This window comes from Streptomyces sp. NPDC004721 (assembly GCF_053601495.1).
Genome location: NZ_JBSGBZ010000010.1, coordinates 1 through 56,274, shown reverse-complemented (window position 1 = coordinate 56,274; position 56,274 = coordinate 1). Strand labels below are relative to the sequence as shown.

54 protein-coding genes and 1 pseudogene (1 of these 55 only partly in view) are annotated in these 56,274 nt (G+C 72.2%); 19 read left to right on the top strand and 36 right to left on the bottom strand.

Annotation, left to right across the window (positions count from 1 at the left end):
- Together ACWEK3_RS11515 and ACWEK3_RS11510 are read right to left on the bottom strand one after the other, a co-directional pair.
- Window positions 1-479, bottom strand: partial view of a DUF4032 domain-containing protein gene (locus ACWEK3_RS11515; RefSeq protein ID WP_384427533.1) — the 5' end (the start) only. 781 nt of this gene lie to the left of the window's left edge; only the first 479 of its 1,260 coding nucleotides appear in the window; the start codon lies at window positions 477-479; its stop codon lies off the left edge, out of view.
- A 10-nt stretch (window positions 480-489) separates the two neighbouring features.
- Window positions 490-1,236 carry an MBL fold metallo-hydrolase gene (locus ACWEK3_RS11510; RefSeq protein ID WP_450542722.1) on the bottom strand — a complete coding sequence of 249 codons (747 nt, stop codon included), beginning with the start codon at window positions 1,234-1,236 and terminating at the stop codon, window positions 490-492.
- Window positions 1,237-1,373: 137 nt separating this feature from the next.
- Here ACWEK3_RS11510 and ACWEK3_RS11505 point away from each other — a divergent pair, with 137 nt between their 5' ends.
- The 3 genes from ACWEK3_RS11505 (at window position 1,374) to ACWEK3_RS11495 (ending at window position 3,727) form a co-directional block, all read left to right on the top strand.
- Complete coding sequence (locus ACWEK3_RS11505) at window positions 1,374-1,820, top strand: LytR C-terminal domain-containing protein (protein WP_453249572.1); 447 nt, start codon at window positions 1,374-1,376, stop codon at window positions 1,818-1,820.
- Window positions 1,821-1,979: 159 nt separating this feature from the next.
- Window positions 1,980-3,347, top strand: a complete 1,368-nt coding sequence (locus tag ACWEK3_RS11500; protein WP_453249571.1) for a hypothetical protein — start codon at window positions 1,980-1,982, stop codon at window positions 3,345-3,347.
- A 113-nt stretch (window positions 3,348-3,460) separates the two neighbouring features.
- Window positions 3,461-3,727 (top strand): hypothetical protein, encoded by a 267-nt coding sequence (locus ACWEK3_RS11495; protein ID WP_453249570.1) that lies wholly within the window; start codon window positions 3,461-3,463, stop codon window positions 3,725-3,727.
- Between the two features lie 66 nt (window positions 3,728-3,793).
- On the opposite strand, the gene ACWEK3_RS11490 is transcribed toward ACWEK3_RS11495, so the two are convergent.
- On the bottom strand, window positions 3,794-4,276 hold the full coding sequence (locus ACWEK3_RS11490) for a hypothetical protein (protein WP_453249569.1): 483 nt from the start codon (window positions 4,274-4,276) through the stop codon (window positions 3,794-3,796).
- A gap of 281 nt (window positions 4,277-4,557) precedes the next feature.
- On the opposite strand from ACWEK3_RS11490, the gene ACWEK3_RS11485 reads away from it, so the two are divergent.
- The 4 genes from ACWEK3_RS11485 (at window position 4,558) to ACWEK3_RS11470 (ending at window position 7,532) form a co-directional block, all read left to right on the top strand.
- Window positions 4,558-5,208, top strand: a complete 651-nt coding sequence (locus tag ACWEK3_RS11485; protein ID WP_453249568.1) for a class I SAM-dependent methyltransferase — start codon at window positions 4,558-4,560, stop codon at window positions 5,206-5,208.
- Between the two features lie 80 nt (window positions 5,209-5,288).
- Complete coding sequence (locus ACWEK3_RS11480) at window positions 5,289-5,843, top strand: YciI family protein (protein ID WP_450542733.1); 555 nt, start codon at window positions 5,289-5,291, stop codon at window positions 5,841-5,843.
- 130 nt (window positions 5,844-5,973) lie between these two features.
- Entirely contained in the window at window positions 5,974-6,930 is a 957-nt protein-coding gene (locus ACWEK3_RS11475; RefSeq protein WP_453249567.1) for an LLM class F420-dependent oxidoreductase, read from the top strand.
- 26 nt (window positions 6,931-6,956) lie between these two features.
- Window positions 6,957-7,532 (top strand): cysteine hydrolase family protein, encoded by a 576-nt coding sequence (locus ACWEK3_RS11470; RefSeq protein ID WP_390875713.1) that lies wholly within the window; start codon window positions 6,957-6,959, stop codon window positions 7,530-7,532.
- A gap of 22 nt (window positions 7,533-7,554) precedes the next feature.
- Here the strand turns inward: ACWEK3_RS11470 and ACWEK3_RS11465 are convergent, their stop codons facing one another.
- A complete protein-coding gene (locus ACWEK3_RS11465; RefSeq protein WP_453249566.1) occupies window positions 7,555-9,372 on the bottom strand; it encodes a complex I subunit 5 family protein in 1,818 nt (605 codons plus the stop codon).
- Window positions 9,373-9,523: 151 nt separating this feature from the next.
- Between ACWEK3_RS11465 and ACWEK3_RS11460 the strand changes: the two genes are divergently transcribed.
- Window positions 9,524-10,732, top strand: a complete 1,209-nt coding sequence (locus ACWEK3_RS11460; RefSeq protein ID WP_453249565.1) for an RNA-guided endonuclease InsQ/TnpB family protein — start codon at window positions 9,524-9,526, stop codon at window positions 10,730-10,732.
- A 19-nt stretch (window positions 10,733-10,751) separates the two neighbouring features.
- Here ACWEK3_RS11460 and ACWEK3_RS11455 read toward each other — a convergent pair whose 3' ends face one another.
- The 9 genes from ACWEK3_RS11455 to ACWEK3_RS11415 form a co-directional block, all read right to left on the bottom strand.
- Window positions 10,752-11,099, bottom strand: coding sequence for a sodium:proton antiporter (locus tag ACWEK3_RS11455; RefSeq protein WP_225079270.1), 348 nt, complete (start codon window positions 11,097-11,099; stop codon window positions 10,752-10,754).
- The gene (locus ACWEK3_RS11450) at window positions 11,099-11,881 is read right to left on the bottom strand and encodes an MnhB domain-containing protein (RefSeq protein ID WP_450542741.1); all 783 of its coding nucleotides are present in this window, start codon (window positions 11,879-11,881) and stop codon (window positions 11,099-11,101) included. The genes ACWEK3_RS11455 and ACWEK3_RS11450 overlap by 1 nt, the downstream gene beginning before the upstream one ends.
- Entirely contained in the window at window positions 11,878-12,165 is a 288-nt protein-coding gene (locus ACWEK3_RS11445; RefSeq protein ID WP_453249564.1) for a Na(+)/H(+) antiporter subunit B, read from the bottom strand. Before ACWEK3_RS11445 ends, ACWEK3_RS11450 begins: the two co-directional genes overlap by 4 nt.
- Window positions 12,162-12,458, bottom strand: coding sequence for a cation:proton antiporter (locus ACWEK3_RS11440; protein WP_450542744.1), 297 nt, complete (start codon window positions 12,456-12,458; stop codon window positions 12,162-12,164). Before ACWEK3_RS11440 ends, ACWEK3_RS11445 begins: the two co-directional genes overlap by 4 nt.
- Before the next feature lie 55 nt (window positions 12,459-12,513).
- Entirely contained in the window at window positions 12,514-12,807 is a 294-nt protein-coding gene (locus ACWEK3_RS11435) for a monovalent cation/H+ antiporter complex subunit F (protein ID WP_450542746.1), read from the bottom strand.
- Window positions 12,804-13,259: a hypothetical protein gene (locus ACWEK3_RS11430; protein WP_450542748.1), complete on the bottom strand. Its 456-nt coding sequence runs from the start codon at window positions 13,257-13,259 to the stop codon at window positions 12,804-12,806. Before ACWEK3_RS11430 ends, ACWEK3_RS11435 begins: the two co-directional genes overlap by 4 nt.
- 294 nt (window positions 13,260-13,553) lie before the next feature.
- Window positions 13,554-13,877, bottom strand: a complete 324-nt coding sequence (locus ACWEK3_RS11425) for a plasmid stabilization protein (RefSeq protein ID WP_453249563.1) — start codon at window positions 13,875-13,877, stop codon at window positions 13,554-13,556.
- 2 nt (window positions 13,878-13,879) lie between these two features.
- Window positions 13,880-14,944 carry an SDR family oxidoreductase gene (locus ACWEK3_RS11420; protein ID WP_450542750.1) on the bottom strand — a complete coding sequence of 355 codons (1,065 nt, stop codon included), beginning with the start codon at window positions 14,942-14,944 and terminating at the stop codon, window positions 13,880-13,882.
- A 75-nt stretch (window positions 14,945-15,019) separates the two neighbouring features.
- A complete protein-coding gene (locus ACWEK3_RS11415; RefSeq protein ID WP_453249562.1) occupies window positions 15,020-16,780 on the bottom strand; it encodes a glycoside hydrolase family 15 protein in 1,761 nt (586 codons plus the stop codon).
- Between the two features lie 199 nt (window positions 16,781-16,979).
- Here ACWEK3_RS11415 and ACWEK3_RS11410 point away from each other — a divergent pair, with 199 nt between their 5' ends.
- The 3 genes from ACWEK3_RS11410 to ACWEK3_RS11400 all read left to right on the top strand — a co-directional run bounded on the left by ACWEK3_RS11410 (window position 16,980) and on the right by ACWEK3_RS11400 (window position 19,793).
- Window positions 16,980-17,615, top strand: a complete 636-nt coding sequence (locus ACWEK3_RS11410; protein ID WP_453249561.1) for a TetR/AcrR family transcriptional regulator — start codon at window positions 16,980-16,982, stop codon at window positions 17,613-17,615.
- Between the two features lie 48 nt (window positions 17,616-17,663).
- A complete protein-coding gene (locus ACWEK3_RS11405) occupies window positions 17,664-19,337 on the top strand; it encodes an FAD-binding dehydrogenase (RefSeq protein ID WP_453249560.1) in 1,674 nt (557 codons plus the stop codon).
- 225 nt (window positions 19,338-19,562) lie between these two features.
- Window positions 19,563-19,793 (top strand): hypothetical protein, encoded by a 231-nt coding sequence (locus ACWEK3_RS11400; RefSeq protein WP_453249643.1) that lies wholly within the window; start codon window positions 19,563-19,565, stop codon window positions 19,791-19,793.
- 142 nt (window positions 19,794-19,935) lie between these two features.
- Here the strand turns inward: ACWEK3_RS11400 and ACWEK3_RS11395 are convergent, their stop codons facing one another.
- A complete protein-coding gene (locus ACWEK3_RS11395; protein ID WP_450547654.1) occupies window positions 19,936-20,697 on the bottom strand; it encodes a DUF3592 domain-containing protein in 762 nt (253 codons plus the stop codon).
- Window positions 20,698-21,188: 491 nt separating this feature from the next.
- Entirely contained in the window at window positions 21,189-22,406 is a 1,218-nt protein-coding gene (locus tag ACWEK3_RS11390) for a saccharopine dehydrogenase family protein (RefSeq protein ID WP_453249559.1), read from the bottom strand.
- A gap of 103 nt (window positions 22,407-22,509) precedes the next feature.
- Here ACWEK3_RS11390 and ACWEK3_RS11385 point away from each other — a divergent pair, with 103 nt between their 5' ends.
- Window positions 22,510-23,265 carry a TetR/AcrR family transcriptional regulator gene (locus tag ACWEK3_RS11385; RefSeq protein WP_450547656.1) on the top strand — a complete coding sequence of 252 codons (756 nt, stop codon included), beginning with the start codon at window positions 22,510-22,512 and terminating at the stop codon, window positions 23,263-23,265.
- Window positions 23,266-23,304: 39 nt separating this feature from the next.
- Window positions 23,305-24,612 (top strand): MFS transporter, encoded by a 1,308-nt coding sequence (locus ACWEK3_RS11380; protein WP_450547657.1) that lies wholly within the window; start codon window positions 23,305-23,307, stop codon window positions 24,610-24,612.
- A gap of 18 nt (window positions 24,613-24,630) precedes the next feature.
- Here the strand turns inward: ACWEK3_RS11380 and ACWEK3_RS11375 are convergent, their stop codons facing one another.
- The 5 genes from ACWEK3_RS11375 to tnpA form a co-directional block, all read right to left on the bottom strand.
- Window positions 24,631-25,083 carry a cyclic nucleotide-binding domain-containing protein gene (locus ACWEK3_RS11375; RefSeq protein ID WP_141364455.1) on the bottom strand — a complete coding sequence of 151 codons (453 nt, stop codon included), beginning with the start codon at window positions 25,081-25,083 and terminating at the stop codon, window positions 24,631-24,633.
- A 151-nt stretch (window positions 25,084-25,234) separates the two neighbouring features.
- A complete protein-coding gene (locus ACWEK3_RS11370; protein WP_453249638.1) occupies window positions 25,235-26,245 on the bottom strand; it encodes a cytochrome d ubiquinol oxidase subunit II in 1,011 nt (336 codons plus the stop codon).
- Window positions 26,246-26,285: 40 nt separating this feature from the next.
- Complete coding sequence (locus ACWEK3_RS11365) at window positions 26,286-27,692, bottom strand: cytochrome ubiquinol oxidase subunit I (RefSeq protein ID WP_390875698.1); 1,407 nt, start codon at window positions 27,690-27,692, stop codon at window positions 26,286-26,288.
- Window positions 27,693-27,928: 236 nt separating this feature from the next.
- On the bottom strand, window positions 27,929-28,150 hold the full coding sequence (locus ACWEK3_RS11360; protein ID WP_361410590.1) for a nucleoside-diphosphate kinase: 222 nt from the start codon (window positions 28,148-28,150) through the stop codon (window positions 27,929-27,931).
- Between the two features lie 127 nt (window positions 28,151-28,277).
- Window positions 28,278-28,694 (bottom strand): IS200/IS605 family transposase, encoded by a 417-nt coding sequence (gene tnpA, locus ACWEK3_RS11355; protein ID WP_453249558.1) that lies wholly within the window; start codon window positions 28,692-28,694, stop codon window positions 28,278-28,280.
- 28 nt (window positions 28,695-28,722) lie between these two features.
- Here tnpA and ACWEK3_RS11350 point away from each other — a divergent pair, with 28 nt between their 5' ends.
- From ACWEK3_RS11350 to ACWEK3_RS11340, 3 genes are all read left to right on the top strand, one after another.
- The gene (locus ACWEK3_RS11350) at window positions 28,723-29,970 is read left to right on the top strand and encodes an RNA-guided endonuclease InsQ/TnpB family protein (protein WP_453249557.1); all 1,248 of its coding nucleotides are present in this window, start codon (window positions 28,723-28,725) and stop codon (window positions 29,968-29,970) included.
- 201 nt (window positions 29,971-30,171) lie between these two features.
- Window positions 30,172-31,044, top strand: coding sequence for a SigB/SigF/SigG family RNA polymerase sigma factor (locus ACWEK3_RS11345; protein ID WP_390875697.1), 873 nt, complete (start codon window positions 30,172-30,174; stop codon window positions 31,042-31,044).
- Between the two features lie 90 nt (window positions 31,045-31,134).
- Window positions 31,135-31,566 (top strand): hypothetical protein, encoded by a 432-nt coding sequence (locus tag ACWEK3_RS11340; protein ID WP_141364461.1) that lies wholly within the window; start codon window positions 31,135-31,137, stop codon window positions 31,564-31,566.
- Between the two features lie 36 nt (window positions 31,567-31,602).
- On the opposite strand, the gene ACWEK3_RS11335 is transcribed toward ACWEK3_RS11340, so the two are convergent.
- From ACWEK3_RS11335 to ACWEK3_RS11300, 8 genes are all read right to left on the bottom strand, one after another.
- Window positions 31,603-33,855, bottom strand: a complete 2,253-nt coding sequence (locus tag ACWEK3_RS11335; RefSeq protein WP_450545959.1) for an FUSC family protein — start codon at window positions 33,853-33,855, stop codon at window positions 31,603-31,605.
- A 111-nt stretch (window positions 33,856-33,966) separates the two neighbouring features.
- Complete coding sequence (locus ACWEK3_RS11330; protein ID WP_384441564.1) at window positions 33,967-35,331, bottom strand: NAD(P)/FAD-dependent oxidoreductase; 1,365 nt, start codon at window positions 35,329-35,331, stop codon at window positions 33,967-33,969.
- Between the two features lie 308 nt (window positions 35,332-35,639).
- Window positions 35,640-37,409, bottom strand: a complete 1,770-nt coding sequence (locus ACWEK3_RS11325; RefSeq protein ID WP_453249556.1) for a PP2C family protein-serine/threonine phosphatase — start codon at window positions 37,407-37,409, stop codon at window positions 35,640-35,642.
- Window positions 37,406-38,452 carry a SpoIIE family protein phosphatase gene (locus ACWEK3_RS11320; RefSeq protein WP_453249555.1) on the bottom strand — a complete coding sequence of 349 codons (1,047 nt, stop codon included), beginning with the start codon at window positions 38,450-38,452 and terminating at the stop codon, window positions 37,406-37,408. The genes ACWEK3_RS11325 and ACWEK3_RS11320 overlap by 4 nt, the downstream gene beginning before the upstream one ends.
- Window positions 38,452-38,892 (bottom strand): anti-sigma regulatory factor, encoded by a 441-nt coding sequence (locus ACWEK3_RS11315; protein WP_450545965.1) that lies wholly within the window; start codon window positions 38,890-38,892, stop codon window positions 38,452-38,454. The genes ACWEK3_RS11320 and ACWEK3_RS11315 overlap by 1 nt, the downstream gene beginning before the upstream one ends.
- Window positions 38,892-39,320, bottom strand: a complete 429-nt coding sequence (locus tag ACWEK3_RS11310) for an STAS domain-containing protein (protein WP_453249554.1) — start codon at window positions 39,318-39,320, stop codon at window positions 38,892-38,894. The genes ACWEK3_RS11315 and ACWEK3_RS11310 overlap by 1 nt, the downstream gene beginning before the upstream one ends.
- Window positions 39,317-40,216 carry an STAS domain-containing protein gene (locus ACWEK3_RS11305; protein ID WP_384441549.1) on the bottom strand — a complete coding sequence of 300 codons (900 nt, stop codon included), beginning with the start codon at window positions 40,214-40,216 and terminating at the stop codon, window positions 39,317-39,319. The genes ACWEK3_RS11310 and ACWEK3_RS11305 overlap by 4 nt, the downstream gene beginning before the upstream one ends.
- A 184-nt stretch (window positions 40,217-40,400) precedes the next feature.
- On the bottom strand, window positions 40,401-40,550 hold the full coding sequence (locus tag ACWEK3_RS11300) for a hypothetical protein (protein WP_450545969.1): 150 nt from the start codon (window positions 40,548-40,550) through the stop codon (window positions 40,401-40,403).
- Here ACWEK3_RS11300 and ACWEK3_RS11295 point away from each other — a divergent pair.
- Window positions 40,480-40,788: pseudogene (locus tag ACWEK3_RS11295) on the top strand (MarR family transcriptional regulator); the annotation flags it as partial. The gene ACWEK3_RS11300 and the pseudogene ACWEK3_RS11295 overlap by 71 nt on opposite strands.
- 6 nt (window positions 40,789-40,794) lie before the next feature.
- Here ACWEK3_RS11295 and ACWEK3_RS11290 read toward each other — a convergent pair.
- From ACWEK3_RS11290 to ACWEK3_RS11280, 3 genes are all read right to left on the bottom strand, one after another.
- Entirely contained in the window at window positions 40,795-41,181 is a 387-nt protein-coding gene (locus ACWEK3_RS11290) for an STAS domain-containing protein (RefSeq protein WP_361410561.1), read from the bottom strand.
- A 192-nt stretch (window positions 41,182-41,373) separates the two neighbouring features.
- The gene (locus ACWEK3_RS11285) at window positions 41,374-43,815 is read right to left on the bottom strand and encodes a SpoIIE family protein phosphatase (protein WP_450545971.1); all 2,442 of its coding nucleotides are present in this window, start codon (window positions 43,813-43,815) and stop codon (window positions 41,374-41,376) included.
- A 97-nt stretch (window positions 43,816-43,912) separates the two neighbouring features.
- A complete protein-coding gene (locus ACWEK3_RS11280; protein ID WP_453249553.1) occupies window positions 43,913-48,187 on the bottom strand; it encodes a HAMP domain-containing protein in 4,275 nt (1,424 codons plus the stop codon).
- Between the two features lie 314 nt (window positions 48,188-48,501).
- On the opposite strand from ACWEK3_RS11280, the gene ACWEK3_RS11275 reads away from it, so the two are divergent.
- Together ACWEK3_RS11275 and ACWEK3_RS11270 are read left to right on the top strand one after the other, a co-directional pair.
- Window positions 48,502-48,921: an STAS domain-containing protein gene (locus ACWEK3_RS11275; protein ID WP_453249552.1), complete on the top strand. Its 420-nt coding sequence runs from the start codon at window positions 48,502-48,504 to the stop codon at window positions 48,919-48,921.
- 155 nt (window positions 48,922-49,076) lie between these two features.
- The gene (locus tag ACWEK3_RS11270; protein WP_390875690.1) at window positions 49,077-49,448 is read left to right on the top strand and encodes a PRC-barrel domain-containing protein; all 372 of its coding nucleotides are present in this window, start codon (window positions 49,077-49,079) and stop codon (window positions 49,446-49,448) included.
- Window positions 49,449-49,531: 83 nt separating this feature from the next.
- On the opposite strand, the gene ACWEK3_RS11265 is transcribed toward ACWEK3_RS11270, so the two are convergent.
- The 5 genes from ACWEK3_RS11265 to ACWEK3_RS11245 form a co-directional block, all read right to left on the bottom strand.
- Window positions 49,532-49,966 (bottom strand): ATP-binding protein, encoded by a 435-nt coding sequence (locus ACWEK3_RS11265; RefSeq protein WP_361410543.1) that lies wholly within the window; start codon window positions 49,964-49,966, stop codon window positions 49,532-49,534.
- A 229-nt stretch (window positions 49,967-50,195) separates the two neighbouring features.
- On the bottom strand, window positions 50,196-52,103 hold the full coding sequence (locus tag ACWEK3_RS11260) for an AMP-dependent synthetase/ligase (RefSeq protein ID WP_450545977.1): 1,908 nt from the start codon (window positions 52,101-52,103) through the stop codon (window positions 50,196-50,198).
- A gap of 133 nt (window positions 52,104-52,236) precedes the next feature.
- Window positions 52,237-54,471, bottom strand: coding sequence for a 1,4-alpha-glucan branching enzyme (gene glgB, locus ACWEK3_RS11255; protein ID WP_453249551.1), 2,235 nt, complete (start codon window positions 54,469-54,471; stop codon window positions 52,237-52,239).
- A gap of 4 nt (window positions 54,472-54,475) precedes the next feature.
- Complete coding sequence (locus ACWEK3_RS11250) at window positions 54,476-55,864, bottom strand: maltokinase N-terminal cap-like domain-containing protein (RefSeq protein ID WP_453249550.1); 1,389 nt, start codon at window positions 55,862-55,864, stop codon at window positions 54,476-54,478.
- Between the two features lie 29 nt (window positions 55,865-55,893).
- Window positions 55,894-56,274 (bottom strand): alpha-glucosidase C-terminal domain-containing protein (locus ACWEK3_RS11245; RefSeq protein ID WP_390727817.1); only part of this gene is annotated, 381 nt, incomplete at its 5' end.

Here is a 56,274-nt window from a genome sequence, read left to right as displayed (position 1 = left end):
CGGAACAGCGTGTTGGACAGTGAGCAGTCGCCCCAGGCGAACCCGGCCAGGTGCAGCCGCACCAGCAGGACGGCCAGGGCGTCCATCAGGCGGTGCATGGTGGCCGGGCGCAGGGTGGTCTCGAACATCGAGCGGTACGGCATCGACCCGCCCAGGTGCCGGGTGATCAGCACCGGCTCCAGCGGCTCGCCCGCGCGGTCGGTGCGGCCGGTGACCACGGCCAGCGCGTCCACCGCGGGGATGCCGAGCCGGTCCAGGTCGCGCAGCAGCTCGTACTCGCGCAGCGCGGGCCGTTCGGCGAGTTCCTTGACGGCGACCACCTCGTCGCCGGCGCGGGCGTAGCGCACCACGTGCCGCGAGATGCCGCGCGGCAGCGGCACGAGGTACTCCTCGGGCCACTCCTCCAGTGGTGTCCGCCACGGCAGTTCGAGCAGGAGCGCGGGGTGCTCCGGGTTGGTGGCGCTGATCTGCAGACCCATGGCACGAACCCTAAAGGGCGCGTTCCCGCGCCTGCAGCGCCGCCTGCCGCACCGGACCGCGGAGCACGGGGCCGTGGCCGGGCAGCAGCAGGTCTCCATCGAGGCGTTCGAGCCTGCCCAACGAGGCCAGCGCCTGGGCGCGTTGGTGGTGGAACATGTCGGGCAGCAGTTGCGGGCCGGTCAGGCGTGAGGTGGGGTGGCCGCTCACCAGGGCGTCGCCGGAGACCAGCACGCCGGTGTCGGGGAGGTGGAACACGGTGTGGCCCCGGGTGTGGCCGGGCGTGTGCACGGGCACGGGCCGCCCCGGCAGGTCCAGCGGGCCGGCGGCCGGGAACGGCTCGGGCGCGGCGACCGGGACGTGCGCGGTGCCGCCGAGGCGCAGCGCGTGCACCGCCCAGGGCAGCACACCGGGCCGCCAGCCGTTGCGCAGCACCTGCCTGACGGTCACCTGGTGCAGGAACTCCCGCCGTGCGTGCGGCAGTTCGGTCTCGTGCAGATGCACCGGGGTGCCGTAGGCGCGGCGCAGGTACTCGGCGTTGCCCAGGTGGTCGTTGTGCGCGTGGGTGATCAGTACGGCCGCCACCGCCTGGGGCGAACTCCCCACCGCCGCCAGCGAGTCGAGCAGTTGCTGGCGGTCGCCGGGGTAGCCGGTGTCGATCAGTGTGACGGCGTCGCCCTCGGTCAGGATCACCCAGTTCGTGTTGCCGCCGTGCACCAGATAGGTGCCGTCGGCGACCTGCTGCACGTCCGCGCGCATCGCTCTCCTCGCATCCCGGGCGGCTGTCCGACGGGGCAGCCCACCAGATGCGTCCCAGGGTAGATCGAAGAGCGGACGCGCACAGTTTGTCGGTGCCGTGTACTTGGCATTCGCTCACGTGTGCGACTGTGCGACTCTTGGTCGCGCTTCTTCGTCTCGCGCATGGAAGAGGGGCCCCGTCGTCGGCTGCCACCGCGGCGGGTACGGCACCGGCCGCGCCCGCCATCGTCGACGTACGCAACGGAAGCGGCGCCCCGGGCGAGGCCTCCGCCGCGCTGTCCTACCTGGTCGAGCTCGGCTACACGGCCGGTGCGACCGGCAACGCGGCCGCACAGCCCGCCACCACCGTCGTCTACGGCCCCGGTGCTCAGCAGGCGGCGCAGTGGATCGCCGGTCGGTTCAACGCCGCTGCCCCGGCTGCCAGTTCGGCCGTGCCCGCCGGCCATGTCGTGGTCACCCTGGGCGAGAACTACGCGCTGCCCAGCCAACAGGCGTCGTCACCTGCCGCCGCGGAGTCGAACTCGTCGTCGCCCGCCGACTCGGGCCCCGCTGTGAAGGCGGGCGGGGTGCCGTGCGTCAACTGAGTCGCTGACGCTCCCGTCGAACTCGGCCTGGGCGCAGCACCGTCTGGCATACTTTCCTTATTGCGCAAGTGAAAGAGCGTGGGGGTCTGTTCGTTCCCTCCGTGCACCGACGTTGTTCCGGAGGCGGGGCGGTCACTCCCTCGCAAGGAGGTCTCAGCCATGCCTGTTTCGCCACGGTCTCGCTTCGCCCGGGCCCTCGCCGTCGTGGGGGTGACAGCTCTTGTGGGACTCGCCCCGCCGGCTTTCGGCGCGCCGGCGGCCACGAACGCCGGCACGGGGGCCGTGGCGGAAGCCTTCAAGAAGGGGCCGGTGTACATCGATCCGCGAGCCGCGGGGCAGTTGCCGAAGTCCGCGGCCGACAAGCTCGCGGCGAAGATCGAGGCCGCGGACAAGCCGGTCTTCGTGGCGGTACTGCCCCGGTCCTCCGACTACCCGCAGGCGTCCCTGATGCCGGACCTGCGCTCACTCACCGGCATCAGCGGGGTGTACGCCGTGCGCCTGGGCGAGTTGTTCAACGCCAAGGCGGACCATCAGGTGATGTCGCAGAGCGCCGTCGACAACCTGCGGGGAGCGGTGCAGCGCTCCTACGCCTCGGACGCGGAGGCGCAGTTGAACGCGTTCGTCGACCAGGCCGTCAAGCAGACGAAGGGGCACGCCCCTGCGTCCTGGCAGGACAGTGGTGAGGGCGGCTCCGGCAGCGGCGGGCTGATGGTCGGCGGCCTGCTCGCGGCCGGGGCGGCCGGGGGCGGATATGCGCTGTACCGGCGGGCGAAGAAGCGGCGGGAGGCCGAGCAAAGGGAGTTGGAGGCGCTGCGGGTGGTGGTGGACGAGGACATCACCGCCTTCGGCGAGGAAGTGGACCGACTGGCCTTCTCCCCGTCCGAGCCAGGGGCCACCGACGAGATGCGCAACGACTACTCCCACGCCCTCGACGCCTATGAGCTGGCCAAACAGCAGATGGCCGCTGCGGCCAAGCCTCAGGACGTGCAGCCGGTGACCGCTACGCTGGCCGACGGCCGCTTCGCCCTGGCCACCCTGGCCGCCCGCCGCAATGGAACGCCGCTGCCCGAGCGCCGTGTGCCCTGCTTCTTCGACCCCCGTCACGGCCCCTCGGCCGACGATGTGAACTGGAGCCCGCCCGGCGGCGTGCCGCGGATGGTCCCCGCCTGCGCGGAAGACGCCGCACGGGTCATTCAGGGTGGGCAGCCGATGACGCGGATGGTCGACACCGGCCAGGGCGCCCAGCCGTACTGGAACGCCGGTCCGGCGTACGCGCCGTGGGCGGGCGGCTACTTCGGCGGCGCGGGCGCGGTGGTCGGCGGCCTGCTCGCCGGCACGCTGCTGGGCAGCCTGCTCAGCGCGCCGTCCGCCTTCGCAGGCTCCGGCGATGGCGTCTCGTCCGGCCCCGATCTGCCGGACGGCGGCGAGTTCTCCGGTGCGGACTTCCGAGCCTCCGACTTCGCGGGGGGATTCGACGGTGGTTTCGGGTCGGACGGCGGGGGTGGCTTCGGCGGCGACTGGGGGTGATCTCGCCGGGCGGTGGCCGGACCACTCGCTCCGTGCGCCCAGGTGCCCTCGGGGGCAGGCAATCAATTGCCCGACAGGGCAACAAGGATGAGAGAGCTGGGAGGGGCAGAGCCGTGCCGGACACGACCACGGCCGAGGGTCTGCTGGAAGAACTGGCCAGGGGAGGTCCACTGCCGCCGGAAGAGCAGGTCCGGGTCACCTACCGGCCGGTCGAGGTGTGTGATGGGTCCGGCTGGACCTGGCCGGGCGCCGTCACCGGATGGTGGATCAGCCCTGAGGGGGACACCCTGTGCCGGCTGAGGCTGTCGGGGTGCGCCTCTTCACGCTGGGTGGTCTTCGACTCCGACCGGATCGCCCTGCTGGTCCAGGGCGGCACGTGACACCTTCGTCACTGACATGCAGCGGGTTCCGGCATCGATTTTGCCGGTTGAAACCGGTGTCCGTGGTCAGTCCCGCAGGCGGATGGCAGCAGTTTCGGTCAGCAACCGGGCCAGATCCGCGGGCAGGTCGAGGTGGCGTACGAGCCAGGCGGTGTCATGGCCACGGGAGGCGAAGGCCCACGCGGTGTAAAGGTGGTTGAGGGAGGGCGCACTCGGGCCCAGCAGACGGGGCCGGACCGCTTCCATGGGGAAGCCCTCCAAGGTGCGGGAGGTGAACGACGACACGTCCCTCACCTCCAGAAGGCGGCGCCGCGCTCGCCGGGTGGCCTTGCGATCCGCGCGCAGCGCCGCTGCGAGGGCGAAGGCCGTGACGGCCGCTCCCAGCAGTGCGCCGCCGATGACCGGACGGTATGCCGCCGGGGCGGTGGCCAGGACGGTCATCTCCAGCGCGGTGAGTGTGAGCACGCAGAGGACGGCGGTGCCGGCGCCGTTGCGCGGATGCGGCAGGGCCTTCATCACCAACTGCCCTTCCCTCTTTCCGTGTTCCATCGTCGCACCGAGGGCTGCTCGTTGTTCCGGTCCCTGATCCGTGGGCGGGCGGTACTTGAGAGCGGGCCGACGGCAGGGCCGGTCCCGCTTGAAATCCCCGTGGGCCGCTGCCGGTGCAGAGCGCGCACCGATGAGCGGAAGATGATGGAAGTGCGCTCCAGTGCGCTCTTCGGCGCGCTGGAGCGCAGAGGACGGGACGACGAGGCGCCTCCTGCTGCCGTCCAGCAGCATAGCCCCCTACTTGCGTGCTCGCGCAAGTAGGGGCTCTAGGGTTCTCGCTTGTGACTCAATCCTCCTCGCACCTCGGCACGACGGCCGAGGCCTATGACGCCATCGCCGTCCGCTATGCCGACCTCGTCCGCGACGAGCTCGACGCCCTTCCGCTGGACCGCGCGGTGATCGCCGCGTTCGCCGAACTCGCCCGGACCACCGGACCCGGGCCCGTCGCCGAGCTGGGATGCGGCCCTGGACGGGTGACCGCGCACCTGCGGAACCTGGGGCTGGAGGTCTTCGGCGTCGACCTGTCCCCGGTGATGATCGACCTCGCCCGCGATGCCTACCCAGACCTGCGGTTCGAGGTCGGTTCCATGGACGCCCTCGACCTGGCCGACGGCACGCTGCGAGGCATCGTGGCCTGGTATTCGGTCATCCACACCCCTCCGCGGGACATCCCCTCGTACTTCGCCGAGTTCCGGCGGGTGCTCGCGCCCGGCGGCCACCTCCTGCTCGGCTTCTTCGAGTCGGAGGGCGGGCCGGTCACGCCGTTCGACCACAAGGTGACGACGGCCTACCGGTGGCCGATCGACGACCTCGCGGACCTGGCCGGCGACGCCGGCTTCGCCGAGGTCGGCCGGATGCTGCGCGAGCCCCGCGAAGGGGAGCGGTTCCGCCGGGGCCACCTGCTGATGAGCACGGCTGAGCACCTCGGATGACCGGCGGCCGGCTTCGGCGGGCCCGGCGGCCTGCCAAAGCCGGTTGAGATGCCGCCCCGCCTTGCGGAAGGGTCTGCGGCATGGAGTTCTTCTGCTACCACCGTGACCGGCCCGGCTCCCTGGCGTTGCGCCACGAGAAGCTGGAGGAGCACTGGTCCTACATGGACCGGTACGCGAAGGAGATGATCGCCCGCGGCCCGACGTTCGCCGACGACGGTGAGACACTCACCGGCAGCGTGCACATCCTCGGCCTGCCGGATCCCGCCGCCGCCCGCGCGTTCGCCTTCGACGAGCCCAACCACCAGGCCGGCGTCTACCGGGACGTACTGCTGCTCCGGTGGCGCAACGCGCTCGGCCGCACGATGTGGGACTTCCCCGGCGGCCGGGACGGCGGCGACCGCTACCTCGTGCTCGGCCTCGGCACGGATCAGGCCGCCGATGCCCCGACCGCACCGACCGACCGGGACGAGCTGATCGCGTACGGACCGTTGCTGTCCGACGACGGAGCCGCCTGGCTGGGCACGGCGGCCCTGGTCCGGGCGCCGGACCCGGACACGGCACGGGCCGTCCTGGCCCCGGCCCGGTACGCGGACGTCGAGGTCCACACCTGGCGGTTCGGCGGCCGGCCGTCCTGACCAGGAGAGGAACCGAGCCGACGGCTCGACTGCGCTGATTGTCCCTGCGGCCACGACGTGCGCCCCGCCCCGTTACGGGTACTCGGGAAAGCCATCGCGGAGCCGCAGGCACGATCCGTCAGGAGCAGTGATGGCTGACTTCGGGTACTTTCTGTCGTCCGAGGAGCACAACCCCGCGGAGCTCGTCGAGCAGGCCAGGATGGCCGAGCAGGCCGGTTTCACTTCCTTGTGGATTTCGGACCACTACCACCCGTGGAACGACCGCCAGGGACAGAGCCCGTTCGTGTGGTCGGTGGTGGGCGCCCTCTCGCAGGCCGTCTCCCTGCCGGTGGAGACGGCGGTGACCTGCCCGCTGGTGCGCAACCATCCCGTCGTGATCGCGCAGGCGGCCGCCACCAGCGCCGTACAGCTCGGTGGCCGGTTCCGGCTGGGAGTCGGCACCGGCGAGGCGCTCAACGAACACATCCTGGGCGGCCCGTGGCCAGAGGCGTCGGTACGTCTGGAAATGCTGGAGGAGGCGCTCCAGATCATCCGGAAACTGTTCACCGGCGAGCAGACCAGCCATCGCGGCAGGCACTACACCGTGGAGAATGCCCGCCTGTACACCTTGCCCGAGCAGCCGGTGCCCATCGACGTCTCCGCCTTCGGCCCGCAGGCGGCCGAGGCCGCCGCGCGGATCGGGGACGGGCTGATCACGATGATGCCCGACATCGCCCTCGTCGAGCGCTTCCGGCGCGGTGGCGGCGGCACCCACCCGGTGTACGGCGGGCTCAAGGTGTGCTGGGGCACGGACCAGCGGGAGGCGGTCCGCACCGCGCACCGTCTCTGGGCCACCGAACAGCTCCCCGGGGAACTCACGCAGATCCTGTCCACCCCACGCCACTTCGAGCAGGCGTCCCAACTGGTCACCGAGGACCAGGTGGCGGCCGCCGTACCGTGCGGCGACGATCCGGACGTCCACATCGAGGCGCTGAACGCGTACGTCGATGCCGGATTCGACGCGGTGCACGTCAGCCAGATCGGCAAGGACCAGCAGGGCTTCTTCGACTTCTACCGCACCAAGGTCCTTCCGCGGCTGCGCGACTGACCGGCGGACAAGAGGTGGCGGACGCGGTGCCCGGGCCCGGAGACCGGGGGAGGCGGCAGGGCGGTTGCGCGCTCATCGTGATCGACATGATCAACACGTACGACCACGAGGACGCCGAGCTGCTCGTCCCTTCCGCCCGCCGGGTGGTTCCCGTCGTGGCGCACCTGATCGGGCGGGCCCGCGCCGCGGACGTGCCGGTGATCTACGCCAACGACAACTTCGGGCTGTGGCGCTCCCACCACGGAGAGCTGGTGGAGACCGCGTTGGCCCGGTCGCACGCCGAACTGGTCGAGCCGATACGGCCCGACGACGACTCGCTGTTCGTGGTCAAGGCCCGCCACTCCGTCTTCCACGAGACGCCCATGTCCTATCTGCTGTGGCAACTGGAGGTCGGGAACGTGGTGTTGTGCGGTCAGGTCACCGAGCAGTGCGTCCTCTACTCAGCCCTGGACGCGCACATCCGCCATCTGTCGGTCACGGTGCCGAGGGACGCCGTCGCGTCCATCCATCCCCATCTCGAGGCGGCCGCCCTGGAGATGATGGAGCGCAACATGGGCGCCAGGATCGTCACGGCAGGCGAAGTGGACTTCACGGCACCATGACGCCGCCGCGTCCGACGCGCGTTCAGGACTGGGCGGCGAGCGCGGCACACAGCACCGCGATGCCGAGGGCGAGCCAGGCCAGATAGTCGCCCAGGCGTCCCGAATGCAGGCGGCGCAGCGCCCGGACGGCCCGGGCGGCGGGGTGCCGCTCGGACAGCCGCGGCGCGCGCTGGTGGACGGCGGCGACGGCGAGCGCGACGGCGATGCCCGTGGACAGCAGCCCGAGTGCCACGCCGGTGGCGGTCCAGGCGGCGGCCGGTGCGCGGCCGGCGGGCGCCGCGCCCTGGTGGGTGAGGACGGCGGCGGCATAGCGGGCGCGGTCGGTGAAGACGGCGGCTCCGGGCGCGAGGGCGGAGCCGATCACGGGTACGCAGCCCAGCGTCGCGGCGAGCGCGAGGAGGGCGGCGGGGACGAGGGTCATGGCCGGCGGCAGGGTGCGCCGCGGGGCCCGGATCTCGGGTTCCTCGCCCTCGCCGGTGGTCTCCTGTTCGCCGGGCCGGCTGAGCGGTACCGGGCCGGTGCCCCAGAAGACCCGCAGGCCCGCGCGGAGCACGGCGGCGCCGGTGACCGCGGAGGCGGCGACGAACACGGCGGGCAGCCACGGCTGCCAGTGTCCCGCGGCGTCCTCGGTGAGCGCTTTGCCCAGGCCGGTGCCGAACGGCGGCAGCCCGGCCACGGCGAGGGCCCCGGCCGCGAACAGCACACCCACCGGACGCAGGGCACGGGCCCTGCCGTGCAGACCGTGTTCGTCGACCGAGCCGTAGCGGTCCAGCAGTACCCCGGTCAGCCCGAACAGCGCCGCCTTGACGCAGCCGTGGGCGGCGACGTACAGCGCGGTTCCGGCCACCCCGTCCGGGGTGAGCAGGGCGACGCCGATGGTGAACAGGCCGACATGGCTGACGGTGGAGAACGCCAGGAGGCGCTTGAGGTGCCGCTGCTGCCAGCACATCACGGCGCCGACCAGCGCGGTGAGCACGCCCAGGGCCACGAAGACCGACCGGAACGCCTGGTGGGGCAGGCCGCCGGGGCCGGCGAAGACGGTCCAGTACACGCGGGCGATGCCATAGACACCGAGTTCGACCATGACGCCGGACATCAGCATGCACACCGGGGTGGGGGCGACCGCGTGGGCGTCCGGCAGCCAGAAGTGGAACGGCACCGCCGCGGCCTTCACCAGCAGGGCGGTGGCGACGAGGACGAAGGCGACGACGGTCAGCATGTCGGTGGGGTGGCCGGCCAGCCGCTCGCCGAGGCGGGCGAGGTTCAGCTCGCCGGTGCGGGCGTAGAGGAGGCCGATGCCGAGCAGGGAGCAGTAGGCGGCGAAGGACGTGACGACGCCGAAGGTGAGGGCGCCTTGGAGGGGGCGGGGATCCTCGATGTGGTAGCCGGTCAGCGCGTACGCGGCCGCTCCCATGAGCTCGAAGAAGACGAAGGCGTTGAACAGGTCGCCGGTGAGCGCGAAGCCGGCCATGCCGGCCTCGAACAGCAGGATCAGGGCGGGGAAGATCCCCGCGTGATGGCCCTTGGGCTCGTCGAAGTACCGCCACGAGTAGACGAGGACGGCCAGTACGAGCACGGCGACCAGCAGAGCCAGCCCGACGCCGATCCGGTCGGCGGCGAGGACGATGCCGAGCCGGGCCGGCCAGCCGCCCAGGTCCGAGGTGGCGAGCCCGCCGCCGCGCCCCCACAGCAGGGCGAGGCAGACCACCTCGGCGGCGGCGGCCGCGGTCGCCAGGACGTCGCAGCCGAGGCGGGGCAGGGCGCGGCCGGCGACGGCGAGGAGGGTGGAGCCGAGCAGGGGGATCGCCACGGCCAGGGGCAGGAGGTCGGCTGCGGTCATCAGATCTCCTTCGTGGATACCCCGGCCTTCAGGCCGGGGAGGAAACGAACCCCTGCGGAGCAGGGCAGGGAAAGCCGGTTCGCCGTCAGGTGGACCGGCATCTCACCCTCAACTGCCCTGCTCACGAACTGATTGTGTAAAAATGTGAGCTGTGACCACTCACGTGAAGCGGGCATACAAGTACCGCTTCTATCCGACGGATGCGCAGGCGGCGGAGCTGTCGCGCACCTTCGGCTGCGTGCGGAAGGTCTACAACCTGGCACTTCAGGCCCGGACCGAGGCATGGGTACTGCGTCAGGAACGAATCAACTACAACGCCACCTCGGCCATGCTGACGGCGTGGAGGAAGACCGAGGAACTGGCGTACCTGGGCGACGTTTCGTCTGTTCCCCTTCAGCAGGCCCTGCGGCACTTGCAGACAGCCTTCACTCACTTCTTCGGAAAGCGAGCGAAGTACCCGCGCTTCAAGTCGAAGAAGAAGTCGCGGAAGTCCGCCGAGTACACCACCAGTGCGTTCCGCTTCCGTGACGGGAAGCTGACCCTGGCGATGATGGCGGAGCCTCTGGACGTCGTGTGGTCGCGCCCTCTGCCGGAGGGTGCGCAGCCGTCGACCGTGACCGTGTCGCGGGATGCGGCCGGACGCTGGTTCGTCTCGATGCTGGTCGAAGACCAGACCGTCAAGCCGCTCTCTGCTGCTGGTGCGGCGGTCGGCGTGGACGCCGGCCTGGATCACCTGCTGACTCTCTCGACCGGGGAGAAGGTTGCCAACCCTCGGCACGAGCGTCGGGACCGGGCCCGCCTGGCCCGCGCCCAGCGGGAGCTGTCCCGGAAGGTCAAGGGCTCGGCCAACCGTGCCAAGGCCCGTCTGAAGGTCGCCCGTATCCACACGCGGATCGCCGACCGGCGCCGGGACGGGCTCCACAAGCTCACCACCCGACTCGTTCGTGAGAACCAAACGATCGTGATCGAGGACCTGACCGTCCGCAATCTGCTGAAGAACGGCAGGCTCGCCCGCGCCATCAGCGATGCATCGTGGACGGAACTCCGATCGATGCTGGAGTACAAGGCCCAGTGGTACGGCCGCGAAGTGATCGCGGTCGACCGCTGGTTCCCGTCCTCCAAGCTGTGCTCGAACTGCGGCATCCTGCAGAGCACGATGCCCCTGCATGTCCGCACCTGGACGTGCGACTGCGGCACAACCCACGACCGGGACGTGAACGCAGCGAAGAACCTCTTGGCCGCCGGGCTGGCGGTGTCGGCCTGTGGAGCCGGTGTAAGACCTCAACGGAGCACTCCGGACGGGCAACTGGCTGTGAAGCAGGAAACCCAGCGGGCGACCGCTGGAACCTCTCGCCCTTAGGCGGGAGAGGAAGCCAAGGTCACCCTTTGAGGCCGGTGAGGGCCTGCGGGTCGACGGTGTGGTGGCGCTTGCGCAACTGGATGGTCAGCGCGAGCAGCAGCGCGGTGACGGTCGCGCCGACGACGACGTCCGTCAGCGCGAGTGCCTGGACGACCGGATCGACGACGGGGCGGGAGCCGGGGGTGACGTCGGAGTAGACGGGGGCGGTCGCGCCGCGGCGGTAGCCGACGGCCAGGAGCAGCAGATAGGTGGAGGACTGGGCGACGGCGAGGCAGCCGATGGCGTGGATGAGGTCGCGGCTGGTGACCAGCCCGTAGAGGGCGATGAGCAGGACCCATCCGGCGGCGAGGTAGGGCCAGATCCCCACTAGCGGTCTCCCTTGTCGTCGGTGTTCCCGGCGTGGGCGGTGCCGGTGTCCTGGTCGGGGTCGGTGAGTTCGACGGCCTGATCGAGGAAGTGGGCGAGCAGGGCGATCAGCCCGGAGGCGACCTCGACGCCGACCGCGGCGTTGAGCACCGGGACGGTGCCGCCGGAGGTGATCCGGTTGAACGTGCCCAGCGGCAGCACGTTCTTCAGGAACGCGCCGCCCGCGACCAGGCCGGCCAGGCCGACGAGGCTGAAGGACGCGGCGGCCAGCGAGTCCGTCACGTCCAGGACGGCCAGCGGCCGCAGCCGCTTCAGAGCGCGGTAGTCGGCGGCGACGTAGGCCAGGTGCAGGGCGGTGGCCAGCACGACGCCGCCCTGGAAGCCGCCGCCGGGGCTGAGTTGGCCGTGCGCGACGATGTAGACGCCCACAACCAGGGTGACCGGCAGCAGCAGGGTGCCGAACAGGCGGGTGCTGGGCATGACGTACTGGGAGCCGGCGCGCCGGTGGCGTTCGTCGCGGGCCCGGCGCAGCAGCAGCGTGGCCCCGAGGACGGTGCCGAAGAGGATGGACTCCTCGCCGAGGGTGTCGAAGGCGCGGATGTCGAAGTTCACGGACGAGACGACGTTGGCCGTGCGGTGGGCGAGCGCCGCCGCCACCGCCCGGTCACCGTAGGGGTGGTGGGCCGAACCGAACGGCGGGAGCCGGGCACAGGCGGCGGCGAAGAAGGCGGCGATCGCCGCGGCGGCGACCAGGAACACGACCATCCGGGCGCGCGCCGTCATTCCCGCTCCTCGCCGTCGCCCTCGGTGGTGCGGTCGTCGGGGCCGCTGGGCCGGCGGGTGACCTTGCGGACGGTGAGGAGGATCAGCAGCGGGGTCAGCGCGGTGCCGACGGCCAGCTGGGACAGGGCCACGTCGGGTGCCTGAAGCACCGCGAACAGCACCGCCAGGCCCAGGCCCAGCGCGGACAGGACGACGGCCTGGCGGGCCGGGTCCCGGGTGAGGACCGCCGCGGTCGCGGCGAGGACGACGAACGCGAGGGCGGCGCCGATCAGCCACTCGTTCACGCGCCCTCCCCCTCCTCGGCCTGCTGTGAGGCGCGGCCGACGGCGATGGTGGTGACCGTCCCCCCGACGGCGAAGACCAGACCGATGAACAGCGTCTTGACCGCGGCCCGGCCCGCGCCCTGGTCGACGGCCACGGCCAGGGCGATCAGCGGGATCCCCGCGCAGGAGGGCGGGGCCAGGGCGTGCAGGCGCATCAGCGTTTCGCGCAGCCGCAGCACCGCGACGGCGGAGAGCAGCATGCACCCCACCCCGGCCCACAACAGCACGAGCACGGTCACATGGCGCGGCGTCATTCGGAACTCCCTGGCGCCCTCCCGGCCGCGTGCCGGCCGGCCGAGCGCGGTGTCGTCACGTCTCGGTGCTGGAATCGTGTGTCGGGTGTGTCTCGTGGCGGCGGCCCGCCACGAAGCGGGTGAAGACGAGGGTGCCGGCGGGGGCCAGGACGGCCAGCATCAGCGCGAGGTCCTGGTAGGCGGGCCGGCCGTATACCTGGGGCAGGAGGAGGAACACCGCGCCCACCGTGGTCGACAGCAGCGAGACCCCGGCGAGTCGGCGTACCGTGGTGCCGCGGGCCACGACCCACAGGTACGGCGGCACCGTGGCGGCCAGCAGGACCAGCGCGGCCGCCGCCCAGGCGTTCACCGTCTCCCGCCCGTCCGGGCCACCGCCGCCTCGACCGGTCCCGCGTCCGGACGCAGGGCGTGCATCAGCACCATGTCGTCGCGCGGGATGCCGATCACGCAGGTGTCCGGTGACGCGGCGATCAGCGTGCCGGCCCACGCGGCATGGGCCTCCGGCCGCAGCGTCACGCGCCGCACGGTCGCGTCCCTCGGACGCGTGGCCACGGAGGACATCAGGACGGCCAGGCCGCGTGCGACCGCGTACGGCAGTGAGACGGCGGCGCGGGCCGCGTGGCGGGCCCCCGTGACGTGCACACCGGCGGCACGTCGCATCCGCCGCGCCGCGAACGCCCCGCCCAGTGAGGCCAGGCCGGCCACCGTCAGTTCGACGGGCGACACGGAACTGACCGACACCACCGTCACGCCGGTCAGCACCCCGCACCACACCGTGATCTCAACCGTCGCAGCCCACATCGGACCTCCTCGCGCCCAGGCCATTGTTCGACCGAGGGCGGCCCGGAGACGCCGCAGCGAACGGTGGCGTGTCCCGGGCATCACCCGTACGGCTCAGGGCCCCCGAGCGGCCCGCAGTCAGTCGGGCGGCTCGGGCGGGCGCGGCCGGCCGGGCTCGGGCGGTGCGGGCTCCGGACCGGGCTCGGCGGGACGCGGCGGGGCGGGCGGCTCGGGCGGCGGGACCGGCGTGCCGGGCGGAGCCGGCGGGTCATGCGGAACGGGCGGGTCGGCCACGGAGACCATGATCGCGGGCTCCTAGCGTCCGAGGGCGTCTTCGAGCTGCGCCTTGTTCATCTTCGAGCGGCCCTGGATGCCGCGCTGCCTGGCCTCGTTGTACAGCTGGTCGTAGGTGGGGCCCTGGGCGCCGCTGTGGGAGCGCTGCCCGCCGCGGCGGGAGGAGGACATGTCCTCGACCGAGGTGCGGCTGGCGGTCTTCGATTCCCCCTGCCGGGCGCGTTCCTTGTTCACGGTCCGCGCGGCGATCTCCTCGGCGCGCTCCTCCTTCTCACCGCGTTCCAGCGCGCTTTCCTTGATGTGTTCGTACTGCCGTTCCCGCTTCGGGCTCGATCCGCGGGGCATGGTCACACACTCCTGTCCTGTGCTTGGGGGGCTCGGGTGCCCCGCATCCGGGCCGCGAACCCGGCGCCGACGCGGGGCACGGCCGATGTCGCGCGTCGCGTACCGTCCGCGAGAGCCCCGACGGCGTGCGCGGCCCGCTGCTGGACGCTGCGGCCCCGGGCTTGATCGTCGAACCGGCCGTGCGCTCCGAAGTCCCGTAGCGCGTCCGCGGGTTCGAACAGGTTGTCCGGCTCCCCGGCCTGCCTCGGGTGACCGTCCTGCTGGGAGGCGAAGCCGGTGCGGGCCAGGTAGCGGTCCAGCAGCCCCGGTACGACCGCGTTCGCCACCAACGTGGCGACGGTGCTGCCGCCGACCCAGTACTCGCGCCTGCCCGGGTGGTCGGCGGCGTACAGCACGGCGCGGGCGGCGATCTCGGGCTGGTAGATCGGCGGCACCGGCTGCGCCCGTTCGGGCAGGCGCGAGCGGACCCAGTCGAACTGCGGGGTGTTCACCGCCGGCATCTGCACCATGGTCGCGCGCACCCGGGTGCCGGAGGCGAGCAGTTCGCAGCGCAGTGCCTCGTGCCAGCCCTGGAGGGCGTGCTTGGCGCCGCTGTAGGCGCTTTGCAGCGGGATGCCGCGGTAGGCGATCGCCGAGCCGACCTGCACGATGACTCCCCGGTCCCGGGGCAGCATCCGGCGCAGCGCGGCCCCGGTGGCGTAGACGTAGCCGAGGTAGGTGACCTCGGTGACGCGCCGGAACTCCTCGGGCGCGATTTCGGCGAAGGGTGCGAAGACCGAGGTGAACGCGTCGTTGACCCACACGTCGATCGGACCGAGCTCCTCCTCGGCCCGTTGGGCCGCGGCCTCCACCGCCTCCGGATCGGCCATGTCCGCCTCGATGGCGACCACCTTCGCGGCGCCCGCCTGCTCGGCGTCGCGGACCGCGCCCTCGAGGCCGGCCCGGCCACGGGCGATCAGCGCGAGGCGGTCCCCGCGAGCGGCGAAGGCGACCGCGGCCGCGCGGCCGATCCCGCCGCTGGCTCCGGTGACCACCACGGTGCGGCACTCGGGTTCGTCAGGTGTCATACGGTCCGGTTCTCCCCGATGCGCGGGGGCAAACGAGGGTGCGGGGAGGCGGCCGCGGGTGCGGTGGCGGACGGATCAGCCCGCGCCGGCCAGCGTGGTGGCGGCCTCCAGGAGCAGGGCGTGGACGAACGCCTGCGGCAGGTTGCCGCGCAGCTGGCGCTGGGCGACGTCGAACTCCTCCGCGTACAGGCCGGCGGGGCCGCAGGCGGCACGGTTGCGTTCGAACCAGCGCACGGCCTCCACCGTGTCGCCCTGCTGGTGCTCGGCGAGGGCCATGACGAACCCGCAGAGCAGGAAGGCCCCTTCGGCGTCCTGGAGCGGTCGCTGGTCGTGACGGAAACGGTAGGCGTAGTGGTCCTGGACGAGGTCGGCGCGGACCGCGCGCAGGGTGGCGGTGGTGCGGGGGTCGCCGGCGGGCAGGGCGCCGCGGATGGCGGGCAGCAGGAGCGCCGTGTCGACGCGGGGGTCCGTCGGCGCGCGTTGCCAGCGGCCGGAGGGGTGCAGGCTGTCGGCGGCGGTGTCGGCGACGATCCGGTCCGCGAGTGCCGCCCACCGCGATGCCGCCCCGGCGCTGCCGGCGGGTGCCGCCGCCGCGGCGGCACGCAGCCCGGCCGCGCAGATCAGCCGGCTGTGCGCCCAGCGGTCCCTGTGCAGTTCCCAGATCCCGGCATCCCCGTCCCGGTGGCGGGCCTCGATGGCCTCGGCGGCGAGGAGGGCGGCGTGCCAGGCCTCGGCGCCGATACGGTCCTGGCGCGCTCCGGCCGCGATCAGCAGCAGGCTCTCGCCGAGCGCGTCCAGCTGGAACTGGCGGTTGACGTGATTGCCGACGACGTCGTAGCCGCCCGGATAGCCGGGCAGGTCGAGGGTGCGCTGGTCGGGCACCGGCCCACCGGTCGCGGTGTAGGCGGGCGCGAGGCAGGGGCCGTGTTCGATCAGGCGCTCGGTGACGAACCGCACCGAGTCGTCCAGCAGTGCGTACGGGCCGGTCGCCGCGAGGGCCTGGCCGATGTAGGCCTGGTCGCGGATCCACACGTACCGGTAGTCGTAGTTGCGGCCCTGCTCGGCCCGCTCGGGCAGGCTGGTCGTCGCGGCGGCCACGGTACCGCCGTGCGAGCCCGTCATACCGCGCAGCACCGCGTACGCGTGCCGGGCGTCACGCGGGCCCAGCGCGCCACGAAGTCCGGGCACGCGTGCGGCCCATCCGGCCTCGGTGGCCCGCCACAGCCAGTCCGTCGGCTCCGGTCCGGGAAGCGGCCGGTCCGAGACCTCCAGGACCAGATCGTGGTGGGTGCCGGCGGCCAGGCGCAGCACCGCGTCCAGCCCCGGGTGGTCCGTGCCCGCCGGTTCGGCGCCGGGCGCGCCGCCGAACCGGACGTACAGCTCGCCGGCCCGGCCCGTCCACCGGCCCTCGCCGTCCCGGTGCACCTCGCGCAGCGGACGCCGGCCGAAGCCCGCCGCCGGGTACAGCCGTACGTCGACCCGGGCGTCGCCGTCGACGGCCATGACCCGGCGCAGCACCGTGACCCGGTGCGGATCGCCGGGGAGGGCGAGGGCCTCGCGGCACTCGACGATGCCGCCGGTGGTGATCCAGCGACTGCGCCAGATCAGGCCGCCCTGCTCGTAGTAGCCGCCGTGCACGAACGGCCCGGTGGGGGTGACGTCGTACCAGCCGGGACCGCCGATCAGGGCGGAGAAGACGGCCTCGCTGTCCCAGGCGGGCGCGCACATCCACACGATCTCGCCGCGAGGTCCCACCAGGGCGCCGCGCTCGCCGTCCGCGAGCAGGGCGTAGTCGCGCAGTGTGTGCGGGGCGGGGGCCTCGCCGGACGAGTTCACGGTCCACTCCTTCCCCGTCCCGGCGCGCCCGCGGTACCCGGTCGGCCGCCGTGACGTGAACACGGCTCATGCCCGACTGACCGCAGGCGCTGAGGTGAAACCACGCACCCTCCTGGCGCAGGTGGCGGCCGGTGCCTCCGCGGCCCTTTCGATACATCGGTGTATCGGATACATTCACGTATCAAACGGAGGTCCGGCATTGGCGGTCGAGGGCACGGAGAGGCGCGTCACCAGGCGCCGGCAGCGGACGCGGGCCAACCTGCTCGACGCCGCCTTCACGGTGTTCGCGGCCAAGGGCTTCGGCCGGGTGTCGATCGAGGAGGTCTGCGAGGCCGCCGGCTACAGCAGGGGCGCCTTCTACTCCAACTTCGACTCCCTCGACGAGCTGTTCTTCGCCCTGTACCGGGAACGGGCCGAGCTGATCGCCGACCAGGTGGCCGGTGCGCTCGCCCTCGACGGCCCGGACCTCGACGTGCCCGCCGCCGTCGACCGGGTCACCGACGTGCTGCTGCTGGACCTGGACTGGCTCCTGGTCAAGACGGACTTCCTGGTGCACGCCGCCCGCGACGCGGCCGTGGCGCGGACGTTGCTGGAGCACCGCGCGCGGCTGCGCCGGGCCGTCGCCGACCGGCTCGCCCGCGCCCGCACCCCGCTGCCCGCCGTCCTCGGAGACGCCGACGCCGCCGCCCACGCGGTCGTCGCCGCGTACGACGGAGTCACCACCCAACTGCTGCTGGACAAGGACGTCGAGGGCGCCCGCGCCTGGCTCGGACAGCTGCTCACCGCGCTGCTGACGGACGGTGGCGGCACCGCACGCGCATCACAAGAAGACTGAGCAAAACCAAGGAAACCGAGGAACCGAGGAAGGAAGGGGACGGTCGCCATGGACGCCGACGTCATCGTGGTCGGAGCGGGCCTCGCGGGCCTGGTCGCGGCGCACGAACTGACCAGCCGGGGCCGCAGGGTCGCCCTCGTCGACCAGGAGAACGCCGCCAACCTCGGCGGGCAGGCGTACTGGTCCTTCGGCGGGCTGTTCCTCGTCGACACCCCGCAGCAGCGCAGGCTCGGCGTCAAGGACTCCTTCGAGCTGGCCTGGAACGACTGGCAGGGCAGCGCGCGCTTCGACCGGCTGGACGACGAGGACTCCTGGGCGGTGCGCTGGGCGCGCGCCTATGTCGAGTTCGCGGCGGGGGAGAAGCGGTCCTGGCTGGAAGGGCACGGCATCACGCTGCTGCCCACGGTCGGCTGGGCCGAGCGCGGCGATCTGCGCGCCGACGGCCACGGCAACTCCGTGCCCCGCTTCCACATCGCCTGGGGCACCGGCACGGGCGTCGTGGAACCCTTCGCCGCGTACGCCCTCCAGGCCGCGCGCGACGGCCTGCTCACCTTCCACCACCGTCACCGGGTCGACGAACTCGTCGTCCAGGACGGCGCGGCACACGGAGTGCGGGGCACGGTCCTCGCCGAGGACGACTCGCCCCGCGGTGTCGCCTCCAACCGCGAGGAGACCGGCGCGTTCGAACTCACCGCGCAGGCCGTGGTCCTCACCACCGGCGGCATCGGCGCCGGCCACGACCTCGTCCGCCGTTACTGGCCCGAGCGCCTAGGCACCCCGCCGTCGCGGATGGTCACCGGCGTTCCGGCGTACGTCGACGGCCGGATGCTGGACATCAGCGCCGAAGCCGGCGTACGGCTCGTCAACCGCGACCGCATGTGGCACTACACCGAGGGCCTGCGGAACTGGAACCCGATCTGGCCCGGCCACGGCATCCGCATCCTGCCCGGCCCGTCCTCGGTGTGGCTGGACGCCCTCGGCCGCCGGCTGCCCGACCCCTGCCTGCCCGGCTACGACACGCTCAGCACCCTCAAGCACCTGCGCACCACCGAGGACATCGCCGGGTACGACCACTCCTGGTTCGTGCTGACCCGCAGGATCGTCGAGAAGGAGTTCGCCCTGTCGGGCTCCGAGCAGAACCCCGACATCACGGCCAAGGACCGCAAGGCGGTGCTGCGCGACCGGCTGCTCGGCAAGGGAGCACCCGGACCCGTACGGGACTTCCTGCGACACGGCGAGGACTTCCTGATCGCCGACACGCTGGAGCAACTGGTCGAGAAGATGAACCAGTCGACCGACAAGCCCCTCCTCGACGCCGCCGGGGTGCGCCGCCTGATCGAGGCCCGCGACCTCCAGATCGCCAACCCCTACAGCAAGGACACCCAGATCCAGGGCATCCACAACGCCCGCCGCTACATCGGCGACCGCCTCGGCCGGGTGGCCGCCCCGCACCGCGTCCTGGACCCGGCGGCCGGCCCGCTGATCGCCGTCAAGCTGCACATCCTGACCCGCAAGACGCTCGGCGGCATCCAGACCGACCTGGACTCGCGCGCCCTCGGCACCGACGGGCAGGTGATCGACGGCCTCTACGCGGCCGGTGAGGTCGCCGGGTTCGGCGGCGGCGGAGTCCACGGCTACAACGCCCTGGAGGGCACCTTCCTCGGCGGATGCCTGTTCTCCGGGCGCGCGGCCGGACGGGCCGCCGCACGGCAGACCGCCTGAACGGGACCCGCCCGCCATCTCGTCGAGTGGTCCAACCGCCGACCGTTCATCTGGGTCGACGACGAGATCAGCGACCGGAAAGGTTCACCGGCTCGCGACGCCCGGCACGTCGCGGACGATCACCGAGCGTTCGTTGCGGCCGGCCTTCCGGTCAACGTCCCTCCCGAGGACGGGCAGACCTGGTCCAGGCCCTGGCCGGAGTGGCGCGGCAGCGATCTGGACAGCTTGCGTCGACAGCTCGACTGGCCGGTCGAGGGCGTTCTACTCGCCGTTGAGCACAACGCGTTCTGGCACGAGGGCTGGGGTGAGCGTCCAGCCGCAGGGACGGCGGCACTGGATACGGCGCAGGCCGGCAAAAGCGTTGAGGTCCTGCTGACCCGCTACGAGAAGTGCCTCGACGGACGGCAGGACGTCGCCAACCGGCGCATCGAGGACCTGCTTCGTGAGTACGACTGACGTAGCCTGCACGTGCCCGAGGCCCCTGGCGTTCTGTCCAGGAGTCTCGTCGTTCCCGGGGCTCATCACTGCGTGGTGGTCTGTTGGGTCGATAGAGCTGGGCTGAAGCGTCGAGGCGTGATCACGAGTTGCGGCGGGCCGTTCAGGTCCTGGGGTGGTGGGTGCCCGGCATCTCGCCCGATTCCGTTTGCCGCTTGGTACGGAACACCTCCCTGGTGGTCCCCACCAGAAAGCCCGCTGCGAGCAGTCCTGCCACAATCGCACCCTGCAGAATTCCGTCGGCCTCATGTCCGTCGAGGTACGCAACATGACGGACCTCGGTGGGGCGCGCCGGATTGTATACGACGGGTATGTTCACTCCCGGCTTCGCATCGTCTGCTGAGCTGGGCACGATATCGACATCCGCGCGCACGGGGCCGGACGGTGTGCCGAAGCGCACGGTCACGGAAGTCGCCCAGCCTTCCTCCGACCGGCTGGTGATCTCGACCACGGTTGCGTCGCTCCTGCGGCCATGGTCCCGGAGATTCGCCAGAGCCTGGTATTCCTGACCAGCTCCCCACCCCATGAATCCAGCGAAGGTGGCGAACATCAGAAAACCCCCGCCAATCAATCGGACTTTGGCCCAGCGAGGGGCCACCAGCCACGATTCCGGACCGAGCCGCAGCAGCCCAGCCACGAGGTGGCCCGGCGAAGGAACGGCCCAGCCCTGGCGGCGTACCTGTCTGGAGATACCGTCCGCTGCAGCCAGTGCCACCGTCCAGCCGAGAAGATAGAGCCACACGGACCCAAACGGTCCGAATGCGATCCACACCACGATGGCCACGACGGCCGCCAGCGCCCTCCAGCCAAAGGGAGAGCCGTACTTATCCCGGCTGCCGCTCAGCGCGGATTTGCGCTCATCCATCTGCGCCTCCACACCCCTTACGAGATGAGACTCATGGGCTGCCGTACTGGTTGCAGTGGCAGCTGGCCGTCCCGTGTCAGAGGCCTCGTCGGTTCCTGGACTTCACCTGCGGCGATGCCCCATGATCCCGTCCACGCCTCGTCCACGGACGCCGACATACGGCTGCTCCGGGCGGCATACGGCTGCACAAACACAAAGACCCCGCACTCAGCGTTTCCGCTGGGCACGGGGTCTCTGGGCACCTCATAACGGGTGCCCCCGACAGGATTCGAACCTGCGCGCACGGCTCCGGAGGCCGTCGTTGGGGCGAGCCCTTCGGCGAGCCAGATCAACTGAGACGGCCCCAGGCGTCCACTCTCCCCGGAACGGATCACCTGAGATTTCTGCCGGCCTTGCGTCTCACTTGATCTGGCCGCTCCAGGCCGGAGCCGGTCCCGCGTACCAGGTTCGCTGCGACGGGACCCGACATGACCTGAAAGGGCCGGACCCGGTCACTGCTCGCGCATGCCCCACGGGGAGCCGTACTCCGTCAGCAGGTCCAGGAAGGGGCGGGCCGGGAACGCCTCGGGGCCCAGAACGCCCGCTCCGGACCAGGCGCCGCCGGCCAGCAGCTCCAGGGCGACCACGGGATTGACCGCCGTCTGCCACACCACCGCCTGGCACCCGTACTCGGCCATGGACCACTCGTTGTCGACCACGTGGTACAGGTACACCTCACGCGGCGCGCCGTCCCGGGTGCCGCGCACCCAGGTGCCCGCGCAGGTCTTGCCGCGCATCCGCTCGCCCAGGGTCGCCGGGTCGGGCAGGCAGGCGGCGACGACGTCCCGGGGCGAGACGGCGACCGGCCCGTCCGGGCCCGGCACGGTGACCGGGTCGGTGCGGTCCAGACCCAGCAGGTGCAGCGTCTTGAGGGTGTCGATGAACTCGCGGCCCAGACCGTACTTGAAGGTCACCCGCCGCGCGTCCACCCAGCGCGGGACCAGCAGCACCTCCTCGTGCTCCACGTTCACGCACTCGACCTCGCCGATGCCCGCGGGGAAGTCGAACACCTCCGGCTCGCTGAACGGCTCGGTGGTGAACCAGCCGCGCCCGGCCTCGTACACCACCGGCGGGTTCAGGCACTCCTCGATGGTGGTCCAGATGCTGAAGGACGGCGCGAAGTCGTAGCCGTCGACGGTCAGGTTCGCGCCGTCGCGGACGCCGATCTCCTCGATCTCGTCGAAGAGTTCGTCGGCGGCGTACCGCGCGAACACGTCGGACAGGCCCGGCTCCACCCCCATGCCGACCAGGGCGAGCGCGCCGGCCTTCTCCCAGTCCTCCGCCAGCGCGAACTGCTCGTCGCCCAGTCTGACCCCGCACTCCTCGTACGGCCGCTCCGGGTGCGGCCGGGACAGGGACATCGCCATGTCGAGGTAGCCGGCGCCGGCCGTGCGGGCCGCGCGGAACAGCGGCATCACGAAGCGCGGGTCGGTCGCGTTCAGCAGCACGTCGCAGCGGTGCCGGGCGAGCAGGTCCGCCACCGCCGCCTCGTCGCTCGCGTCGACGCGCTCGGCGACGAACCGGCCGTCGTCGCCGACGGCCGCCACGGCGGACTCGGCCCGCCCGCGGTCGTAGTCCGCGACGACCATCGACTCGAGGAACGAACGACGGGCCGCGATCCGAGTGATGGCGGTACCCACACCACCGGCTCCCACGAGCAGTACACGCATGACCAGAACTCCCTCTCGGTCTCTGTCCTGACCGTCGATACAACGCCGCGCACCACGTAAGGTCAATGGTGTTGGCATAAGCGTGGAGTCCGAGGAGGTCGGGATGCCCAAACCGGTGGTTCCCGAGGACAAGCGACGGCGGCGCCGCCCCACCCGGAGCGGCACCGTACTGTCCGAGAAACTGATCGTCGACACCGCCCTGCGCCTGCTGCGGGAGCACGGCAGCGCGGGACTGACCGCCCGCCGCCTCGGCCTGGCGCTCGACTGCGACCCGAGCACCCTCTACCGCTACTTCCGCGGCATGGACGACCTCACCCTGGCGATCGGCGACGCGCTGATCGGCCGGGCGCTGGCCGGCTGGGAGCCGACCGGGCGGTGGCGGGCCGACCTGCGCGAGATGGGCCTGCGCATCCACTCCGCGTACGTCGCGCATCCGCAGGCCGCCGTGGTGACCGCCAACCGCGTCTCCGGCCGTGCCAACGAACTGGCCGCCGACGAGGCCGTCCTGGGCGTGCTGCGCCGGGCCGGCTTCCCACTGCCCCACACGGTGCGGATCTACCACGCCTTCGTCGACCAGACCCTCGCCTTCGCCGCGCTCGACGCCGCCTCCCTGGCCCTGCCGAGCGCCGCCCTGCGCGCCGACGAGGAGATGTGGCACTCGACCTACGCCCTGCTGCCCGCCACCACGCATCCGCGCATCGCCGAGGCGGCGCCCCTGCTCGCCACCCGCATGGTCACCAGCGCCTACCCGACCGCCCTGGACATGCTGCTCGACAGCGCGGCGGCCCAACTGGAGCGCGTACGCGGCAGCTTTCCGGATCGAGGCGGTCCCCAGGCCCGGCCGGTGCTGCGACACTGAACACCGCACCGATAGATGTAACGAGCAACCAGGAAGCCCGTGGACACCAGCGAGAGCGCCGACAGCAGCACCGCACCGCACGGCGACGCCCCCGACCCGCCCAGAGCCGACCGACGGGGCTGGCGCCGCTGGGCCATGGACACCCGGCCGCTGCGCCGCCCCGCCTTCCGCCGGCTGTGGTCCTCGACCATCGTCACCGCGGTCGGCAGCCAGCTCACCGCCGTCGCCGTGCCCAAGCAGATCTACGACATCACCGGCTCCTCGGCCTGGGTCGGCTACGCCAGCCTCGCCGGCCTGGTCCCGATGGTGGTGTTCGCGCTGTGGGGCGGCGCGGTCGCCGACACGATGGACCGCCGCAAACTGCTGCTGATCACCAACAGCGGTATCGCGGTCACCTCGGTGCTGTTCTGGTTGCAGGCCGCGGCCCGGTTCGACTCGGTCGTGGTGCTGATGGTGCTGCTCGCCGTGCAGCAGGCCTTCTTCGGGCTGAACTCCCCGGCCCGCAACGCCTCCATCGCCCGACTCGTCCCGGCCGAGGAGCTGCCCGCCGCCAACGCCCTGGGATCGACCGTCATGCAGACCGGTCTGGTGGCCGGACCGCTGCTGGCCGGCGCGCTCATCCCCGTCATCGGGCTGCCCGAGCTGTATCTCATCGACGCCGTGGCCCTATGCGTCACCGTGTGGGCGGTGCTGCGCCTGCCCGCGCTGCCGCCCCTGGCCGGATCCGCCGCGCGCCGCGCGGGGGTGCGGGAGATAGCCGACGGGTTCCGCTACATCTCCGGGCACAAGGTGCTGCTGCTGTCGTTCCTCGCCGACATCATCGCCATGGTCTTCGGGATGCCCCGCGCCCTGTTCCCGCAGCTCGCCGCCGAGACGTACGCCCCCTACGGCGAAGGACTCGCGCTCGGCCTGCTGTTCGCGGCCATCCCGGTCGGTGCGGTGGTCGGCGGGCTGTTCTCCGGCACCTTCTCCCGGGCGCGCCGGCACGGCTGGATGGTGATCGGCGCGGTCACCGCCTGGGGAGCGGCCGTCACCGGGTTCGGACTGAGCCGCAGCCTGTGGTTCGCGGTGGTGTTCCTGGCGGCCGCCGGGGTCGCCGACATGGTCTCCATGGTGTTCCGCGGCGCCATCCTGCTGTCCGCCGCCACCGACGAGATGCGCGGCCGTATGCAGGGCGTCTTCACCGTCGTCGTCGCGGGCGGTCCGCGCCTGGCGGACGTCCTGCACGGTACGGCCGGCTCGGCGTTCGGCCCGCGTGCGGCGGTGGCCGGCGGCGGCCTGCTGGTGGTCGTCCTGACGCTGGGCCTGGCGGCGGCCGTCCCGGCGCTGCGCCGCTACCGGATCTGAGCCACCGGATCCGGTGGCTCAGTGAGAGCGCCGGGGGATGGTGTACTGCTCCAGGAGCTTGCCCCGGGTCAGCTCCAGCCGGTGGGCGAGGATCTCGGCGACGGTCCGCACCAGCGACAGCCCGAGCAGCGGATCCTCCACGGACAGCGCCAGCACCGCCGAAGCGTCGAACTCGTAGGCGCGGACCTGGCTGTACGCCTCCGCCCCGAAGTCCCACTGGTACGGCGGGAACAGCCAGGACCAGCCGAGCAGGTCGCCCGCGCCGAGGGACGCCACCGTCACCTTGCGGGTGGGCGTCACCTGCTGGTCCAGGTGCACGGCGCCGGAGCGGATGACCCAGAAGCGGTCGGCCGTGCCCCCCGCCTCGAAGATCCTCGTGTCCTCGGGGAAGGAGACCTCCCGCGCGACCTCCATCAGGCGCTCGCGTTGTTTCTGGGGGAGGGCGGTCAGCAGTTTTATCGCTTTGGTCATGACCCGAAGCTCCTCGCCGGCGATGGGTTCCGCGCATGTGCCTCCTCCCCATTTCAGCCGCTGCGGGTCCCCAGGGCACCTCGGCGGAGGCGACTTCTCAACTTCTGCTCACCGCTTCTGCTTCTGCTCACAGCTCCTGCTCACAGCTCCCTCACCGCGACGAGGGCTGTCCGGCCGACCCGCGCTGGAAGGTGGCGTACAGCAGCCACAGAGAGGGGACCAGGAGCACCGCGCCGACGCCCAGCGACACCAGGACCGCGGCCAGCACGGAGGCGTTCGACGCGGCCTGCGCGACGGTGGTGCCGCCGACCAGCATGGCCGGATACTGGGCCGCGCCCCACGTCCACAGGATCGCCGCGACCGCCAGGGCGGCGGCCCCGCGGGCGGCCACGAAACGCCGCCGGACCAGCAGGCCGAGACCGGCGAGCCCGGCCACCGCGCTGAGGATCACCAGCGGCAGCGCCCGGTGGGTCAGCCCGTGGAACAGCGCCGAGGCGTCCGCGTGCAGCACCGCGATCCCCGCGAGGGCCGCGACTCCGGCCGCCAGCCCGCTGAGCACGGCGTCGCGGGCGAAGGCCGCCGCCAGCTCGGGCCGGCCCTCGCGGTCCGCGTCGGCGCACAGGTACACCGCCGCCAGGTGCGCACAGGTCACCACGGCCAGCACTCCGCCCAGCAGCGACGTCGGATTGAGCCAGCCGGTGATCACATCGCCCGCGGCGAGCCCCGGCGGCACGCGCCCGGAGGCCACACCGCCGGCGACCGTGCCGAGGAAGAACGGTGTGAGCAGCGAGGACAGCGCGAAGCACGCCCCGAACAGCCGCTGCTGCCACAGCTCGGTACTGGCCTTGCGGAAGGCGAAGGCGGCGCCCCGCGCGATGATGCCCAGCGCCGCCAGCGTCAGCGGGATGTACAGCGTGGACATCACGGCGGCGAACACCGGGGAGAACGCCGACCACAGCATCACCACCACGAAGATCAGCCACACGTGGTTGGCCTCCCACACCGGCCCGATGCTGTGCTCGATCAGCTCGCGCCGGGGCCGCCCGCGCTCGGCTCCGCCGGCCAGCAGGTCCCACACCCCGGCGCCGAAGTCGGCCCCGCCGAACAGGGCGTAGCAGGTCAGGCCCAGCCACATCACGGCGAGCGCCGCGTCCGCGAGCACGGTCACCTCCAAGGGGTCGTACGGCGGGGCCCGGCGGGCCTCACACGACGGGGTACCGCGTGACGTCCGCCTCCTGCGGAGCCTGCGGCACCGGGGTGCCCCGGGCCAGGCGGCGCAGGACGTACACGGTGGCGGCGGTCATGGCGGCGTACACCACCAGCACCAGCCACAGGCCGGTCATCAGGCCCGGGGCGGGGTTGACGGCCTCCCGCACGCTCATCACGCCCCACACGATCCACGGCTGCCGGCCCAGTTCGGTCACGGTCCAGCCGCACTCCAGCGCCACCACCGCGGCCGGGCCGGCGACTGCGGCGAGCGCCAGGAACGGGCGGGGCGTGCGCAGCTCCCCGCCGGTACGGCGGCGGTGCCACCACTGCCACAGCAGCCATACGCCCATGAGCAGCAAGAAGAAGCCGATGGCGACCATCAGGTCGAAGGCCCAGTGCACACCGGTGACCGGTGGACGCAGAGCGACCGGCACGCGGTCCAGGCCCCGGACGACGGTGCCGGGGCGGTAGCCGACCAGCAGGGACAGCCCGTCGGGGATCTCCAGGCCGTACTTCAGCCCGTTGTCGCCCGCGACACCGCCGATGGTCAGCGGGACGTGGGAGCCGGTGCGGTACACGCCCTCGATCGCGGCGAGCTTGGCCGGCTGGTAGCCGGACAGGAAGCGCGCCGCCCAATCGCCCACGACGATCTGGAACGGGGCCACGATCGCGCCCAGCGTGAACGGGATGAGGAACCCGGCCCGGTGGTAGGCGTCCCGGCGCCCGCGCAGCAGGGCCACCGCGTACACGGCGGCGGCCAGGAACGAGGCCACCATGAAGGCCGCGAGGATCATGTGCACGGTCTGCGGGGGACTGGCCGGGTTGAGCATCGCCGCCCACGGGTCGACGTGCACGACCTTGCCGTCGCGCAGGGTGAAGCCGCGCGGCTGGTTCATCCACGCGTTGGCGCACACCACGAAGAACGCCGACGCGGTGCCCGCGACGACAATGGGGATGCCGGTCAGCAGATGGCGGCGGGGCGGCAGCCGGTCCCAGGCGTACAGGTAGATCCCGAGGAAGATCGCCTCCAGGAAGAACGCGATGCCCTCCAGGGCGAACGGCAGCCCGATCACCTGGCCGAACCTGCCCATCAGTCCAGGCCACAGCAGCCCCATCTCGAAGCTGAGGATGGTCCCGGAGACGGCGCCCACCGCGAACAGCACGCCCATGGCGCGTGCCCACCGGCGGGCCAGCAGCTGGTGCGCCGGATCGCCGGTGCGGATGCCGTACCACTCCGCGAGCAGGGTCAGTACCGGCAGCCCGACCCCGAGGCAGGCCACGATGATGTGCCAGGCGAGGGAGAATCCCATCTGCGCCCGCGCCGCCGCCAGGTCTCCCTCCGTCACCCGGCGGACCGCGTACACGACGAGCACCCCCGGCCCGGAGAGCAGAGCGCGCATCACGAGAACCGCCAGTACCCGGCTGGAACGGACCGAACCGCGATTCTTCGCCCATCTCCGGATGAAGACATGAAAAAGCCCTGGCTGGACGGGGGAGGCCAGCCAGGGCCGTATATGGCGGTGTACGGGGGACGCCTCGGGTCGACCCCGTCGCCGCGTATAAATGAACCGTAAACCATCTTGGGCGGTTCCGCGCAGCCGGAACCGGGTCACGTGAGCGGGGTCACTTCCGCCCGTCAGCCCCGCTCGGCGTGCCGGCCCGGGGCCAGGATCTCGTCCAGCACCCGCAGGACGGCCTCGTAGCTCAAGGCGCGTACGGCCGCCTCGCGCGCGGCGTCCGGATCGGTCGCCCCGAGGGTGTCGCGGCGGTCCCGCCACCCGCGCTCCTCCTGTGCCGCGCACGCCCTCGCGCGCTGGATGCGCCGCAGCAGTTCGTCCGAGTGCACCACATCGGTCATGTCCTCCACCTACCCGCTCCCGCGCGCCGTGATGGCGGCTCGAATCGGCCGTTACCGGGACTCTTGCAGAAGGTCCCGGCGTTCACGCCGGGGATGAAGGCATCTCAAGGCTGCTCTGACCTGCACCTTAGAGCGGACGTGTTTGCTGTTCGATGTACTGGCGGACGATCGCCAATGGTGCTCCGCCGCATGATGCGGAGAAGTACGAGGGTGACCACAGGGGTCCGTGCATGATGGCGGGGTTGCTCCGGCCGTTGAACTCGTGGCGTATCCGGCGGGCGGAGACGCCCTTGAGGCTGTTGACCAGTTTCGAGACGGCGACCTTGGGCGGGTAGTGCACCAACAGGTGGACGTGATCACGTTCGCCGTTGAACTCCTTCAGCTCCGCCTCGAAGTCCTCGCACACCTTGCGCATGATCTCTTCGCAGCGCGTGAGCATCTCGTCGTTGAACACCCCGCGCCGGTACTTCGTCACAAAGACCAAGTGCACATGCATCGCCGAAACAACGTGCCTGCCACGCCTGTAGTCGTTCCGGCCATCCATGAGGCCAATCGTAGTAGCGTCTTGGGTTGTGCAGCTCCGCTACAACTACCGGACCTACCCGGACGCCTCCCAGTGCCGTGCGCTGGCGCGTGCGTTCGGGTGCGCCCGCGTGGTGTGGAACGACTGCCTGCGTGACCGGAAGGAAGCACACGCGGCAGGACTGCCCTATGTGAAATCAGCGGAGCTGTCCCGGCTTCGCATCACCCAGGCCAAGCGCACCGAGGAACGGGCCTGGCTCGCCGACGTGTCGGCGGTCGTCCTGCAACAGTCTCTGCGGGACCTGGACACCGCCTACAAGAACTTCTTCGACTCGATCAAGGGCAAGCGGCGGGGCCGGACGGTGGGGCCTCCCCGCTACAAGTCGAAGAAGGACACCCGGCAGTCGATCCGCCTCAACACCAACGCCTTCTGTCTCCAGGAGAACGGCACGGTGTACCTGGCCAAGGTCGGCCATCTCAAGGTCAAGTGGTCCCGCCGGCTTCCGGCCGCGCCCACGTCCCTGACCGTCACCAAAGACAGCTCCGGCCGGTACTTCCTCAGCTTCGTCGTGGACACCGATCCGGACATCCTCCCCGGCCTGGAATGCGACGCCGGGATCGACCTGGGCCTGTCCGCCTTCGCCGTCCTGTCCGACGGCAGCAAGATCGACAGCCCCCGCTTCCTGCGCCGGGCGGAAAAGAAGCTCAAGCGCCTTGGACGGGAGCTGTCCCGCAAGACCAAGGGATCGAAGAACCGGGCCAAGGCCCGCATCAAGGTCGCACGCCAGCACGCCAAGGTCGCAGACCGGCGCCGGGACTGGCACCACAAGGCTTCCACGCAGATCATTCGCGACAATCAAGCGGTGTACGTGGAAGACCTCGCGGTGTCCGGTCTCGGCCGCACCCGGCTCGCCAAGTCCGTGCACGATGCGGGATGGTCCGCGTTCGTCGGCATGCTGGAGTACAAGGCGGTCAAGCACGGCCGCACCTTCGCCAAGGTGGACCGGGCCTTCCCGTCCTCTCAGGTCTGCTCGGCCTGCGGATTCCGGGACGGCCCCAAGCCCCTGCACGTGCGGCAGTGGACGTGCGGCGAGTGCGGCACGGTGCACGACCGCGACCACAATGCAGCCCGCAACGTCCTCTTCGAAGGACGCCGAATCGTCGCCGCCGGACGGGCGGAGACGCTAAACGCCTCGTGGAGCGCCGGTAAGACCAGGACGAAAGTCCCGGCACAGCGCGTTGAAGCAGGAAGCCCCCGGAAAGGTCAGACGACCCAGGCCGGAATCCCTGGACTTTAGGCCAGGGAGCACGTCAAGGGAGAAGAACTACGCGAACCGGAGTTTGTCGCTCCCGCCACCGGGCAGACGGAACCTCGTGCTTCGGACCGGAGGCGCGTCAGCGGAAGCTGTTCCTGCTGCTCCGGGAGGTCTCCAGGCGGACCGGACGGCACCACTCCTTCCGCGGTCAGTCCCTGAAACACCGTTCAGGAGCCATTCCGCATGCTCATCGACATATCGACAAGCCGCCCCGACGCTCCCGCGGACCAGGCGGCTCCCGCCCGCCGGCCGCACGACGACGCCCCCGACACCGCCGCCCTCTTCCAACGCCTCGCCGCCGCGCAGGACGGCCCGGAACGGGAGGCCGTCCGCGACGAACTCGTCAGCGCGTGGCTGCCCATGGCCCACCGCATCGCCGGCCGCTTCCGCGACCGCGGCGAGTCCATCGAGGACCTGCGGCAGGTGGCGGCACTCGGGCTGGTCAAGGCGATCGACCGGTTCGACCCGGATCGCGGCGCCTTCGAGAGTTACGCCGTGCCGACCATCACCGGCGAGGTCAAGCGGCACTTCCGGGACCGGATGTGGGCGCTTCGGGTGCCCCGCCGCGTCCAGGAACTGCGCAACAAGGTACGGGTGGCGCGCCGCGAACTCATCCAGAACCCCGGCAGCCCCGAACCCTCGGTCGCGGCGATCGCCGCGCACGCCGGGCTGACGGAGGAGGAGGTCAACTCGGGGATGGAGGCGATCGACAGCTTCAGCACCCTGTCCCTGGACGCCGAACTGTCGGCCGGCGGCGACGGCTACAGCCTCGCGGACAGCCTCGGCGCGTCGGACTCCTCCTACGACACCGTCGTCGACCGGGAGTCGGCCAAGGAAGGGCTGCGCCGGCTGCCCGAACGCGAACGGGCCATCCTCTACATGCGCTTTTTCGAGGACATGACACAGAGCCGTATCGCGGACCGGCTCGGCATCTCCCAGATGCACGTCTCCCGGCTCATCAGCCGCAGCTGTGCGCGCGTGCGCGACGAGGTGCTGTCGGAACGGGCGAACCGCTCCGGCGACGGACCGGGACCGGCGACGGAACCCACGACGTGAGAGGCAGCCCTCCCCGGCCCGTGCCGTCGGCCCCCGCTGCCGATCGCGCGTTCCGCGTCTGAGCGGGCGTACGCGGGGAACACGGAGCCAATGAACGAAGACGAGCTTCCGCCCGACGGCCGGGCCGTGGAGGTGTATCTCGATCTGCTCCGCGTCCGGATGCCCGAGGAGGAGTACGAACTGCTGCTCGACGTCGTCGACCCGGTCCTGCGGGCGATCGACGAACGCGGCGTGCCCTCCGCCGACTTCCCGCTGGAGGGCGCCCAGGCGCAGGGCCTCCCCCAGGAGATACGGGACGAGGCCGCCCTGGTCATCGCCACCGCGGTGACCGGAAGGCTGGACAACGAACTGGTCGTCCTCGACATCGAGGAGACCGGTCCGGTCCGGGTCGTCACCGACGCGGCGACCGCCGCCGACCCGGCGCGCCTGACCGAGATCGCCGACTACATCCGCGACCGGCACCGGGAGACCGAGGAGCTGCGGGGCATCGCCGAGGCCAGCGACATGCCCACGGACTTCTGACCGGCGTGACGGGCCGGGGCCGCGGGCCCCGGCCCGTCACGGCGCCGGTTTCGACACCGGGACGTCCAGCGGGCGGGCCAGGCCGACCACCGCCTCGTCCAAGCGCTGTAGGTGCCGCAGCACCCGGTCGGTGATGCGGCCGTACCGCGGGACGCCGGGCGCCCCGTCCGCCTCCAGCAGCGAGGCGATGCTCGGACCCCGCTCGACCTCGGCGGTGGTGGGCTCGTCGGCCACGTGCGCGCGGATCGTCTCGATGTTGCGGGTGGTCCGGGCACAGGCCTGGCGCAGCCGGGGATCCGCGGCTATCGATGGATGGGTGGGCAGCAGCTCGGCGGTCGCCGCCAGCGACCGCGCGTGGTAGGCGCAGGTCTCCAGCAGCGCCACGACGTACTGGGCGGTGTTCCGCCGAGCCCGCAGGGGCGTGATCGGATGCGTCAGCGGCTGCGTGGCCGCCCGCAGATCGCCCAGCGCCTGGTCCAGGTCGCGCGCCCGGTCGAGCAGATCGACCGCCGGGCCCCCGCTGAGCTGCTCGACGGCGCCGGTCGTGACGTCCGTCAGCCGCTCCAGCGCCTTGCCGAGCAGCTCGTTCGTACGGCCGCTGGTGTGCACCGGCAGCACCAGCGCGGCCGCGATGATCCCGCAGGCCGCCCCGAGCGCCGTCTCCTCCACACGCAGCACGAGCACCGCCGCGCTGTACCTGTGCAGCAGCGTGTACAGCAGTCCCAGCGCCGCGGTGACGAAGAAGGACATCAGCGTGTACGACAGCGGGGCCGTGTAGAACATCGCGAAGACGAACAGCAGCACCAGGGCCAGCGCCGTCCACGTGTGCGGCCCGACCAGCCCCGCCAGCACGATGCCGGCCACGACGCCGAGCACCGTGCCCACCAGACGGCGGTAGCCCTTGACCAGGATCTCGCCCGTGGACGAGGTGTTGATGAAGACGATCCAGCAGGTCAGCACCGCCCAGTACCAGCGCTGGCTGGAGAGGAACTCGCCGCCGACGATGGCCAGCGACGAGCCCACCGCGACCTGCACGGCCGCCCGCGTGGTCGGCCGCCGCCACCCGGTCGGGACCTGCTCCTCCCGCTCGGCCTCCTCGGCGCCCTCGATGGCGGCGGTCTCCGCGTCCAGCTCCTCCCGGGAGCGGACCGTCGCGGGCGCGTCGTCGGACTCGTCCTGCGGGCCGTCCAGCGCGATCCGCAGCCCCATCACGGCCCGCGCGGTCTCGCCGATACCGCGGAAGACGTCCTGCACGGCGGGCGAGGCGGGCGGCAGGTTCTCCTCGTCGCGGTAGCCGAGGAGCCGGTTGCGTACGTGCGCCAGCGCGGTCCCGCCGCCCTCCCCGACGGGCCGCAGCACGAGCATCGCCAGCGCCCGCAGGTCGCGGCGCAGCGTCTCGGCCGCCTCGTCCCGCACCGGCAGCCGGCCGCTGGAGGGGACGGACGCGCCGGGCAGGTGGAGGGTGAGCGTGTTGGTCCGCTCGGCGCTGCGGGCGTTCAGCAGGAGCAGCCCCAGCCGCTCGGCGGCGATCTCGGCGTCCGCGATCCGCCGCTGCACCAGCCGCGCCACGGCCTCGTCGGAGGTGCCCTCCGCCAGCCGGGACTGGATCATCATCGCCGTCTCGTGCAGCCGGGCCGTGCCCTCCCGCACCGCCTCCAGGACCTTCTCGACCTCGTCCGGACCGGCGTCCAGCAGCTCCAGCTGGGCGGTCACCAGCTGCGCCAGACGCACCCGGAACGCCTCGCGCAGGCGTTGCAGGACGCCCGCCGGCGTCTCGTACACGATCACGAACCGGACGAGGGCGCTGGAGGCGAACGCGACCGCGATGACACCGTAGAGCGCGGGCAGCGCCGACGCGGTGGCGCCGACGAACAGGGACATGAAGTAGAGCTGGAAGCCGATCAGGCCGAGCGCGTTGCCCCGGTCGCCGAACCGGCGGCTGTAGACCGCGCAGAAGATCAGGACGACGAAGAAGACGTCCCCGGCCACCACGAGCCGGTTGAGGAGCGCGCCGAGCGAGACGGACACCAGCGCCACCGGAAGACCGAGGGCGAGCGTGACCGCCTGCTGCGAGCGCTGCTTCTCCCGGATGGCGAAGGTGGCCGCCATCGACGCGATCGCCCCGGCCACCAGAAGCGTCACGGGCACGCGCAGCACGCCGAGTACGGCCAGCGTCAGCGCGATCGAGCCCGCCGTCCGCGATCCGGCGGCCAGCCGCAGCAGGCCGGGATCGGACGCCGTGAAGCGATCACGCAGCCGTGACCGGACCGGCCTCTGTGCTGCTCCCACGCCGCCGCCCCCTCCCGTTCACCCTCATGATCCGCCCGACCAGCATGGCATGTCACGGCCGGACCGCTTTTCGCGGCCCGGCCGTACCGGCGGGAGAGGCCTGCCCCGGTGTCACACCTGCCGGGGGCGGGCCCGCTCGACGTGCTCCCGCACCTGCTCGGGCGTCATGTACGCGTCGGTGTACTCGAAGTCCTTCAGCTTGGCGGGCTTGCGGGCCTGGAATCCGGTGCGGACGAAATCGTCCCCGGCGACCGCGTTGAGCAGCCAGTTGGTCGCGACCCTGGTCTTGGCGACGTTGGTGCGCAGCGCCCCGAGGTGGTAGCCGCGGGCCACAGCCTGGGCCGGGACGCCGCGCAGTTCCACGCCGAGGGGCTTGGAGACGGCGTCCGCGCCGCCGAGGTCGACGACGAGACCGAGGTCCCTGTGCTCGTACGGTCGCAGGGGCTGCCCGCGCAGCGTCGCGATGACGTTCTCCGCGACCCGCCGGCCCTGCCGCGTGGCGTGCTGCGCGGTCGGCGGGCACACCGCGCCGTCGCCCTTGGCCAGGTCGGGTACGGCGGCGGAGTCCCCGAGCGCGAACACCCCGTCGTGGCCGGGCAGGCACATTTCGGCGGTCACCGCGAGCCGGCCCCTGACCGTCTCCGCGCCGAGGGTCGCGATGAGCGGGCTGGCCACCACGCCCGCGGTCCAGATCAGGGTGCGGGTCGGCACCACCCGGCCGTCGGTGAAGGTGACCTCTTCCGGCCCGGCCTTGGCGATGGATACCCCGAGCGAGATCTCGATGCCCCGGCGGCCCAGCACCTCCTGGGCGCTGCGGCCCAGCTTGTCGCCCAGCTCCGGCATCAGCTTCGGCGCGATGTCGATCAGGTGCCACTTGATCAGCGCCGGGTTCAGCCGGGGGTAGCGCTTGACGGCGGCGTGCGTCAGCCGTTGCAGGCACGCCGCGGTCTCGGTGCCGGCGTACCCGCCGCCGACCACCACGAACTGGAGCCGCGAGGCGCGCTCGGCCGGGTCCTCGCTGGCGTCGGCGAGGTCCAGCTGGGTGATGACGTGGTCGCGGATGTAGGCGGCCTCGGCCAGTGTCTTCATGCCGAACGCGTGGTCCAGGAGCCCCGGGATGTCGAACGTCCGGGTGACGCTGCCGGGGGCCAGTACCAGGTAGTCGTACGGCTCGTCGACGACGTGGTCGGTGAGCGTGCGGACGACGCACACCTTGGCCTTCAGGTCCACGCCGACGGCGCCGCCCGGGATGATCCGGGTGCGGTACTTCTTGCTGCGGCGCAGGGAGATGGCGACCGACTGGGGTGTCAGCACCCCGGAGGCGACCTGGGGCAGCAGCGGCAGATACAGCTGGTAGGACCGCGGCGTCACCAGGGTGATGTCCGCCTCGCCGGGGGAGAGCCTACGCTCCAGACGGCGGACGCACGCCACACCGGCGAAGCCTGCGCCGACCACCAGGATCCTGGGTCGTGTCACGATGTTTCATCCCTTCTGCGGGGCTCCGGGCGGCTGCAAGGACGTCCTTGCGTCTGCCCGTGGACCGCTGCTTCGCACCTCACCGGTCCATCGGATCCGTCGAGTCCACGAGCACAACGATGCCCCCACCGGGCCGCGCGCGCACCGGACTCCGTCGTCCCCGCCGTCCGGAACTTGGCCGGACGGCGGGGGCCGCCTCGGCGGGTTCCCGGGATCCGGTGCCGTACCGGGTCCGTTCCGGAAGCGCCCAGGGGCCGTGGGAGGGCCCGTTCGTCCCGCGGCCGCGTGCGGGGTGACGCCGCGCGGAGCTACCGCAGGTGGTCCGCGCCCGCCGGGACCCGGTCCGGCTCCCCGCCGGCCGCGCGGTCGATGTGGCACAGCAGGAGGCAGACGTCGTCGTCGCGTTCGGAGTCGCTCAGCAGCGGGCCCAGGATGCGGTCCGCCGAGCCGTCCAGGTCGGCGTCCAGATCGGCCGGGTCGAACGCCTCGAGGGCGGCGGCGAGGCGGTCGATGCCGGGGTCGATGCCCCGTGCCCTTCGCTCCACGAGACCGTCCGTGTACAGCGCCAGGGTCGCGCCGGGGGAGAGGCGCACGGTGTGGTCCTCGATCTCCTGCCTCAGCGGGATGCCGAGCATGGCGCCCGGCTTGGCGTCGAGGACGTGCACCCGGCCGTCCGGCATCCGCAGCACGGGCGGCGGATGGCCCGCGGCGGCCCAGGTGACGGTGGGATCGTCCGGGCTGAACCGGGCGATGACCGCGGTCGCGAACAGGTCGGGCTGGAGATGGTGCAGGAACACGTGCAGCCGGGTCAGCAGCCGGCCGGGGCTGCCGCCGTCGACGGCGTAGGCGCGCAGCGCGGTGCGCAACTGGCTCATCATCACGGCCGCGTGCAGCCCGTGGCCGGTGACGTCGCCGATGACGGTGATCAGGCTCCCGTCGGGCTGCCGGAAGGCGTCGTACCAGTCCCCGCCGATGTTCAGCCCGTGCGTGGCCGGCAGATAGCGCGCGGCCAGGCGCAGGCCCGGTGTGGTGGGCAGATCGGTGAGCAGGGCGCGCTGCAACGTCTCGGCGATGTCGCGGTTGTGCTCGAAGCGGCGCGCGTTGTCGAGGGCGACGCTGGCCCGCCGGGCCAGCTCGATCAGCATGACCGCGTCGTCGGGGTCCCAGCGGGCGCCGGGCGGCGACAGGGTCAGCACACCGAGCGGTGCCCGCCGGGCGAGCAGCGGGACGCAGAGCAGGGGCCGGCCGGGGTTCAGCGCGGACGGCGGCTGGTTGTCGACGCCCGGCAGGTCAGCGGGGTGGTCGGCCGCGTACTGCGGCCTGCCGGTACGGGCCGCGAGCACCGCGGCCGCCGGATGCGGGGCGGACCGGAGCCGCTCGTCCTCGTGGTCGAACAGCCATACGTCGACCCGGTCGGCGTACCGGGGCACCAGCAGGTCCGGCAGCCGCCGCAGGATCTCCTCGTGGTTGAGCGAGGTCGTCAGCAGCGCGCTGGCGTCGGCCAGGAACCTCAGCCTGCGGCGGGCCTCCTCCGCCTCGGTGCGCGCCGAGCGCTCGGCGGCGAACGCCTCCCGCTGGGCCCGCCAGGCGGTGTCCAGATCGGCGTGCAGCGCCAGGACTCCCTGGTTGGTCTGGTGCAGCTCCTCCCGGTGGAAGGCGACCAGTTCCTCCTGCTCGGCGAGTGTCCCCAGAGCCGCTGCCATGTCCTCGTCGGCGCCCAGCAGCGCCTCGGCCAGGAGGTCCGTGCCGTCGGGCACCTCCGGGTCCGGCGGCGCGCCGGCCTCCGTGCAGGTCACGGACATCCGCCACGGCTGTTCCCCGTCGTCCTGCGTGTCGCGGGCCGGAGCCACGGTGACGTCCAGTGTGCCCGCGTCCCCTTCGGGGGCCGGGGCCCGGGTCCCGAGGACGACCGTCCAGGCACCGCCCTCGGCCAGGCACCGGCGTAGGTGGGCACTGAGGGCGGTGGCCAGGCGGGCGCGTTCGAGCGGCGGCACCCCGTACGCGACCGCCGCGCGGGCCGTGGCGACACGGGCCCGGGCGGCGTCGGTGACGGTGATGATCCGCACGGTGTGTGTCATGGGCGGTCCGGCGGGGTCGGAGTCAGAACGGCCACGGCGGTGTCGTCCCGGACCGGGCGGGCGGAGCTGCTGGCGTCACGTACCGTCACGGCGGCCGTCACCGCGGGGTCGGTCGCCGTGAGCGGACCGGCCGCGCCGGGCGGCGCCCACCGGCTGGGCAGGCCGTCGCTGTGCAGAACGAGCAGGCGGTCGGCCCCCCAGGGCACCTCGGTCTCGGGCAGCGTCGTGGGCCGGTGCACGCCGACGATGCCCGGCCGGGACAGCAGGTGACGCCAGGTGCCGCCCTCGCGCAGCCGGGCCCCGACGTTGCCGATACCGGCGAAGCGCAGCCGCCCGGCCCGCAGGTCCAGTTGGGCCACGGCGACGGCCGCCCCCCGGGTGCCGCGCAGCGCCGTGTCGAGCCGCCGGAGCAGCTCGGCCGGTGTCAGGCGGGCCGAGCGGTGCAGGGTCTCGACCGCCGCCGACGAAGCGCGGGCCGCTTCCCGGCCGTGGCCGAGACCGTCCGCCAGCATGAGGGTCACCCGGTCCTCGGCGCCGGCCCAGGACCAGGCGTCACCCGAGTACTCCGCCCCCGCGAACGGGATGGTGACACCGCCCGCCCGTACCGCGGCACGCGGGACGATGGCGCCCACCCGGGCGAGCGCCACCGTGCCCCGGCCGGGAGCGCTGTGCAGGTGGAACTCGTCGGCCGCGCGACGGCAGGTGCCGAGTCCGGCTCCGAGCGACCCGCTGGTGGAGAACCCGTCGCGCCCGGCGGCGGCGACGTCGGCCATGCCGGGACCGTGGTCGACGGCCGCTATCTGCACCACCGGCGCCGGATCGCCGTGCCCGCCCGGAGCACTCGGCGGGGGCACGACCTCGATCAGGAGCCGCCCGCCCTCGGCGTACTTGAGCACGTTGGTGGCCAGTTCGGTCGCCACCAGTGCCGCGGCGGCGGTGCGGGACTCGTCGAGGCCGGCCAGCGCGGCCGCGTCCTCGGCGGCGACCCGCGCGTCGCGCACCCGGGTCGAGTCGGGCACCGGGACCTCCCAGACGCGCGGCATCAGGGCCCCTCGTACGGCCGCGGCGCCCGGGTCGCCCAGGAGGTGACGGTGACGGTGGTGCCGGTGCCCGGCGTGCTGTCGATCGCGAACTCGTGCACCAGGCGCCGGGCGCCGCCCAGGCCCATGCCCAGACCGTCGCCCGAGGTGTAGCCGTCGCTGAGCGCGCGGTCCAGGTCCGTGATGCCCGGCCCCTCGTCGCTGAACGCCAGCCGGAGCCCGTGCCCGCGCCCGTCGACGACGAGGGCCGCCTCCATCTGCCCGCCCCCGCCGTGCACCAGCGTGTTGCGTGCCAGCTCACTGGCCGCGGTGACCAGCTTCGTCTGGTCGACCAGGCCGAAGCCGAGCCGGGCGGCCGCCTGGCGCACATGCTGCCGCACCCACACCAGATCCATGTCCGACCGGATCGGCAGGCAGGCCCGGACGCCCGCCGCTGTCTCCATCACCGACTCCCCGCCTGGGCGCCGCCGGGGCGCGGCAGAGCGGTGTGCTCGGTGTGCGCGGTGACGAGCCGCAGGGCGTCCTCGATGGTGAGCGCGGTGCGCAGTCCGGGCAGCGTCAGACCCAGCTCGACCATGGTGATCGCCACCGCGGGACGCATCCCCGCCACCACGGTCTGCGCGGCCAGCAGCTTGGCGTTGGCCGCGATCTCGGCCAGCACCCGGCCGAGGAACGAGTCGACGATCTCCACACCGGAGATGTCGATGACCACCCCCGTGGCCGCGTTGTTCGCGATGGCCTCGCCGATGTCCTGCTGGAGCTGTTCGGCGGTGCTGTCGTGCAGATCTCCCTGGAGCGTGACCAGGAGCACGTCGCCGAGTCGGAGCACCGGCACGTGTCCCGTGCCGGGGGTGGGGAAGCGGTAGGTCACCGTTCACCCACACCATGCGGTGCCCGGCTCACGATGTCGGCGCCCAGCTGGTGCAGGGCGTGGGCGAGCGCGTCGGCGAGGGTCGCGCGGGTGACGACCGTGCCCAGGTCCAGGCCGAGGTGGACGATGGTCTGCGCGATGGCGGGGCGGATGCCGGAGACCACGCACTCGGCGCCCATCAGCCGGGCGGCCGCCACGGTCTTCATCAGATGCTGGGCGACCAGCGAGTCGACGGTGGGCACCCCGGTGATGTCGAGGATCGCGTAGCGCGCCTGCTGGTCGACGACCGCCTCCAGCAGCGTCTCCATCACCACCTGGCTGCGGGCGCTGTCGAGCGTTCCGATCAGGGGGACCGCGACGATGCCGTCCCACAGCTTGATGACCGGGGTGGCCACCTCCAGCAGCTGGAGCCGCTGGCGGTCGATGAGGGCCTGTCCCTCGCTGAGCGCCGTCTGCATCACCACCAGGCGCAGGGTGCCCGTCAGGACCGTCAGGACGCCGGCGCACTCCCACAGGTGCTCCGCCGGGGCGTCGGCGAGCTCGGCGGTCAGCAGCTCCACCGCGGGCGGCCGCAGGGCGTCCACGTCCCGGGAGACCTCCGAGGCGGTCAGACCGGTCCTGCCGCGCGCGGCGCCCATCCGCGCCAGCTGCTCGCGCACCAGCAGGAAACCGTGGGCGTCCGGGTCGGACACCCGCTCGGAGGCGGCCACCTCGGCCAGCGCGTCGACGACGGCGCGGCCCGCCTCCACCGCCTCGTCCCGGGACACGGTGAACACGGTCCGGAAGAGCGGCTCCTCGGCCCACCGCTGGGCGATCTGCTCCCTGCGGCGACGCAGGAAGTCCGCGACCTCGCGCGCCGGCGATCCGTGCTGTGCTGCCGCTGCCTGCTCCGGCACCTGCTCAACTCCTCATCCACGTTGCACCGTTGCGAATCCGCCCCCGGGCGGCACGGCGGTGCGACCGTTGCCGGGCGACAACTGTAACCACAGGCCGACCTCGCACGACACCGCGTCCGAAGGCCTCGGCCCGCTCCCCGAACCCGGTCGGGACGGGGCCACCGGGGCGAGCTGACAGCCCGCGTCAACCCTCCGAGCGTGTCAGCGTGACGTCCTCCCACCCGCCCGGCGAGGTGGCGCGCGTGACCTCCACGGCGGCCGAGCTGCTGGAGGTCCTGTGGGGCCGCGCGTCCACGGCGCCCGTCTCCGCCTCCCAGCTCAGGGTGCTGCTCATCCTGGAACACGACGAAGGCATCAACCTGCGCACCCTCGCCGGCGCCCTGGGCTCCACGCCGCCGTCCGCGAGCAGGCTCTGCGACCGCTTGGAGGCGGTGGGCTTCGTACGGCGGCAGGTGGCCGCCACCAGCCGCCGGGAGGTGGAACTGCGCCTCAGCCGCCGCGGCCGGGCGTTCCTGGCCGATGTGCGTGCGCGCCGGGAGACGGAGCTGCGGTCCGTGCTGGAGCGGATGCCGACGGGCTCACTTCGCCTCCGGCTCCTCCGGCTTCCGGTCCACCAGGGCCAGCGCCTCCTCGGCGCTCTGCGAGACCGGCACCGTGATGCTGACCCCCGTGAGATCGAGGATCCGCAGCACCGCCGGGGCGGGGGCGATGATGTGCACGCTGCCCGCCCGCTCCCGGGCCTCCTGGTACACCCGCAGGATGATGTTCATCCCCGAGGAGTCCATGAAGGGGACGGCGGACAGCTCCAGCAGGAAGTGCCGTCGGCCGTGGTGGAGTTGGTTGGCCAGATGAGCCTGCAACTCGGTCGCGGTGTCGACGTCCAGGTAGCCCTCGACCGTGAGCAGGGCGACATCCTCCCGGGGCAGGGTGACCTCCACGGACAGCGGATTGTGGGCAAGGGGCACGGATACCTCCAACGAGTGCTGACGCAGGCCAGTGGCGGTTACCCCCGTCGACGCCTTCGACGCACACCGGTCGTGCACCGGTGACGTGATCCATTTCGCATCAACGGCGACGGGCGGTACCCCCCACTGCGCACCCGCGCGTACCCCGCAACGCGGTCGCCATGCGTCGGACCGGGCGGCGACCGCTCACCGTCAGGCGACCCGGATGCCCACGATGCACGTGTCGTCGTCCGTGTCCGACCTGCTGTAGGTCAGCAGCCGGTCCAGCTGCTGGTCCAGGGTCCTGGGCGCCGAACGGGCCGTGGTCAGCAGATGGCTGAGCGACTCCTCCATGGAGCGGTCCCGGCGCTCGATCAGACCGTCGGTGTACATCAGCAGCGTGTCCTGCGGCGCGAACCGAAGCTCCGCCTCCTCGTACACGGCCTCCGCCACCGCGCCCAGCAGCATGCCCCGGACCAGGGGCAGCGCCGCCGCCTCCGCGCCGCGGACCAGCACGGGCGGCAGATGCCCGGCCCGGGCCCAGCGCAGGGTGCGCCGCCGGGGGTCGTACAGGGCGCAGACCGCGGTGGCGGTGACGGCACCGGTCAGATGGTGCGCCACGATGTTGAGCCACGACAGCAGCTGGCCCGGCCCGGCCCCGGTCACGGCCAGGCCCCGCAGCGCGTTGCGCAGCACCACCATGCTGGTGGCCGCCTCGATGCCGTGGCCGGCGACGTCGCCGACGCACAGCAGCACGAGCCCGGAGGGCAGCACCACGGCGTCGTACCAGTCGCCGCCCACCAACTGCTCGGTCTCCGCCGGCCGGTAGCGCACCGCGACGTCCAGCCCGCTCACCCGCAGCGGTGCCTGGGTGGGCGGCATGATGGCGTGCTGCAACTGAAGCGTCAGCCGGTTGCGCTCGGTCGCCTGCTGCTCGGTGTGCGCGAGTTGGTCGCGCGTGGCGGCGAGCGCGACCTCCGTCCAGTGCTGCGCGGAGATGTCCTGGTAGGCGCCGCGCACCACGAACAGCCGCCCGTCGGTGTCCAGGACCGGCTCGGCCACCACCCGGATGTGCCGGGTCACCCCGTCGGGCCGCTGGAGCCGGAAGGCCGCGGAGGCCGGGCGGCGGTGGTGCAGCAGTGTGCGCAGGAACCGCCCGATGGCCACGGCGTCGTCCGGGTGGGCGTGCGAAGGCAGCTCCTCCAGCGGCACCGGGGTGTTCGACGGGACGCGGCCGTAGAGGCCGAACAGTTGGTCGTTCCAGGTGATCTCGCCCGTCAGCAGGTTCTCCTCGAAGCCGCCGATGCGGCCGAGGCGCTGCGCGTGCTGGAGCAGGCTCGCCAGCCGTGCCGTCTCGTCCTCGATGCGCCATATCAGCAGCACGCTGCCGCCGTGCCGGCTGATGCTGATGTCCGCCACCGCCGACAGCGGCACCTGGTCGACCAGCGCCGTCAGATGCATCCGGTGCGCCCGGTACACCTCGCCCGTGGCGTACACCCGCTCCACCCGCTGGAACAGCTCGCTCTTCCCGGCGGCCATGGGAAAGGCCTCCAGGAGCAGCGCGCCGTTGACCACGGCGCGCGGCCGGCCGGCCGGATCCAGGAAGCGGCTGTTGACGTGCTGGATGCGGAAGTCCACCAGCTGCCCGTCGCCGTCGACGTGCGGGACCAGCACCAGGGCCGGGTCGTGCAGCCCGTCGGCCAGGTCCATCAGCTCGGCGGCGTCCGGCAGCACCCGCGGTTCCTGTCCCGCGGCCTGGCCCGGCGCGGACGTCTTCAGGGTGTGCGCACACAGTTCGGCGAGGGCCTCCACCTGGCGTACGACCTGGGGCGGCTGCGTCTCCAGCGGTCCGGGCCAGGCGATCTCCAGCACCCCGTGGATACGGCCGCCGGTGCCGGCGGGCACCGCCACCCGGCCCCCGTCCGGGTGCAGGTGCCGCCCGATGGTGGGCAGCCCGGTCGCGGCGAGCGAGGTGAACCACTGGCCGGTGCGCTCGGTGAGACCCCGGCGGGCCACGGTGGACACCTCCGGCGGCACATAACGCCACCGGGCGGCCTCCGCCGGGGAGAAACCGGCGCTGCCCGACAGGGTCAGCGAGCCGTCGGCACCCGCCGCCCAGACCGCCACGGCCACCGCGCCCAGCGGGCGCAGCGCGTGCTCCAGCAGCGAGTCGGCGACGGCCTGGGTGTCGTCCGCCGCCAGTGCCCCGCTCTCCGCGGCCCGCAACCGCACGGCCGAGTCGCGCTCCCGCGCTCCCCCGGCGGCGGCCAGGAAGGCGTCGGTGACCTCGGAGACCCGGTCGCGGGCCGCCTGGTTGATGACCTCCACCGCGAACTCCAGCGGCGTCACCCGGGCCTGCTCGGCCAGCTCGGCGAGCTGCCGGGCGGCCTGCGCCGGACCGCAGCCCAGCCGCTCCACCAGGATGCCCTTGGCGAGTTCCATCAGGGCCCGGCCCTCGGCCTCCGCCTGCGCGGCGCGCACTTCGCGGCGCAACCGCTCCACGGTGGCGGCCAGCCGCCCCACGGGGGACGTGGGGTAGGCGCCCGCGGGATCGGCCGGTGCCGGGCCGCCGGCGGGCGGCCGCGCCCCGGACTCGGACGGCTCCGGAACCGGTCCGGCGCCGGCCGGATCGCGCTGCTGCTCGGACGTGCTCACGATGGACAGGCTCCTCGGCTGAACGGCGCTGCGGTGCGGGCGGTGCCGCGGGGGACCGGGCTCGCCGCGCCGCTGCGCGGGGCGGGCGCCGACGCGCTCACGCGGACAGCCAGTGCCGGACGCGGGCGATGAGGTCGTCCGTGTCGACGGGCTTGGTGACGTAGTCGCTCGCCCCGGACGCCAGCGACTTCTCCCGGTCCCCGGGCATCGCCTTCGCGGTGACGGCGATGATCGGCAGCTCGACGTACTGCGGCAGCCTGCGGATCTCGGACGTCGCGGTGTAGCCGTCCATCTCCGGCATCATCACGTCCATCAGGACGAGCGCGACGTCGGGGTTGCCGACCAGCGTCTCGATGCCCTTGCGCCCGTTCTCCGCGTGCAGCACCCGGTAGCCGTGCAGTTCCAGGATCCCGCTGAGCGCGAACAGGTTGCGCGCGTCGTCGTCGACGACGAGGACGGTACGGCCCGCGAAGGCGCCGTCGACGGGCGGCGCGAGGTCCTGCGGCTCCTCGGCCCGCACCAGGGACAGCACGTCCCCCGGCTCCTCGGCCGACAGGTGCAGGGCGATGCGCTCGCGCAACTCGTCGAGGCTGGAGAGGAACTCCAGCGATCCGTCGTCCCCGCGCGAGCGCAGCGCCTCCGCCCGGGCCACGTCCGGACGCCGACCGCTGTGCACGAGCACCGGTACGCCCGCCAGCGCCGAGTCGCCCTGAAGCGCCCGGAGGAACCGGGACGCCTCCCGCTCGGGCATGTCCAGGTCGAGGACGACGCAGTGGCACGGCTCGGCGGCCAGCGCCCCCGCCGCCTCCTGCGCCCCCATGGCGGTGATGACGTCCACGGTGGGCAGCGCTCCCGCGTCGTCGGCGCTGTGCCGGACCACGTCCGCGACCACGCTCTCGGCGACCAGGGTCAGCAGCCCGCGGGAACGCTCCTCGACGACCAGCAGCCGCCGCCTGCGCGGCCCGTCGCCGCCCGAGTGCGCCCGCGCGCCCTCCCGGTCAGCCGCGGCGGCCGGCACCAGCTCGGCCGGCGCCTTCTGCGGGGTCCGGCCGCCGCCGAGCACCTGCTCGAAGTCGGGGCGGGCCACCGGCAGGAAGAGCGTGAACGTGCTGCCCCGGCCGGGCACGCTGTCCACGGCGACGGCGCCGCCGAGCAGATGCGCGATCTCCCGCGTGATGGACAGCCCGAGACCGGTCCCGCCGTACTTGCGGCTGGTGGTGCCGTCCGCCTGCTGGAAGGCGCCGAAGATCGTCTCCAGGTGTTGTTCCGGGATGCCGATGCCGGTGTCCTTGACCCGGAAGGCCACGACCGCGCCGCCCCGCACGACGCCCTCGGGCACCTCGTCGTCCGCGGCCGGCTCGATGCACAGCTCGACGCCGCCCTGCTCGGTGAACTTCACCGCGTTGGACAGCAGGTTGCGCAGGATCTGGCGCAACCGGGAGTCGTCGGTGAGCAGGTCCGCGGGCGCGCCCGCCGCGGTGGTGACCGCGAACTGGAGGCCCTTCTGCGTCGTCATCGGCTGGAAGGTGGCCTCGACGTAGTCGATGAGCTGGCGCAGCGACACCCGCTCCGGGGTGACGTCCATCTTGCCCGCCTCGACCTTCGACAGATCCAGGATGTCGTTGATCAGCTGGAGCAGGTCACTGCCCGCGGAATGGATGATCCCCGCGTACTCGACCTGCTTCGGGGTGAGGTTGCGCGAGGGGTTCTGGGCGAGCAACTGGGCCAGGATCAGCAGGCTGTTGAGCGGGGTGCGCAGCTCGTGGCTCATGTTCGCCAGGAACTCCGACTTGTACTTCGAGGCCAGCGACAACTGCTGGGCGCGGGCCTCCAGTTCCTGCCGGGCCTGCTCGATCTGGAGGTTCTTCGCCTCGATGTCGCGGTTCTGCTCCGCCAGCAGCGAGGCCTTGTCCTCCAGTTCGGCGTTGGAGCGCTGGAGCTCGTCCTGCTGCGACTGCAACTCGGCCGAGCGGGACTGGAGTTCGGCCGTCAGCCGCTGGGACTCGTCGAGCAGCTCGTCGGTGCGGGCGTTGGCCACGATGGTGTTGACGTTGACCCCGAGGGCTTCGCGCAACTGCTCCAGGAAGTCCCGGTGGACCGGCGTGAACGCGGTGACCGACGCCAGCTCGATGACGCCGAGGACCTGGTCCTCGAACAGGATCGGCAGCAGGATCAGCTCGGTCGGCACCGCCTGGCCGAGCCCGGAGGAGATGGTGACGTACCCCGCCGGCAGTTCGCCGACCGTGATGGTACGGCGGCTGCGCGCGGCCTGGCCGACCAGTGAGCGGCCGAAGGAGAAGCGGGTGGGCCGGTCGTCGTCGGGCCTGCCGTAGGAGCCGACGAGCCGCAGTTCGGGGCCGCGCTCGCCGTCCTCGGCCAGATAGAAGGCGCCGTACTGGGCCGACACCAGCGGGGTCAGCTCGTCCATGATCAGCTCGGCCACGACCGGCAGGTCGCGGTGGCCCTGCATCAGGCTGGTGATCCGCGCCAGGTTGGACTTGAGCCAGTCCTGCTCCTGGTTGGCCCGGGTGGTCTCGCGCAGGGACTCCACCATGGAGTTGATGTTGTCCTTGAGTTCGGCGACCTCGCCGGAGGCCTCCACGGTGATCGAGCGGGTCAGGTCGCCCTCCGCCACGGCACTGGCCACCGCGCCGATCGCCCGCACCTGCCGGGTCAGGTTGCCGGCCAGCTCGTTGACGTTCTCCGTGAGCCGCTTCCAGGTGCCCGAGACGCCCTCCACCTCGGCCTGTCCGCCGAGGCGCCCCTCGGTGCCGACCTCGCGGGCGACGCGGGTGACCTCGTCGGCGAAGGCGGAGAGGGTGTCGACCATCGTGTTGATGGTCGTCTTCAGCTCCAGGATCTCGCCGCGCGCGTCGACGTCGATCTTCTTCGACAGGTCGCCCCTGGCCACCGCGGTCGTCACCAGAGCGATGTTGCGCACCTGACCGGTGAGGTTGTTCGCCATCGAGTTGACGTTGTCGGTCAGGTCCTTCCAGGTGCCCGCGACGTTGGGCACGTGGGCCTGTCCGCCGAGGCGTCCTTCCGTTCCGACCTCACGGGCGACGCGGGTGACCTCGTCGGCGAACGCGGACAGGGTGTCGACCATCGTGTTGATCACGTCGGCCAGGGCGGCGACCTCGCCCTCGGCCTCGACCGTGATCTTGCGGGACAGATCGCCGCGGGCAACGGCGGTGGCCACCTGGGCGATCGAGCGGACCTGCCCGGTCAGGTTGGACGCCATCACGTTGACGTTGTCGGTGAGGTCCTTCCACGTCCCGGAGACGCCCTGGACGTCGGCCTGCCCGCCGAGGCGTCCTTCGGTGCCGACCTCGCGGGCGACGCGGGTGACTTCGTCGGCGAAGGCGGAGAGCTGGTCGACCATCGTGTTGATGGTGTTCTTGAGTTCGAGGATTTCGCCGCGGGCGTCGACGGTGATTTTCTGGGAGAGGTCGCCCTCGGCGACCGCCGTCGCCACCTGGGCGACATTGCGGACCTGCGCGGTGAGGTTGCCCGCCATGAAGTTGACGGAGTCGGTCAGGTCCCGCCAGGTGCCCTTGACGCCCTGGACGTCGGCCTGTCCGCCGAGGCGTCCTTCGGTGCCGACTTCGCGGGCGACGCGGGTGACTTCGTCGGCGAAGGCGGAGAGTTGGTCGACCATCGTGTTGATGGTGTTCTTGAGTTCGAGGATTTCGCCGCGGGCGTCGACGGTGATTTTCTGGGAGAGGTCGCCCTTGGCCACCGCGGTCGTCACCTGGGCGACATTGCGGACCTGCGCGGTGAGGTTGCCCGCCATGAAGTTGACGGAGTCGGTCAGGTCCCGCCACACACCCGCCACGCTGGGCACCTTTGCCTGCCCGCCGAGGCGTCCTTCGGTGCCGACCTCACGGGCGACGCGGGTGACTTCGTCGGCGAAGGCGGAGAGCTGGTCGACCATCGTGTTGACGGTCTCCTTCAGTTGCAGGATCTCGCCGCGCGCGGGCACGTCGATCTTCTGCGACAGATCGCCCTTGGCCACCGCCGTCGCCACCTGCGCGATGTCACGCACCTGGGTGGTGAGATTGCCCGCCATGGCATTGACCGAGTCGGTCAGATCGGCCCAGGTGCCCGAGACCCCCGGCACCTCCGCCTGACCGCCGAGCGTGCCCTCGGTGCCGACCTCCCGGGCCACCCGGGTGACTTCGGAGGTGAACACGGACAACTGGTCGACCATCCCGTTGAACACGGTCGCGATGTCGCCCATGAGCCCGTCGGCGTCCTCCGGCAGGCGCGTGCCGAAGTCGCCGTCCCGTACGGCCGTCAGGCCGGCCAGGAGCTGCCGCAGCTCCCGGTCGCCCGGAACGGCGTCGAGGACCTCGGTTCTGTCGCTGGTCATGCGCACCCTCGTCCCGCTCCCCAGGAGTCCTCGCCGGTGAGGACTCGGACATCTCCAACGGGCCGCCGCGGGCCCGCCGACGTGCGTGCATTTCCGCGATTTCACGGATCTGCGTGATGAGAAATACGTCGCAGGCTAACCCACTCGGCCCGCCCCGAACAAAACACGTGCGTCAATATCCGGCCCGGTGAATTCGCCCCCGCACGCCGTGCATGACCTCGGGCTTCAGGGGTACGCGGACGTTTTGACCGCATGGCGTACCGCATGACGCCCCGTGCGGAAGAACCCGAAGACCCCGGCCCCGGAAACCTCGTATGACAACAATGCCGCCTTCGCCCTTCAGCCTCTCCGTGGAGACCCGTGGATCCGTCGTCGTGGTTGGCGTGGGAGGCGACCTCGACTACCTCACCCGCGGCCAACTCCTGGACGCGGTGACCGCGGTGCTCACCCGGCGCCACGCGGCCCGGCACCCGGTCGCCGACGTTCGCCTGGAGTTCTCGCGACTCGAGAGCGTCGACTCCTCCGGCCTGTCCGTGCTGCTCCAGATCCGGCGCCTCGTGGTCGAGGCGGGCGTCGCACTCCACCTGGACGAGCGTCCGGCCGTCCTGGAACGGCTGCTGGACATGACCGGAACGCTGGAACTGCTCACCTGCCGGCCCGAGAACATCTCCGCGCCCCAGGACATCTCCGCGCCCGAGGACGCCACCGGGCCCGCTCGTCGGCCGGCGATCTGAGCCCGCGCGGCGACCGGGCCTCCCGCACCCCCGCCCTTCGCGGCTCGGCGCCGAATGCCGGGGTCGGAGAAGGGTAGTTGGTGCGGTGGGAGCCGTCGGACCGGGACCACCGGCCCGAGGCTCGTGACACGTCAGCCCGGGGAGGAAGGAGCAGCGTGACCATAGAAAGAATCTGGTCGTATCCGCCGCAGGTCGCTCGTACCGAGGAAGAGGACCTGACCGGCTTCACCGTCGTCGCCACCGACGGCACCGTGGGCCACGTGGACCGGGAGGGCGGTCACTCCGGGATGCGGCACCTGGTCGTGGACACCGGGGTGTGGGTGTTCGGCAGGAGCATGCTGGTGCCGGTCGGCATGGTCGCCGGCATCGACTCCGCGGAGCGGAGGATCACGGTGGCCTGTTCGCGCGGGCAGATCAAGGCGGCGCCGCCCTTCAGGACCGACAGCGAGACCAGGGACCCGGAGTATCTGACGCGGGTGGGTGCCTACTACCACGGGCTTCCGCCCCGCGAGGCGACCAGCGCCTGAACCGGTGCGGCCCGCCGGTCGGGTCCTGACACCGCGACCGAGCCCGGACCCCGTCCGCAGCCGGGGCTCCGGGTGATCGGGACTCACCAGGGCAGGAAGACGTGCACGTCCTTGCCGTGATCGTTGACCACCACGCTCACCTGGTCGCACAGGGTGTGGATCAGGTGCCAGCCGATGCCGCCGCCGCCCCGGCTGGGGCGGAACGGCCGCGGGGCCGGCTGTGTGGTGCTGGTGTCGCTGAGCGTCACGTGCACCCCGTCGAAGGTGCGCCGCATCCGCAGCTCGAACGGCCCCGGCGCGTACTGCACCGCGTTCGCCGCGAGTTCCGTGACGACCAGCAGGATGTCGTCCCAGTGCTCGGGTGCCGCCGGCAGCGAGAGCCGTGCGACCTCGTCGAGGAACTCCTCCGCGGCGAGTCGCGCGCCCGTGACATGGTGCAACTCACCCGCGAAGCGGGCGGTGCGGCTCGGAATGCCCTCGCTGGCCAGTGTGTCGTCCCCAGGCGGCTCGAATGCCATCTCGCCTTCCGGCCCGGCCCCGTCGGCCGGGCTGTCGTCCTTTCTTTCCCTTGCGTCCACTGTCTTGTTCCCAGGGGCGCGGAGCCTACGCTTGGGCGTCGCAGGCAGCGGAAGGCAGGGAGTCGGCAGGGGGCGGACGGCAGCCCTGAGCGGGCAGGATGCGGTCGGCGGCAGGGAATCAGGCAGCGGGCAGCCGGCCCGGTACGGGTCCCGTGTTTTCCCGCCCGCGTCAGCGGAAGACGTTGTCGGAGTCGTCCCAGTCGGCCATCGGGTCGTGCGCGGTGTCCCGGCGTGGGGAGCGGCTCCGCGCCTGGTACATGGCGTCGATCTCGACCGCGTAGTGCCGTACGATGACGTCCCTGCGCAGCTTCATCGACGGTGTGAGCAGCCCGCCGGCCACGTCGAAGGGCGCGGGCAGCACCCGGAAGACCCGGATGGACTCCGAGCGGGAGACGGCGCTGTTCGCGGCGGCGACCGCCCGCTCGATCTCCTCCCGCAGCGCGTTCTCCTCACGCGCCTCCTGCTCCGGCGCGTCACCCTGCAACGCCAGCGCGGCACGCCAGTGGGCCAGGAACTCCGGGTCCAGGGTGATCAGCGCCCCCACGCAGGGCCGGTTGTCGCCCACGACGACCGCCTGGTGGACCAGCGGATGCATCCGCAGCCGCTGCTCCAGCGGGGCCGGGGCCACGCTCTTGCCTCCGCTGGTGACGATGATGTCCTTCTTGCGCCCGGTGATCGTCAGATAACCCTCGGCGTCCAGTTTTCCGATGTCGCCCGTGGCCAGCCAGCCGTCACGCAGCGCGGCCCGGGTCGCGGCCTCGTCGCCCACATACCCCTGGAACACCGACGGCCCCTGGACCAGGATCTCCCCGTCGTCCGCGACCTCGATCGCCGTGCCCGGCAGCGCCGTGCCCACGGTCCCCGACTTCTCCCGGCCCAGCGGCTGCATGGTGATGCCGCCCGCGGTCTCCGTGAGCCCGTATCCGTCGTGCACGTAGATGCCGATGCCCTCGTAGAACAAGGTGAGTTCGCGGCTGAGCGGGGAGCCGCCGGAGGTGGCGCGGACCACCCTGCCGCCCAGCGCTGTCCGCAGCTTGCGGTACACCGTCCGCTCGTACAGGGCGTGTTGCAGCCGCAGGTCGAGCCCGGGGCCCGGACCCCGGTCCAGCCGCTGCCGCTCCAGCGCCGCGGCGAAGTCCCGGGCGGTGTCGGCCGCCCGCTCGAACAGCGCGCCGCGGCCGGCCTGCCGGGCCGTGTGCAGGAAGTTCTTGTAGATCTTCTCGAAGACGGAGGGCACGGCGTAGAAGTACGTCGGCCTGAACGTGCGCAGCGCCGACGTCAGGGCCTCCTCGCCCAGCTCCGGTTCGTGGCCCATCAGGATGCCGCCGCGGATGCACAGGCCCTGGACCATCAGCCCGTACACGTGCGAGAAGGGCAGGAAGGCGAGCACCGACGCCTGCTCACCGGGCGGCGCGGCGGTGTGCCCCCAGCCGGCCAGCAGCGTGTCGCAGGGGCTCGCCAGCGCGCGGTGGCTCAGCGCGCAGCCCAGGGCGCGGCCCGTCGTGCCGGAGGTGTACGCGATCGCCGCGGTCGCGTCCGGCAGCACGATCCGGCGCAGCGAGTCCACCGTGGTCGGTGGTATCACCGCTCCCCGTTGCACCAGGTGCTCCAGCGCCCCCGCGTCCAGCTGCCACACGTGCCGGAGCCGGGGCAGCGTCGCGCACACCGGGCCGACCGTCATCACGCCCTGCTCGTCCTCGACGACGACGGCCACGCACTCGGAGTCCCGCAGGATCCACTCGACCTGCTCGCGCGAGGAGGTCGGGTAGATCGGGACGACCTCGGCGCCGACCGCCCACAGCGCGTACGCGAGGACCGTCCACTCGTACCGGGTGCGGGCCATGACCGCCACACGGTGGCCGGGCGAGATCTTGGCGGCGACCAGCCCTCTGGCCAGGTCGGTCACCTGGTCCCGCAGCTCCACGGCGGTCACCTCCTCCCACACCGGGGAGGAGGGGCCGGCGCGGCGCGCGAGCACCGGCAGGGTGGGACGGGTCTGCGCGGTCTCGAAGACGCTGTCGGCGAGCCCGCCGGTCAGCGGGGCGACGGCGGACGGAGCGAGGGCGAAGTCGCGCATGCGCTGCTCCTGGGGTTTACGGAGGTGACTCCGCCGATGAGTGGGGTGGTCGACGCGGATCGAATGTAGCCCAGGTCAGCGCGTCACGGGCCCCGAACCGGGAAGTAGCCCCGTTTCCCCCGCCCCCGCCCGCTCAGGCGGGGTACGGAGTCAGCCAGAGTGTGGCGAGCGGGGGAAGCGTGAGCCTGATGTGCCCGTCCTCCGGACCGCCCTCCGGTTCGAGCGGCCCGCGGTTGGCGACGCCGCCGCCGCCGTAGCGGGCGGCGTCGGTGTTCAGGACCTCGCGCCATGCGGTGACCTCGCCCGGCACGTCCAGGCGGTAGTCCTCGCGCACCACGGGGGAGAAGTTCGACACCGCCAGCAGCGGGGCGCCGGCCGCGTCATGGCGCAGGAACGCGTAGACGTTGTCGTCGGCTGCGTCCACGGCCACCCAGCGGAAGCCCTCGGGCCGGGTGTCGCGCTGCCACAGGGCCGGAGTGGCCCGGTAGAGCGTGTTGAGGTCGCGCACCAGGTCCTGCACCCCGCGGTGGTCGCCCGCGGCGCAGTAGTCCTCGTCGAGCAGCCACCACTCGGGCCCGTGCTGCTCGGAGAACTCGCCGCCCTGGGCGAACTCCTGGCCCATGAACAGTAGTTGCTTGCCGGGATGGGCCCACATGAAGCCCAGGTACGCGCGGTGGTTCGCGCGTCGCTGCCACCAGTCGCCGGGCATCTTCGACACCAGCGCCCGCTTGCCGTGCACCACCTCGTCGTGCGAGATCGGCAGGACGTAGTTCTCGCTGTAGGCGTACACCATCGCGAAGGTCATCTCGTGGTGGTGGTACTTGCGGTGCACCGGCTCCTTGCTCATGTACTGGAGCGAGTCGTGCATCCAGCCCATGTTCCACTTCAGCCCGAAGCCCAGGCCGCCGCCGTCGGTCGGCGCGGTCACCCCGCCCCAGGCGGTCGACTCCTCGGCGATGGTCACCACGCCCGGGGCGCGCCGGTACACGGTGGCGTTCATCTCCTGGAGGAACGCCATCGCGTCCAGGTCCTCCCGGCCGCCGTACGCGTTGGGCGTCCACTGGTCGGAGTCGCGCGAGTAGTCCAGGTAGAGCATGGAGGCCACCGCGTCCACGCGCAGGCCGTCGACGTGGAACTCCTCGCACCAGTACACGGCGTTGGCGACGAGGAAGTTGCGCACCTCCGTGCGGGCGAAGTCGAACTCGTACGTCCCCCAGTCGGGGTGCTCGGCGCGCTGCGCGTTCCCCGGCTCGTACAGCGGGTCCCCGTCGAAGCGGGCCAGCGCCCAGTCGTCCTTGGGGAAGTGCGCCGGCACCCAGTCCATGATCACGCCGATCCCGGCCCGGTGGCAGGCGTCGACGAAGTACCGGAAGTCGTCCGGCGAGCCCAGACGCGCGGTCGGGGCGTAGTAGGAGGTGACCTGGTAGCCCCAGGACGGTCCGAAGGGGTGCTCGGCCACGGGCATCAGCTCCACGTGCGTGAAGCCGAGGTCCTTGACGTACGCGGGCAGTCGCTCGGCCAGTTCGCGGTACGTCAGCCCCGGCCGCCAGGACGGCAGGTGGACCTCGTACACCGAGAACGGCGCCTCGTGCACCGGGGTGTCCGCGCGGTGTGCCATCCACTCCTGGTCGCCCCACTCGTGGTGGGCGGCCGTCACGACGGACGCGGTGGCGGGCGGCACCTCGGTGCGCCGGGCCATCGGGTCGGCCTTGAGGAACCGGCCGCCGTACTGCGAGGTGATCTCGAACTTGTACTTCGCGCCCTCGCCGATCCCGGGCAGGAACAGCTCCCAGACGCCCGCCGCGCCCAGCGAACGCATCGGGAAGGCGGTCCCGTCCCAGTGGCTGAAGTCGCCGGCCACCCGCACGCCCCGGGCGTTCGGCGCCCACACCGTGAACCGGGTGCCCCGCACGCCCTGGTGGGTCATCGGCTCCGCGCCCAGCGCCTGCCACAGCTGCTCGTGCCGGCCTTCCCGGATCAGGTGCAGGTCCAGCTCGCCGAGGGCGGGCAGGAAGCGGTAGGGGTCGTGGACCTCGTACTCGTCCCGCTCGTAGCCGACCACCAGGGTGTAGTCGGGGACAGCGGCCAGGGGCAGTACGGCCGAGAACAACCCGTCGCCCTCCGAGGCGAGCGGGGTGCGCTCGCCGTCCACGACCACGCTCACCGCGCGGGCGAAGGGACGCAGCACCCGCAGGGCGATCCCGCCCGGCACCGGATGCGCGCCGAGCAGCGCGTGCGGGTCGTGGTGGGCGCCGGACAGCAGGCGCTCACGGTCGGCGGGATCGAGCGGCGGGGCCGTTCGGGCCCGTGCCGCCGCGGGCAGGACGGGGCCGGACGGCTCGGGAAGTGACGTGTCGCGCAGTGCCACCGGTTCAGCCTCCTCTCACGGCGAGACGTTCGATCGCCGCCATCGGTACGGCGAGCCAGTCGGGGCGGTGCCGGGCCTCGTACAGCACTTCGTACACGGCACGGTCCGTCTCGTAGGCCCGCAGCAGGGCGTGTTTCTTACGGGGGTCCCAGCCGGCCCGGGAGGCGTAGCCGGCGCAGTACGCCTCCCGGCAGCGGCGCGCCCACTCCGGGCGCCAGGGGCGGCGCTGGCGGGCGGCGTAGTCGAAGGAGCGCAGCATCCCCGCCACGTCCCGCACCGGGGACTCGGGGATGCGGCGCTCGGCGAGCGGACGCGACGGCTCGCCCTCGAAGTCGATGACGAACCACTCGCGCCCGGCCCGCAGTACCTGGCCGAGGTGCAGGTCGCCGTGCACGCGCTGGGCGGGCGGCCCGGCGTCGCAGCTGGCCAGCGCGGCGAACGCGGTGCGCAGCCGGGTCGCGTACGGGCGCAGCGCGGCGACGCTGTGCGCGGCGGCCTCCAGATGCTCGGTCATCGTCGCGGCGGTGCGCGCGATGTCCTGGTGGGCGCCGGTGGGGAAGGCACCGGCCAGCGCCAGGTGGACCTCCGCGGTCGCCTGCCCCAACTGGTGCGCCTGGGTGGTGAAGTCGTCACCGGTGGCCAGGGCCCGCAGGGCCAGCGTCCAGCCGTCGGCCGCGTCGCGCAGGAACGGCTGGAGCACCCCGAGTGTCGCGGGCTCCGGTTGCGTGGTGTGGAACCAGGCCACCGGAGCGGGCACCCGGGTGCAGTCCTGCCCGGCCAGGGCCCACGGCACCTCCAGGTCCGGGTTGACGCCCGGCTGGATGCGGCGGAACACCTTCAGGATGAACTCGTCCCCGTACACGATCGAGGAGTTGGACTGCTCGGCGTCCAGCAGCCTGGGCACCAGGTCACCGGGGATCAGTACGGACGGGTCCGCCTCGAAGTGCAGCGGCCCCGAGGCGCCGGGGTGGCGCATCCGGTCCAGGAGCAGCTGGGCCGAACGCGGGTCGCACAGCGCGTCGTAGATCGCGAGGCCGGCCAGCGGCCCCTCCTCGGGGCGGCCGATGAACGCCCGGTGCAGGCGCGGGGCCGGCTGCCGCCGTACGCCGAGCAGCAGTTGGTAGCAGTCGGCGGGCGGCGCGGCGGGCGTTCCGGTGGGGGCGGGGACCGTGCCGGGACCGGAGGGGACGCCCGCGTGCTCGGCGTGGACGAGCAGATGCAGACAGCCCGGGAACAGCTCCGTCATCGACAGCAGACGCAGATCGGTGACGGGCCGGTCCTTGCCGGCGAACCAGCGCTGCTGCGGCAGCCATTCGCGCAGCAGCGAGTTGAGCGAGGCCATGGGCCCGGCCAGGCTCGCGGCGCTCGGCGTCAGCGACGCGGTCTTCGGCATGGTCACGCCTCCTTTCGTCGGCCGCACGCTCACACGCGTCGGCCGGTCCGGGATGCGACGTTGGCGGTGAGCCGGAACCAGTAGAACCCGTGGCCGGCCAGGGTGAGCAGGTAGGGGAGTTCACCGATGGCCGGGAAGCGGACTCCGCCGATGAGCTCGACCGGGTGGCGTTCCTGGAAGGCCCGCAGGTCGAGTTCGGTGGGCTGGGCGAAGCGGGAGAAGTTGTGGACGCACAGGACCAGGTCGTCCTTGTACTCGCGGAGGAAGGCGATGACCGCGGGGTTGGAGGACTGGAGTTCGGTGAAGGAGCCGAGTCCGAAGGCGGGGTTCTGTTTGCGGATCTCGATCATGCGGCGGGTCCAGTGCAGCAGCGACGAGGGGGAGGACATCGACGCTTCGACGTTGGTGAC

Coding starts and splice junctions, on each gene's coding strand:
- ACWEK3_RS11315 (WP_450545965.1), bottom strand. CDS start 38,892: ATGGAGACAGCGGCGGGCGTCCGGGCCTGCCTGCCGATCCGGTCGGAC.
- ACWEK3_RS11440 (WP_450542744.1), bottom strand. CDS start 12,458: ATGACGCCGCGCCATGTGACCGTGCTCGTGCTGTTGTGGGCCGGGGTG.
- ACWEK3_RS11510 (WP_450542722.1), bottom strand. CDS start 1,236: ATGCGCGCGGACGTGCAGCAGGTCGCCGACGGCACCTATCTGGTGCAC.
- ACWEK3_RS11250 (WP_453249550.1), bottom strand. CDS start 55,864: ATGCCGAAGACCGCGTCGCTGACGCCGAGCGCCGCGAGCCTGGCCGGG.
- ACWEK3_RS11345 (WP_390875697.1), top strand. CDS start 30,172: ATGCTCATCGACATATCGACAAGCCGCCCCGACGCTCCCGCGGACCAG.
- ACWEK3_RS11300 (WP_450545969.1), bottom strand. CDS start 40,550: ATGAGCAGCACCCTGAGCTGGGAGGCGGAGACGGGCGCCGTGGACGCG.
- ACWEK3_RS11405 (WP_453249560.1), top strand. CDS start 17,664: ATGGACGCCGACGTCATCGTGGTCGGAGCGGGCCTCGCGGGCCTGGTC.
- ACWEK3_RS11320 (WP_453249555.1), bottom strand. CDS start 38,452: ATGCCGCGCGTCTGGGAGGTCCCGGTGCCCGACTCGACCCGGGTGCGC.
- ACWEK3_RS11490 (WP_453249569.1), bottom strand. CDS start 4,276: ATGGAACACGGAAAGAGGGAAGGGCAGTTGGTGATGAAGGCCCTGCCG.
- ACWEK3_RS11260 (WP_450545977.1), bottom strand. CDS start 52,103: ATGCGCGACTTCGCCCTCGCTCCGTCCGCCGTCGCCCCGCTGACCGGC.
- ACWEK3_RS11395 (WP_450547654.1), bottom strand. CDS start 20,697: ATGGATGAGCGCAAATCCGCGCTGAGCGGCAGCCGGGATAAGTACGGC.
- ACWEK3_RS11360 (WP_361410590.1), bottom strand. CDS start 28,150: ATGACCGATGTGGTGCACTCGGACGAACTGCTGCGGCGCATCCAGCGC.
- ACWEK3_RS11365 (WP_390875698.1), bottom strand. CDS start 27,692: ATGCGCGCTCTGCTCTCCGGGCCGGGGGTGCTCGTCGTGTACGCGGTC.
- ACWEK3_RS11475 (WP_453249567.1), top strand. CDS start 5,974: ATGGCTGACTTCGGGTACTTTCTGTCGTCCGAGGAGCACAACCCCGCG.
- ACWEK3_RS11375 (WP_141364455.1), bottom strand. CDS start 25,083: ATGACCAAAGCGATAAAACTGCTGACCGCCCTCCCCCAGAAACAACGC.
- ACWEK3_RS11280 (WP_453249553.1), bottom strand. CDS start 48,187: ATGACCAGCGACAGAACCGAGGTCCTCGACGCCGTTCCGGGCGACCGG.
- ACWEK3_RS11500 (WP_453249571.1), top strand. CDS start 1,980: ATGCCTGTTTCGCCACGGTCTCGCTTCGCCCGGGCCCTCGCCGTCGTG.
- ACWEK3_RS11425 (WP_453249563.1), bottom strand. CDS start 13,877: ATGCCCCGCGGATCGAGCCCGAAGCGGGAACGGCAGTACGAACACATC.
- ACWEK3_RS11450 (WP_450542741.1), bottom strand. CDS start 11,881: ATGACGGCGCGCGCCCGGATGGTCGTGTTCCTGGTCGCCGCCGCGGCG.
- tnpA (WP_453249558.1), bottom strand. CDS start 28,694: ATGGATGGCCGGAACGACTACAGGCGTGGCAGGCACGTTGTTTCGGCG.
- ACWEK3_RS11390 (WP_453249559.1), bottom strand. CDS start 22,406: ATGCGTGTACTGCTCGTGGGAGCCGGTGGTGTGGGTACCGCCATCACT.
- ACWEK3_RS11340 (WP_141364461.1), top strand. CDS start 31,135: ATGAACGAAGACGAGCTTCCGCCCGACGGCCGGGCCGTGGAGGTGTAT.
- ACWEK3_RS11385 (WP_450547656.1), top strand. CDS start 22,510: ATGCCCAAACCGGTGGTTCCCGAGGACAAGCGACGGCGGCGCCGCCCC.
- ACWEK3_RS11480 (WP_450542733.1), top strand. CDS start 5,289: ATGGAGTTCTTCTGCTACCACCGTGACCGGCCCGGCTCCCTGGCGTTG.
- ACWEK3_RS11325 (WP_453249556.1), bottom strand. CDS start 37,409: ATGACACACACCGTGCGGATCATCACCGTCACCGACGCCGCCCGGGCC.
- ACWEK3_RS11430 (WP_450542748.1), bottom strand. CDS start 13,259: ATGTGGGCTGCGACGGTTGAGATCACGGTGTGGTGCGGGGTGCTGACC.
- ACWEK3_RS11465 (WP_453249566.1), bottom strand. CDS start 9,372: ATGACCGCAGCCGACCTCCTGCCCCTGGCCGTGGCGATCCCCCTGCTC.
- ACWEK3_RS11265 (WP_361410543.1), bottom strand. CDS start 49,966: ATGGCATTCGAGCCGCCTGGGGACGACACACTGGCCAGCGAGGGCATT.
- ACWEK3_RS11420 (WP_450542750.1), bottom strand. CDS start 14,944: ATGACACCTGACGAACCCGAGTGCCGCACCGTGGTGGTCACCGGAGCC.
- ACWEK3_RS11275 (WP_453249552.1), top strand. CDS start 48,502: ATGACAACAATGCCGCCTTCGCCCTTCAGCCTCTCCGTGGAGACCCGT.